General features: G+C 38.1%; 41 protein-coding genes and 1 pseudogene (1 of these 42 cut by a window edge). 18 read left to right on the plus strand and 24 right to left on the minus strand.

The genetic code is table 11. The features are described 5' to 3' along the window. Positions 1-565 carry the 3' portion of an alpha/beta hydrolase gene (locus PSF27_RS08895; RefSeq protein ID WP_272681304.1) on the plus strand. Its footprint begins 293 nt before the window's first position, so 565 of the gene's 858 nt are visible here — the last part of the coding sequence; the start codon falls outside the window, past its left edge; its stop codon occupies positions 563-565. Between the two features lie 259 nt (positions 566-824). On the opposite strand, the gene PSF27_RS08900 is transcribed toward PSF27_RS08895, so the two are convergent. Next, positions 825-1760, minus strand: a complete 936-nt coding sequence (locus PSF27_RS08900; protein ID WP_206085112.1) for a LysR substrate-binding domain-containing protein — start codon at positions 1758-1760, stop codon at positions 825-827. Positions 1761-2360: 600 nt separating this feature from the next. Between PSF27_RS08900 and PSF27_RS08905 the strand changes: the two genes are divergently transcribed. The 6 genes from PSF27_RS08905 to arcC all read left to right on the plus strand — a co-directional run bounded on the left by PSF27_RS08905 (position 2361) and on the right by arcC (position 9856). Next, entirely contained in the window at positions 2361-2966 is a 606-nt protein-coding gene (locus tag PSF27_RS08905) for an ankyrin repeat domain-containing protein (RefSeq protein ID WP_206085113.1), read from the plus strand. Positions 2967-3114: 148 nt separating this feature from the next. Beyond that, positions 3115-4038: a DUF2877 domain-containing protein gene (locus tag PSF27_RS21045; protein WP_272681305.1), complete on the plus strand. Its 924-nt coding sequence runs from the start codon at positions 3115-3117 to the stop codon at positions 4036-4038. Continuing rightward, a complete protein-coding gene (fdrA, locus tag PSF27_RS08915; RefSeq protein WP_272681306.1) occupies positions 4028-5578 on the plus strand; it encodes an acyl-CoA synthetase FdrA in 1551 nt (516 codons plus the stop codon). Before PSF27_RS21045 ends, fdrA begins: the two co-directional genes overlap by 11 nt. After that, complete coding sequence (locus tag PSF27_RS08920; protein WP_272681307.1) at positions 5578-6993, plus strand: DUF1116 domain-containing protein; 1416 nt, start codon at positions 5578-5580, stop codon at positions 6991-6993. Before fdrA ends, PSF27_RS08920 begins: the two co-directional genes overlap by 1 nt. Before the next feature lie 275 nt (positions 6994-7268). Next, on the plus strand, positions 7269-8831 hold the full coding sequence (locus PSF27_RS08925; RefSeq protein ID WP_206085117.1) for a xanthine permease: 1563 nt from the start codon (positions 7269-7271) through the stop codon (positions 8829-8831). Positions 8832-8905: 74 nt separating this feature from the next. Continuing rightward, positions 8906-9856: a carbamate kinase gene (arcC, locus tag PSF27_RS08930; RefSeq protein WP_272681308.1), complete on the plus strand. Its 951-nt coding sequence runs from the start codon at positions 8906-8908 to the stop codon at positions 9854-9856. 113 nt (positions 9857-9969) lie between these two features. On the opposite strand, the gene PSF27_RS08935 is transcribed toward arcC, so the two are convergent. The 19 genes from PSF27_RS08935 to PSF27_RS09025 all read right to left on the minus strand — a co-directional run bounded on the left by PSF27_RS08935 (position 9970) and on the right by PSF27_RS09025 (position 30065). After that, positions 9970-10236, minus strand: a complete 267-nt coding sequence (locus PSF27_RS08935) for an acyl carrier protein (protein WP_272681309.1) — start codon at positions 10234-10236, stop codon at positions 9970-9972. An 8-nt stretch (positions 10237-10244) separates the two neighbouring features. After that, on the minus strand, positions 10245-11990 hold the full coding sequence (locus PSF27_RS08940) for a hypothetical protein (RefSeq protein ID WP_272681310.1): 1746 nt from the start codon (positions 11988-11990) through the stop codon (positions 10245-10247). A gap of 71 nt (positions 11991-12061) precedes the next feature. Then, positions 12062-13045 (minus strand): IpaD/SipD/SspD family type III secretion system needle tip protein, encoded by a 984-nt coding sequence (locus PSF27_RS08945; protein WP_272681311.1) that lies wholly within the window; start codon positions 13043-13045, stop codon positions 12062-12064. Positions 13046-13048: 3 nt separating this feature from the next. Then, positions 13049-14383 (minus strand): type III secretion target, IpaC/SipC family protein, encoded by a 1335-nt coding sequence (locus tag PSF27_RS08950; protein WP_272681312.1) that lies wholly within the window; start codon positions 14381-14383, stop codon positions 13049-13051. A 20-nt stretch (positions 14384-14403) separates the two neighbouring features. Further along, entirely contained in the window at positions 14404-16467 is a 2064-nt protein-coding gene (sctE, locus tag PSF27_RS08955; protein ID WP_272681313.1) for a type III secretion system translocon subunit SctE, read from the minus strand. A 40-nt stretch (positions 16468-16507) separates the two neighbouring features. Continuing rightward, a complete protein-coding gene (gene sicA, locus PSF27_RS08960; protein ID WP_442958946.1) occupies positions 16508-16996 on the minus strand; it encodes a type III secretion system translocator chaperone SicA in 489 nt (162 codons plus the stop codon). A gap of 222 nt (positions 16997-17218) precedes the next feature. After that, on the minus strand, positions 17219-18301 hold the full coding sequence (locus PSF27_RS08965) for an EscU/YscU/HrcU family type III secretion system export apparatus switch protein (RefSeq protein ID WP_272681314.1): 1083 nt from the start codon (positions 18299-18301) through the stop codon (positions 17219-17221). 16 nt (positions 18302-18317) lie between these two features. After that, positions 18318-19112 carry a type III secretion system export apparatus subunit SctT gene (sctT, locus tag PSF27_RS08970; RefSeq protein WP_272681315.1) on the minus strand — a complete coding sequence of 265 codons (795 nt, stop codon included), beginning with the start codon at positions 19110-19112 and terminating at the stop codon, positions 18318-18320. After that, positions 19112-19381 (minus strand): type III secretion system export apparatus subunit SctS, encoded by a 270-nt coding sequence (gene sctS, locus PSF27_RS08975; RefSeq protein WP_272681316.1) that lies wholly within the window; start codon positions 19379-19381, stop codon positions 19112-19114. Before sctS ends, sctT begins: the two co-directional genes overlap by 1 nt. Before the next feature lie 14 nt (positions 19382-19395). Continuing rightward, positions 19396-20061, minus strand: a complete 666-nt coding sequence (locus tag PSF27_RS08980; protein WP_272681317.1) for an EscR/YscR/HrcR family type III secretion system export apparatus protein — start codon at positions 20059-20061, stop codon at positions 19396-19398. Position 20062: 1 nt separating this feature from the next. After that, positions 20063-20992, minus strand: coding sequence for a FliM/FliN family flagellar motor switch protein (locus PSF27_RS08985; protein WP_272681318.1), 930 nt, complete (start codon positions 20990-20992; stop codon positions 20063-20065). Continuing rightward, positions 20992-22245, minus strand: coding sequence for a SpaN/EivJ family type III secretion system needle length determinant (locus PSF27_RS08990; RefSeq protein WP_272681319.1), 1254 nt, complete (start codon positions 22243-22245; stop codon positions 20992-20994). The genes PSF27_RS08985 and PSF27_RS08990 overlap by 1 nt, the downstream gene beginning before the upstream one ends. Further along, entirely contained in the window at positions 22232-22675 is a 444-nt protein-coding gene (locus PSF27_RS08995; protein WP_272681320.1) for a hypothetical protein, read from the minus strand. Before PSF27_RS08995 ends, PSF27_RS08990 begins: the two co-directional genes overlap by 14 nt. After that, entirely contained in the window at positions 22672-23964 is a 1293-nt protein-coding gene (gene sctN / locus PSF27_RS09000) for a type III secretion system ATPase SctN (RefSeq protein ID WP_272681340.1), read from the minus strand. The genes PSF27_RS08995 and sctN overlap by 4 nt, the downstream gene beginning before the upstream one ends. 17 nt (positions 23965-23981) lie before the next feature. Further along, positions 23982-24389 carry a type III secretion system protein gene (locus PSF27_RS09005; protein ID WP_272681321.1) on the minus strand — a complete coding sequence of 136 codons (408 nt, stop codon included), beginning with the start codon at positions 24387-24389 and terminating at the stop codon, positions 23982-23984. 29 nt (positions 24390-24418) lie between these two features. After that, a complete protein-coding gene (locus PSF27_RS09010) occupies positions 24419-26485 on the minus strand; it encodes an EscV/YscV/HrcV family type III secretion system export apparatus protein (RefSeq protein ID WP_272681322.1) in 2067 nt (688 codons plus the stop codon). A 19-nt stretch (positions 26486-26504) separates the two neighbouring features. Continuing rightward, complete coding sequence (gene sctW / locus PSF27_RS09015; RefSeq protein WP_272681323.1) at positions 26505-27599, minus strand: type III secretion system gatekeeper subunit SctW; 1095 nt, start codon at positions 27597-27599, stop codon at positions 26505-26507. Beyond that, positions 27590-29296 (minus strand): type III secretion system outer membrane ring subunit SctC, encoded by a 1707-nt coding sequence (gene sctC, locus PSF27_RS09020; protein ID WP_272681324.1) that lies wholly within the window; start codon positions 29294-29296, stop codon positions 27590-27592. The genes sctW and sctC overlap by 10 nt, the downstream gene beginning before the upstream one ends. After that, positions 29286-30065, minus strand: a complete 780-nt coding sequence (locus tag PSF27_RS09025) for an AraC family transcriptional regulator (RefSeq protein ID WP_272681325.1) — start codon at positions 30063-30065, stop codon at positions 29286-29288. Before PSF27_RS09025 ends, sctC begins: the two co-directional genes overlap by 11 nt. Before the next feature lie 195 nt (positions 30066-30260). Between PSF27_RS09025 and PSF27_RS09030 the strand changes: the two genes are divergently transcribed. From PSF27_RS09030 to PSF27_RS09065, 8 genes are all read left to right on the plus strand, one after another. Further along, entirely contained in the window at positions 30261-31430 is a 1170-nt protein-coding gene (locus tag PSF27_RS09030; protein ID WP_272681326.1) for a PrgH/EprH family type III secretion apparatus protein, read from the plus strand. Positions 31431-31452: 22 nt separating this feature from the next. Continuing rightward, the gene (locus PSF27_RS09035; RefSeq protein WP_272681327.1) at positions 31453-31764 is read left to right on the plus strand and encodes an EscF/YscF/HrpA family type III secretion system needle major subunit; all 312 of its coding nucleotides are present in this window, start codon (positions 31453-31455) and stop codon (positions 31762-31764) included. Positions 31765-31816: 52 nt separating this feature from the next. Continuing rightward, entirely contained in the window at positions 31817-32116 is a 300-nt protein-coding gene (gene sctI, locus PSF27_RS09040) for a type III secretion system inner rod subunit SctI (RefSeq protein WP_272681328.1), read from the plus strand. Positions 32117-32119: 3 nt separating this feature from the next. Next, on the plus strand, positions 32120-32866 hold the full coding sequence (gene sctJ / locus PSF27_RS09045) for a type III secretion system inner membrane ring lipoprotein SctJ (RefSeq protein ID WP_272681329.1): 747 nt from the start codon (positions 32120-32122) through the stop codon (positions 32864-32866). A gap of 484 nt (positions 32867-33350) precedes the next feature. Next, complete coding sequence (locus PSF27_RS09050; RefSeq protein WP_272681330.1) at positions 33351-34046, plus strand: hypothetical protein; 696 nt, start codon at positions 33351-33353, stop codon at positions 34044-34046. Continuing rightward, the gene (locus PSF27_RS09055; RefSeq protein ID WP_272681331.1) at positions 34027-34506 is read left to right on the plus strand and encodes a hypothetical protein; all 480 of its coding nucleotides are present in this window, start codon (positions 34027-34029) and stop codon (positions 34504-34506) included. The genes PSF27_RS09050 and PSF27_RS09055 overlap by 20 nt, the downstream gene beginning before the upstream one ends. A gap of 521 nt (positions 34507-35027) precedes the next feature. Beyond that, complete coding sequence (locus PSF27_RS09060; protein ID WP_272681332.1) at positions 35028-35294, plus strand: winged helix-turn-helix domain-containing protein; 267 nt, start codon at positions 35028-35030, stop codon at positions 35292-35294. Positions 35295-35307: 13 nt separating this feature from the next. Beyond that, the gene (locus tag PSF27_RS09065) at positions 35308-35739 is read left to right on the plus strand and encodes a YbaY family lipoprotein (protein WP_272681333.1); all 432 of its coding nucleotides are present in this window, start codon (positions 35308-35310) and stop codon (positions 35737-35739) included. A 169-nt stretch (positions 35740-35908) separates the two neighbouring features. On the opposite strand, the gene PSF27_RS09070 is transcribed toward PSF27_RS09065, so the two are convergent. Beyond that, the gene (locus PSF27_RS09070; RefSeq protein WP_272681334.1) at positions 35909-36370 is read right to left on the minus strand and encodes a MarR family winged helix-turn-helix transcriptional regulator; all 462 of its coding nucleotides are present in this window, start codon (positions 36368-36370) and stop codon (positions 35909-35911) included. 170 nt (positions 36371-36540) lie between these two features. Between PSF27_RS09070 and PSF27_RS09075 the strand changes: the two genes are divergently transcribed. Next, positions 36541-38352, plus strand: coding sequence for an FUSC family protein (locus PSF27_RS09075; RefSeq protein WP_272681335.1), 1812 nt, complete (start codon positions 36541-36543; stop codon positions 38350-38352). Positions 38353-38418: 66 nt separating this feature from the next. Here PSF27_RS09075 and PSF27_RS09080 read toward each other — a convergent pair whose 3' ends face one another. The 3 genes from PSF27_RS09080 to PSF27_RS09090 form a co-directional block, all read right to left on the minus strand. Then, positions 38419-39789: a class-II fumarase/aspartase family protein gene (locus PSF27_RS09080; RefSeq protein WP_272681336.1), complete on the minus strand. Its 1371-nt coding sequence runs from the start codon at positions 39787-39789 to the stop codon at positions 38419-38421. Positions 39790-39803: 14 nt separating this feature from the next. Further along, on the minus strand, positions 39804-41360 hold the full coding sequence (locus PSF27_RS09085) for a PTS transporter subunit EIIC (RefSeq protein ID WP_272681337.1): 1557 nt from the start codon (positions 41358-41360) through the stop codon (positions 39804-39806). A 193-nt stretch (positions 41361-41553) separates the two neighbouring features. Beyond that, positions 41554-42294 carry a MurR/RpiR family transcriptional regulator gene (locus PSF27_RS09090; protein WP_206085156.1) on the minus strand — a complete coding sequence of 247 codons (741 nt, stop codon included), beginning with the start codon at positions 42292-42294 and terminating at the stop codon, positions 41554-41556. 148 nt (positions 42295-42442) lie between these two features. On the opposite strand from PSF27_RS09090, the pseudogene PSF27_RS09095 reads away from it, so the two are divergent. Both PSF27_RS09095 and PSF27_RS09100 read left to right on the plus strand, forming a co-directional pair. Beyond that, positions 42443-43042: pseudogene (locus tag PSF27_RS09095) on the plus strand (formate dehydrogenase subunit gamma). 372 nt (positions 43043-43414) lie between these two features. Further along, on the plus strand, positions 43415-43972 hold the full coding sequence (locus PSF27_RS09100) for a tyrosine-type DNA invertase (protein WP_206085157.1): 558 nt from the start codon (positions 43415-43417) through the stop codon (positions 43970-43972). The last annotated feature ends 549 nt before the right edge of the window (positions 43973-44521 follow it).

Raw genomic sequence — 44521 nt, forward strand, 5'->3', positions numbered from 1 at the left:
CGGTTACCCCGTTGATGAGGCCTTTCCAAAGGCTTTACGCACCTATGACTATACTCCGCCCGTGTCTGGGGAAGACTTTAGCCATGGTGGGGGAGCACCTGCATTGTACCAGTTTATAAGCCAAACACTGCGCCCTTGGGCTGAACAACAATTTCCTATTGATAAGAAAAAACAAACCTTATTCGGCCATTCATTTGGTGGGTTATTCACCTTAATGGCTTATCAGCAAAAACCCGATGATTTTCAGTACTATGTTTCAGCAAGTCCGTCATTGTGGTGGGGGAAAGGTGAAATGGTGCAACTAACGAAACTCACTGAAAAACAAGTCACAGCACCTATTTTTGTCACTTTGGGTGGCTTAGAAGAGACCCCTGATTTGTCCAAGTTAACGGCAGAACAAGTCCAAAACTACCAAAACCGCAAAAGTTGGATCAGTCCCCGCCAAGTGTGCACTGAAATTCAAACCCATCAGCGAGTCTGTGAATTCACTTTATTTGAGGGTAAAAGCCACGGAAGCGTGATCCCCGATGCCATCAATAAAGCGTTGGCGGTTGCCACGCACTAGGGGTTGTTTATCTTTGATGGTCAATTTTCATTCGAATTAACGCCATTTTAGGCAAGGCGAGAGGGTCGCCGCCTAGTCAATTAGGCAAGGGCCTCTCAACGCGTAGCATCAAATGAGTGAAACGAGCTTTAATCGAACCGTAGGGCAGCCTTTAAGCACAGTTTTGAGCACAAATCTCGACTTACACATTCATCCATTTTTGGGATTGTTTTTGACCTTTTAGCGGTGAAAATCCGTGGCAAAGATAAACACCCCCTACCTACCCACTAATAGGTTTTAGCAAGTCACTGTAAAGATCGGCTAAAACCCCATTTTCCGTGAATGATTTGCGTATCCACTGAGTCACTTGCCCTGTTGCTGAATGCTGTGTGGCTAATAGCATATTAGAATCTTGCCGCGGGTTTTGAATATTTTTGACCACTAATCGGCCACTCTTAGCGTGCTCTTTCACCATATAGTCTGGCAAAAATCCGATCCCCTCACCCAATATTTGGCACTGGCATTTGGTATTAAAGTCTGGCACCTGTATCGCTTCTTGCCCATGCAGTAACCATCCAACTCGTTTATTTATCGTATCTGCGGTATCTTCCACCATGATATTTGGATAAAGACGCAACTGGCTTTCAGCAATCGGCTCTGGCATTAATGCGAGTGGGTGTGTTGCCGCAATGGCAAACTGCCAATGAATCGCGCCTATTTCCGTATAATCTATTCCTCCGCCATCCATTAATGTCCCCGGTGCGCCAATCGCAATATCTGCATGGTTATTAATAATTGCATCCCATACACCGTTATACACCTCGGTAGTCACGGTAATTTGGCAAGTAGCAAATTGTTTCTTTAATATTTGCAGTAACTTAGCCGTATGGTAAGGGGTATATAAAAGTTGGTTAATACAGATGCGCACCCGCGCTTCAATACCTTGTTCAATAGAATAAATACTTTTTTGAATGGAATGAAAGTTATTCAGTAAGTCCGTTGCCTTACGATAAAAATAATAACCCGCTTCCGTTAATTCAATATTGCGAGTATCACGTATAAACAACGCGACATCCAAATAAGTTTCAATACGCTTAATAGTATAACTCACGGCCGATGTGGTAATACCTAATGCTTCTGCGGCTTTACTGAAGCTCGCAAATTTAGCTGCGGTAGTGTAGGTCAATAAATTTTCTTCAGTAAAAATTGAGTTCATACTCGCCTTCCCAAAGTGTTTTAATTTTAATCAAATTGGCTTTTTATGTGAATATTATTCAATAGATTGAAAACCAGGCTATTTTTCAACCGATTTATTGATAGCTTAACAGAATAATTGCCAAGAAGAAGTGTTTTAATCTCATTTGTCTTAAGCTGTCATTTTAACCACAAAAGCTGAGAGACTATTAATAATCAAAATACTTAATATTATTGAATTAAATACCCAAACCAAGTATTAACATTTACCCTGATCGCGATCAAATTAATCACAAATTTAACAATCATAAAACCTTCAATTTGATGTACGTCACAGAACAGAATAATGACGTCTCACCGTTCTCTATTAATTAAAAATAATCGATAAAAACGAGTAAAAAACAGGCAAAAAACGTCAAAAAAGGATGAAAAATAATGCGTACACGCACAAAAAAGGCTTATTATTGAATTTTATTCAACAATAGAGCCTCCCATTGATGAATTAAATTTAAATGGATTCTTTTTATTAATCGCAATTGGTATGCTCTAACCATCATAAATAATCTTTAAATTGTCTTTATCTATGTTGGCAATATCAATAAGCCAACCTAAGGGGAAAATAATGACCGCCAGCACACTTTCTCAAGAATTTTTAACCGCTGCTGAAAAAGGGCAATTAGATTTATTAAAAGGTTGCCTTGAAAAAGGTGTGGATATCAACACAACCAACCGCCAAGGCCGTACCGCTATTGTGAATGCAAGTCTCAATAAACATTATGAATGTGTTTCTTTTCTAATTAATGCAGGCGCAGACATCGATAAACAAGACCAAACATGTTTTAACCCATTTTTATTAAGCTGCTTGAATAACGACTTAACATTATTACGCCTAGTGTTACCGGCAAAACCAAATTTAGATTTATTAACACGTTTTGGTGGTGTGGGGATCACGCCAGCAAGTGAAAAAGGCCACGTTGAGATAGTCCGTGAACTGCTCGAAAAAACAGAAATTAACGTCAACCACACCAACTTTGTGGGCTGGACTCCGCTCCTTGAAGCTATCGTATTAAATGACGGTGGCGAGAAGCAACAGCAAATCGTTAAGCTGCTATTAGAACATGGTGCAAACCCGCATATGACGGATAAATATGGCAAAAAACCGTTAGAACTTGCACGTGAGAAAGGCTATCACGAAATTGCTGAACTACTGGTTGCCGCGGGCGCGTAACTAAACCATATACTCTAAATAATTCAAATTGCATGTAGGCGACAAGCGAAGATAGTTCGATGAGCATACATAAGTATATGATTCGGCTAGCTCAGTGCAGTCAACACCCATGCAACTTGAAGTATGACGAGTAGAGATAAGGAGGCATGTGAACGCATCCATATCCCATCGGCAAATATTATACGGGCTCACGGCTGATAACCATTTTCTCAACCTTTTACATCAGCCGCAGTCTTTAGGAAAAGTAGAGCAGGTATTCAATAAAGCGATTAATTTTACGGTAGAGAATACCCTTTATTCATTACTTTGCTCTTCGTTAGATAATGCACCAAATAGTTGCCGATTAATAAATACTGACTTTTCTGTTTTAAAATTAAAAGCAGGAGACCCTATTTATCTCTCAAATAAAGAATGGAATATTGGTGAAAATTACACAATTTCGTTTTCTTTATGTAAACACTGGCAACCATTAAAAATTAATTTTGATTCTAAAAAATTAATTAACGAGAACTATTTGTTATATATAACAAACCAAATTAAAAGTTTAGATTTTATTTTACAGGATAACTCAAGCTCTCTATTTAATTATCAGGGAGATAACTTATTTTATCTAACCGTATCAAAACAATTGGTTCAATTACGTCTAAATCTAATTGAATCATTAATTAACAAAGACCAACAAAGTATTACCAAGGTTATTAAGCAATTTGTTGGGTTAGGTATTGGGCTTACGCCTTCTGGTGATGATTATTTAGTTGGGTTAATGGCATTTTTGTTATTAAAAGGTCACCCCGCTTCAGCTTTATTCCCTGTGTTTTATCAAGGAATAACACAAAGCAAAAGCCAAACGACCCCCATTAGCGCCATCACGTTAGAAAAGGCCTTAAACCAAGAATATCGCGAAAACATGCAGCAATTAATTCAATCATTAGTTGATGCGCAAGAGACAAATATTTATCCACAATTTTTAGAGATTTTAAATATCGGGTCGAGTTCAGGCAGCGACATGCTATTTGGCCTTCGCGACGCTTTGTATCTCACTCACTATTTCGGAGAAAGACATGTCGACTAAAGTTGTCATAAAGAAAAATACCTATTTTGATTCCGTGTCACTGATGTCTATTTCGACTAAAGCCAATCAGCTCGATAATGTTGAGCAAGCTTTTGTCGCGATGGCAACGGAGATGAATAAAGGTGTTCTGCGTAATTTAGGGTTATTAACTGCTGAGTTAGAAGAAGCCAAAAATGGCGATTTAATGATTGTGATTAAAGGGCCAAGTGATGAAGCCAACGATGCAACATTAATTGCTATCGAAGAATTATTTAATAAGAAAAATCAAGGTGGCGGATCCCATGAAGCAAAATACGCCACTATCAATTCCGCGAAAACACACATTCCAGATGCCAACTTAGCGGTGATTTCTGTCAATGGGCAATTTGCTGCTCGTGAAGCGCGTATTGCGTTAGAAAATGACCTTAACGTCATGTTGTTCTCAGATAACGTCTCCATTGAAGATGAATTGGCTCTGAAACAACTTGCCAGTAAAAAAGGCTTATTAATGATGGGCCCTGACTGCGGAACCGCGATTATCAATGGCACCGCACTGTGCTTTGGTAACAATGTACGCCGTGGCAGTATTGGGATTATTGGTGCATCGGGTACAGGTAGCCAAGAGCTGAGCGTGCGTATCCATGAGTTCGGCGCTGGCGTCTCTCAATTAATCGGTACAGGCGGTCGCGATTTAAGTGAAAAAATCGGCGGTATCATGATGATTGATGCCCTGAAGATGCTTGATGCGGATGAAGAAACGAAAGTTATCGCGTTAATTTCTAAGCCACCAGCACCAGCGGTTGCCAAAAAAGTGCTGGAGCAGGCTGAGAAATGCCACAAACCTGTTGTTGTCTGTTTCTTAGGTAGCCAACCCCTCCCAGACGACAAACCGGGTCTGACATTTGCTCAAGGTACCAAAGAGGCGGCACTGAAAGCGGTTCTGCTAACAGGGATTCGTAAAGAAGATTTAGACCTGCACCCACTGAACCTACCATTAATCGATGAAGTGCGAGCTAAACTCAAACCTGAGCAAAAATACATTCGCGGCCTGTTCTGTGGCGGTACACTGTGTGATGAAGCCATGTTTGCGGCACTGGAAAAATATGACGATGTTTACAGTAATATCCAGCCAAACCCTGAATATCGCTTAAAAGATTTAAACAAAAGTATTGCCCACACGTTCCTCGACTTTGGTGATGATGACTTTACCAATGGTAAACCACACCCAATGATCGACCCAACAAACCGTATTGAGCGTTTACTGCAAGAAGCCCGCGACCCAGAAGTTGGCGTCATCATGATGGACTTTGTCCTTGGCTTTGGTTCTCACGAAGACCCTGTTGGCGTAATGATTGACGCTATCAAAGAAGCCAAAAATATCGCCAAGAAAGATGGCCGTGAATTAGAAATTTTAGGATATGTGCTAGGTACAGACCAAGACACACCAAATATGGATGCACAGGTCAAAATGCTGACTGATGCAGGCGTGATTTGGGCAAGCAGCAGCACCAATACTGGGTTATTAGGACGTGAGTTTGTGTGGAAAGGGGAGAATGCATAATGACGACATTATTTAAGCAACCATTAAGTGTCATCAATGTGGGTATTGAGATGTTCAGTGATGACCTGAAAAAACAACATGTGCCTGTCACGCATTTAAACTGGACGCCTCCGGGACAAGGCAATATTGCGGTTATTCGTGCCCTCGACCAAATTGAAGGTAATGCCGCGCTGCAAGAAAAAATTGCGGCGGCTAATGCGCAAGCTCTTGAACGTATTATTCAGTCCCAACCTGTATTAATCGGCTACGACCAAGCGATTAACGTAGTACCAGGAATGACCAAAAACACCATCTTACATGCGGGTCCGCCGGTCGAGTGGAAAAACATGTGCGGCGCAATGAAAGGTGCGGTAACAGGTGCTCTGGTCTTTGAAGGCCTTGCGAAAGATTTAACGGATGCTGAGCGCGTTGCGGCATCAGGTGAGATTATTTTCTCTCCGTGCCATGAGCACGATTGTGTGGGCTCCATGGCTGGAGTGACGTCTGCATCGATGTTTATGCATATCGTTGAAAACAAGACTTATGGTAACCGCGCATTCACGAACCTGAGTGAGCAAATGGCCAAAATTCTGCGCATGGGTGCAAACGACCAAAGCGTGATTGACCGCTTAAATTGGATGCGTGATGTCTTGGGCCCAATGCTACGCGACGCCATGAAAATTGTTGGTGAAATTGACCTGCGTTTGATGTTAGCACAAGCGCTGCATATGGGGGATGAGTGCCATAACCGTAATAACGCGGGTACTACATTGCTCATTCAAGCGCTAACCACTGGGATTATCCAAACCGATTTCTCTGTCGCACAGCAAAAAGACGTGTTTGATTTCGTCGCAAGCAGTGATTATTTCTCAGGCCCAACATGGATGGCCATGTGTAAAGCGTCAATGGATGCGGCACACGGCATTGAGTACAGCACTGTGGTCACGACGATGGCGCGTAACGGTTATGAGTTTGGATTACGTATCAGTGGATTACCAGGTCAATGGTTCACAGGGCCTTCACAACAAGTTATCGGTCCAATGTTCGCGGGCTATAAACCGGAAGACTCAGGTTTAGATATTGGTGACTCAGCAATCACTGAAACCTATGGTATCGGCGGCTTTGCAATGGCAACGGCCCCCGCAATCGTCGCATTAGTCGGCGGTACAGTAGAAGAAGCGGTGGATTTCTCTCGTCAAATGCGCGAAATCACATTAGGCGAAAACCCGAATGTGACTATCCCATTACTTGGCTTTATGGGGATCCCAACCGCCATTGATATTACGAAAGTTTCAGCTAGCGGTATTTTACCTGTCATCAATACAGCAATTGCCCATAAAGATGCAGGTATCGGCATGATTGGCGCAGGTATCGTTCACCCGCCGTTTGATTGCTTTGAAAAAGCCATGTTGGCCTACGCACAGAAATACGCTTAGTTTCCAGTAATAAAAAATAACGCCCGACTAAAGTCGGGCAATAATAAAACATCAATACCCAAGTTATTAGCATACCAAAGTGAAATAAAACCAACTCAGTTGCGACTTAAAATAAGTAAGCTATTACCCAAAGTAATTTAAGTTGCAACAAGGCGGCAAGCAAGGATATCTCAGGGAGCATACATCAGTATGTGACCTGAGTAGCCGAGAGCAGCCAACGCAGTTGCAGCTTAAAGTATGAAGGGTAATGACGGGTATACAGGGGAATACTTAAAATGAGTATACTTAACATCAAATGGAAACGTGGGGATTTAGCCGCCTATTTTGGCCTAATGACCAATAACTTAACCAACCTCCTCACCATGATGGGCTTATTAATTTTCGTCGTTGGGATCCCATCCGAAATTGTTTACGGCCGCATCGCTCCCGCTTTTGGCTTCGCCGTTTTACTCGCCAGCATCAGTTATGCCTACTTTGGTCAGCAAATGATCAAACAAACGGGTCGTAATGATGTGACCGCACTGCCTTCTGGCCCAAGTGCGCCGTCCATCTTCACCGTGACGTTCTTAGTTATTATGCCCGTGTACCAAACCACGCAGAATGCCGAGTTTGCCATTCAAATCGCCTTGGTTTGGTGTTTTGTAGAATCGATGATTTTAGTCGGTGGTTCATTCTTAGGTGAAACCATCCGTAAGATGATCCCACGTACCGTGCTGTTATCTTGTTTGTCTGGCTTAGGTTTACTGCTTCTGGCGATGAACCCAATGCTGCAAGCATTTGAAGCACCGACCGTTTCTTTTGTGGTTTTACTGTTAATCTTCATTAACTGGTTCGGTAAAAAGCCTATCTTTGCTCGCGTTCCAACAGGTTTGCTGCTGTTGATCGCAGGTACCGTATTGGCATGGGTTTCTGGCTTACAAAGTGCCGAAGCAATTAAAGATTCTATGGCGTCATTTGGTTTTAACCCTCCTGGTATCCACATTGATAGCTTCTTCCAAGGCTTACCACACGCGCTGCCATACTTAGCATCTGCGGTACCATTGGGCTTAGCAAACTATATCTTTGACCTTGAAAACATTGAAAGTGCGCACGCCGCAGGTGATGAATACAACACACGTAAAGTCATGTTAGCGAACGGTTTATCTTCCACAGTTGGTTGCTTTATGGGTAACCCATTCCCTGTCACTGTTTACGTGGGCCACGCAGGTTGGAAAGCAATGGGCGCAAGCGTGGGCTATACCTTAGCATCCGGTATCACCATGTTTATCGTGCCATTATTCGGTATTGGTGCATTTATGTTAGCTATCATCCCAATGACCGCTATCGTGCCAATTCTGGTGTTTATTGGGGTTGTTACTGCTAACCAGGTGGTGCGAGAAACGCCAAAAGTGGAAGTCCCTGTCATCTTTATCTGTTTGTTCCCATGGATTGCCAACTGGGCACTTACCATGGTGAACAGTGTGATGGGAGCTGCAGGCACCTCTGCAAGTGCGATTGGTACTGAAGTTCTATTACATAAAGGCGTTTATTACCAAGGACTTGTTCATTTAGGTAACGGCGCACCATTAGCGAGTATGTTGTGGGGTTGTATTGCTATCTTCGCCATCCTCAATCAACCATTACGTGGTGCGATTGCCGCAGCTGCAGGTGCAATATTAGTATTCTTTGGAATTATTCACTCCCCAGCGGTAGGAATTGCAACGGGTTCAACCTTGATGTTTGTTTACGCTTACCTCATGATGGCGGCTTTATTTGTACTCAAGCATTTTTTAGATAGCCGTAAATCGGTTGAAGAACAACAAGCTGAAAAGTCTGAGAAGCTCAGCAAGTCAGTGTAATGCAGCCAACCTTGCCTAGTAGGTGTGCGCTGTACACCTACTATCCGAACTCTCTGTATCAGGAAATATTAACAATGAAAGAACTCGTGGTTGTTGCCATCGGGGGCAACAGTATTATCAAAGATAACAACAGCCAGTCTATCGAAGCTCAAGAAAAAGCCGTTCAAGAAGTGGCGCTGCATATTAGTGACATGCTTGAAGGCGACTACAACATTGTTTTGACTCATGGAAATGGACCGCAGGTTGGGCTTGATTTGCGCCGTTCAGAGATTGCGCATGAAGCAGAGGGTTTACCATTAACCCCTCTCGCTAACTGTGTAGCGGATACCCAAGGCGGTATCGGCTATTTAGTTCAGCAAGCACTCACTAACGTATTAGCGAAGCGTCATAACCGCCAAGCGATTACTGTAGTTACTCAAGTTGAAGTGGATAAAAACGACCCGAACTTCAACAATCCAACCAAGCCAATTGGGGCGTTCTTTACTGAGCAACAAGCGAATGAATTGCAACAAGCTAACCCAAACTGGCATTTTGTTGAGGATTCAGGTCGTGGTTATCGCCGTGTGGTAGCCTCTCCAGAACCCAAGCGTGTCGTTGAGTCGAAAGCTATTCGTACCTTAACCGAGCATGATTATGTGGTTGTCGCAGCTGGCGGTGGTGGCATTCCTGTTATTGATAATGGCAATGGCGGATATCAAAGTGTTGATGCGGTGATTGATAAAGATTTATCCACCACTTTGCTTGCCAAAGAGCTGAATGCCGATATCTTAATTATCACCACCGGTGTCGAAAAAGTGTGTATTCACTTCGGTAAGCCAGAACAAAAAGCGCTTGGTGAAACCGCCACTAGCGATATGCAACGCTATATGGAAGAAGGCCATTTTCCTGCGGGCAGCATGTTACCTAAAATTGAAGCCAGCCTCTCCTTTATTGCCAATGGTGGGAAGCGCGTGATCATAACTACTCCTGAAAAGCTCCCTGAAGCCTTACGTGGTGAAACAGGAACCCATATCGTTCAAGGATAAGTTTTTTACTTTAACCACTTATCTGACGACATTTTTCATCGGGCATTCCACCAAAGACAGTGCCTTATATCGCCACCATTAAGAGTGGGGATATAAGGCACTCTGAATAATGATTAGTTATTCGTAAAGCTTAATACCGTTGAAATATAATCCGCAATATCTTGTAATCGATACCATTTCATCCATACATCATCTCTGAGCGGGGTTGCAGTATGCTGCTCAATCGCGGTAATTAACTCTAACATTTCCAAAGAATCTATATGCAAGTCACTGATTAAAGCAGAGTCCATAGAAAAAGGCTTCGTGATCCCGGAAAAAGTGCGAATTTCTTTGATTTGATCAGTGACCCACTGCTCGGAGGAGATATTTTGTACTGTCATTTAACCCATTAACCTTTTGCAAGAGGAGACGCATTATCGTCATAACGTTCTTTTTCAGCTTGATTACGAGTCAAAGCCCCCATTTCTGTCAAAGTGACTGATTGGCTCGTTTTATCATCGGATAATTGCCATGTTTTTCGCGTCTTTCCTGTCGCCTCATCAGTCACTTCTATAGGCTTAAAGCGGTTACTAAATCCATTAACGTTATTTGGGATCCCCATTTTCTCACCGCTCGGCACAATTGGCTCATTTGCATAATGCTCTTTTTCTGCCTGATTACGAGTTAGTGCACCTTGAGTGGTTAGCGTGACCGTCTTTCTTTCCTCACCTATTGGCTGCCAAGTCTTTTTCGTTTTTCCTGTAACAGTATCTACCGTTTCAACCAATTCAAAGCGGTTAGTTGGCACAATACCTTTTGGTAAAAAGCCATTAATATCCAAAGACGACTTAGCGGTTAAAGACGGTGATTGCGTCTCTTTAAGCTCTCCAGATGGAAAGCGCGAACTACTCAACGTTTTTTGATGCAAATCTTGAGTAACTGAAGGCGCTTCTTTTGGCTCATTGTCATTTCTTACCGTAGACTGATCATTATTTATTCCCTGAATATCTAATGATCTATTGGATCTTGTGATTGGTTTCGTGACATCATTCATTGCTGCATCACTTTGATGATTTACACTTTCTGATACCTGCCTCTCTGGCTTATTATTATCACTGTAAGTGCCGTCCGCTTCAGTATTCCTAATCGTAACGATATCCTTTGGCATATTATAATTATTAGTCGTGTAATAATTAGTTATTATTGGCCTTGATTCAGAAGGCGAAGCGGCCTTTGACAGCATAGTAGGTTGGTCACTACCATCCACAACATCTTCTGACTGAGTCCTCATCGCTGGCAATGTTGGCTGAGAGCTATCAGTGTGGTTTTCAGTTTTTATTGATATATTTATTTCTCTAATTATTTCTATTTTCTGCTCTAGCGCCCCAAATATATTATTTAGCTGTTGAAACCTGTCTACCGAACTACCCGTTTTATGTTGTTGTAGCTGGTTTTTTGCCTCAACCATTATTTGTTTTTTTTGGTCATTAAGCTCATCAACTAAAAAATCATTAATTGGCAAACTATCAATGACATCTTCTGCTATATAATTCTGAAGTTTTTCTTTAATTGCAGGCGTAACATATTTGTCTTCGAAGCGCTGTATCAACTGCTCAAAAGCATCTTCGCCCAAACTGGATACTTGATTATTAATTTTTTTATCGAATGCAGACTGATATTCATTCAACACTTTTTTAAAATCATTATCTTTACTACCTGAATCTGCATGTTTAATTAATTTTGCTGCACTGGATAATAAATCCACTGAAACACTATCTTTGTCGAGTAACGTCAATACAATTAACGTATTCTCTGGGCGATATTGTAATTCTTGGCCTTGCAAGCTACCACCATGCCCTAACTTCATGGTTTTTAATATCATCTCAGGTTTGATATCGATATTGTTCTCAACAAATAATGACGCGATAGATTGAGCTTGCTTCTCTTGATTATTAACGTGAAGTTCATGGCTATCACCAGAGATATCAATATTTTTCTCAATGGAATGATTCTTGATTGGAAAGCCATTACCCCCTCCTAAATTATTCACGGACATCATATTATTAGAAATTCCCCCAGATTTATTATCCTGCAGGAGTATTAATGATGGATCCGTAATAGCCGAGGATTTCAGGGCATTATTTATATTTGTCATATAAAACCTTTCTGATGCAGCGTCATATATTAAAAATAGAATTAATATATGACGCAATTTAAGACTAAAAATTATATGTTAAGATACCCATTATTATATTGTTGTAAGTCTTTATATAATTGAATGAGCAATTGTGTTAACGTTTCGAAATGGCTATTATCTTGTCGGAATGTTTCTAATAAACGTGACACTGAGCTATTAATTCCATTTTTCTCGCTATCTATGGCAGATTGTAAACTTTGGAATTCTTGCGAAGAAATATTACCCCCCGACCAAGGGGCCTTAGAATCTGAAACAAATTGATAAATTGCCATAATATGTTTTAAGTCTGGATATATACATAACTTATTTCCGTTTTGCCTAACATCAAAACCTTGTTTGTCCAGCTTTTTTACCCAAAAATAAAAGGCCTTGTCACTATATTCTAGTTCTAGAAATGGGTTAGTTTTTTCATAAGGAACATCCCATCCATTAAAATAATCGTTATGACTACCTCCAAGATACTCTTGATTTGTATATTTGGATAAAATTTTATCTACTGCCTCTACAAAATCTCCAGGTTCAAAGTAAATTTTATTATCGCTCCCTGCCTTAATATGGCTACTCATTGAACCCAATGCTGTATTCATATCTTGCATATATTCCGTGGCTTTTTTAACTAATTCCCCATATAATTCTTGATAGTAGTGAACATTTATAATGTTACCTTTTAAGCCATCAATATGAGGTCTGCCATCAACATCTTTAGTACGGCTTAGTGCTCTGGCTTCCTCATACTCATCATTCACCCTTTTACTTTCCCGCAATAAAGTTTTTGCCCTAAATTTTATATTTTCAGGGGTATCATTTTGAGGTGCTTGCTGATAGACAACATCAGGTATTTCATATTGCATCTGCCTAAATAAATCAAGGGCTTGCTCGTGAGGCATCAGTGATTCATTAACTACAATATCCCCACCATCAAGTAAATGATGGTTTGATTCTAACGGTGCTCCTCCTTCCGGTCGTTGGAGGTTAGGATGTCTATCTATCTGAGCAGAAGAAATAATATTCATAATTTACCCCCTCACCACACTTTGAAACGACCTTAAAGTACTCTCACGTATTTCGCGTAAATGTTCCTGCATTTGCTTCACTAAATCTTGGCTTTTATCCACTTGCTTATCTTTATCTGCCGAAATCGTCCGGGCAATATCAGCCACTGATTGAGCGATACTTTTATTCGCTTCTTCCGCTTTAACATTCACTTGATTGCCTGAGGTGGCTAACTGGCCCGCATTATCAGACAAACGAGAAGCTTGTTCAGCCATACCCATTTGTACACGGGATTTATTCATGATTTTCTCGTGCTGCTCATGCTCAGATAACCCTAAATCTTTCGTACGCTGTCCCGCTTCTGCCGTTTTTTGATTAGCAATATTCTTTTGATTCTGCGTCGCTTGATTATTCAACCTCACGGTTGAACCATCTTTACCAGACACGCTCAAAATATTAGACTTCGGTGAATTCGCACCAATTTTGCTAGTTAATCCTGATAGCTTATCGGCGCCTGTCAGATTTTTATTCCCTGGAATAAGATTATTTTTAATAGACTGGTGTTGCTGGCGAAGGCCTCTGGCTTGAAAAGCGGTTCCTGCGGCGGTAATTGCAAGAGAAGTAAAGAAGCCCATCAAAGCCCCTTTAAACATTTCTTTCCCTTCACGAATAGTCGCATCAGCTGAAGCTTGTACCATTTTTGCATTTAATTGCAAAAAATCTGCGCTGATCCGACGGTCTGATATATTAATCTCCCTCATGACCTGACGAATGATCTTCGTTAACTCCATCATCAAATCGCTACTAATGATGCCAACAAACGTATCTTTTCGTATGCCATCAATAGATGGTTCGTCATTTTTAACCTCACGCCCATCGACACGCTCTGAAGATAGGTCTTTAAAGAAGCTACTCCCAATCAGTACTTGAATAGCCTGAGACATTTGTTTTAAATCAGCTTCATCTGGCAACTGAGCCTCTCCCATTAATTGGTCAATATGGCTCTTTTCCTCAGTTAATACTTTCCCTATTGCTTGTTGTATATTTTCCGTTGTAAGCGTTTTAAATGTATTAAGATCGTTCAATACAATTAGCTTATCTGAATCAGTTAATACTGAAAGTTCCGCGAACATCTGCTCATCATGAATTGGAAACTGAGATGCCTTTAGTGATGGCTTATCCATTACTATCTCAGACCCCGATGCCATCATAGGTACATCTTTTAATTGTACATTTTGACATGGCTGGCCTGTCCCAGCCTTCACATCGCTATTAATTGTAGAGGAGACTCCACCAAGGTTCGCGGGCTTATGGCATAAAATTGGTTTACTTAATTCTGATTGAATATTAAAACTCATTTAATAAATTCCTATATTAATTATGCAAAACTAGCGGCTTTCAATGTATTTGCTTTAGCCTGACCGGATTGGTTTAATGACGTCAGCATTCCGCTGAACATCTCCTCAAATTGCTCATAATTCTGAGACATGGATTTCAGTAAACTTTTCAGTAATTCATCTAGCGCCTGAATGGTTTCACTATTTAGCATCATGCCCGCAAGCATTTCTTTCATATCACGTATTTGTGCGGCTGCATGTAAATTTAGCCCCCCAGTTACTGCTGTATTCGTAACAGTCAAAGCCGCTCCAGTGCCCTTCATTCCAACTTCAAGGCAAGCCATCGTGGAACTTTGCGTTTTAATAGAGGCCGCAGTCTTATCCACCGCTTTAGCGATATCTTTCATGTCATCCGCTTTTTGCGCTATCTTCGCTGTGGTTTTTACTGTCTGTTGTAAGTCATCAATATTGTCAGCCAATTTGGTAAATTTAGTGAGTACCACCATATCATCCGTGGATTTCCCAACTTTACTGGCACTATTCGCAACCTTACCTAATGCATTTGTCAAGCTATTAGGCATAGACTTAATAACCGTTTTCAACAACTTACCTGCATTTTTAGCAAGCATTTTTACCGCTTTGGTGGCAATACTGGCGATGTTTTTCACAAACGATGACATCGATGCTAATGAAAGCACTAAAAAAGCAATTGCTGCGACAACCATTCCAACGATACTGCCTATTTGCTTGGCTTTTTCCTCGGGAACACCAAAGGAGATCAACATATCGGTGACAGCATTGGAGATCTCTGTTGCTAGCATCTGCATCAGACTACTTTGTCCCGTTTCTTCTAAAACAATATCTGCAACAGCAATAGCGATCCCTATAGCTGCAACCGCAAGCGTTAAAGGCGCAGCCGCACCAAATGTAGCCACCGTTGCAACGACAGATACCGCGAGCATAACGTAACTCAAAATCTTGCTCGCACAAGATGCGGCTTTGTTGGCTTCATCCGCTTTACGCTGGGCTTCTTCGGCTTCTTTCGCTTTTTTATCGGAATCTTTACGAGATGCTTCACTCATAACGCTCATAACCTCTTCCTGCTCTTTCATATTCCGAATTGAATCTTCATTCATCGCTTTTTTAAGCTGAGCGGTTAATAAGGTTAATACTGCTAGTGTGTTTTCCCATTTTTCACCGTCATCAACCTGAGCTTTTCTAGGTGCACTTTCTATAAATTGACTAAGCTGTTGGCGATTATCATCAGAAATTTTTGCTAATTCAGTGGCTTTATCCAGCAGGATCTCGAAATCATTCTGTAGCGTATTAATTTCGCTTATTAGTGTACTTTCACTGTTACTTAATAGAGAAAGTTTCTCATCTAACTCTTTTCTCTCATTACCTAACTGATTAATTTTTATATTTAATTTGGCAATATTTGCTTCTACCAACACCTTATTTTCATGTGTTTCTTCGGTAATCGGTCGCTCTAAAGCATCAAGCTGAGTTAATATTGCTTCATTCTTCGCTAATTCATTTTGAGTATTAGCTAAGCTTTCTTTATTACTCTCAATAGATTGCGTATAAATATCTTTTTTATTATCTAGTTCATTTTTTTGTGTTTTTGCTGCATTTAATTTCTGCTTACTGTTCTCCATTTCATTCGTCATATCCGATGCTTGTTGTACGGATTCAGAGAAAACATCAAGTAATTCATTGCCTTTATTTCGTATAGAATCTGATTCTATATTTAATAATTGCAAACGACTCTTCAGTTCACTTAAATTGCCTTCATGTAATAATTGACGAAGCGTTGAAAATGATTCAATTAATAGTGCTGTAGAATTAAATCCTTTATCTTGCTGTGCACCTTTCGTTTGAGGGCTCATTTTCATAGCCATCATCCTTGGCTTTAATAATTTAGGAATATTTTCATTTCGCTGACTTTTCATTTGCTCTACTGATGCCATATCAGCACAAGCTTCTTCTAACGCTAATACCGCTTTTACGCTATCTTCGCTTATCCCTAATGGGTTACTTCCTTGTAAAAAAGTATGAATATTTTTTATTCGTTCACTATTACCAAGGCCCGTAATATCAACCATAAACTCTCCTTAACTCATTTCAGACTCGGCTAATCTTTAATTATTTTTCCACATTTTTCTTTAATGCATTTAAATAGGCTTGTGATTTTTCTTGTAATTCAAAATCGTTACCATTCTCACAAACACTTTCAAAACAATGAATTGCAGCACTACTTTTTTTCAACATTAAATTACATTGCCCTGCATGAAATAGCGGCCTGTAATCATTTTTTGCTAAAACAAATGCTAATGCATATAGCTCTGTGGCTTTTTCATAGCGTTTCGTTAATTGATAGACAGCAGCTAATCCCATGACATAATCTGTATTATAGAAATCATAAATGCTTAAAAATCGAAAGAAGGTTTCCGCTTCTTTTAATTTACCTTGTTGATAAAACTCATAAGCGTATGCATAAATTCCATCCATTGTACTTTGAGGTATACCATGAATATCTTTATAAGTTGCACCATCCATTAATGCAGTTGTAATATTTCCCAGTAAGTCTTCCATATCAATCGATGGAACATTTTCATTTTGTGTATTAACCATAAATTTACCTTTTTGCATTAATATTTAATATATGATGCGGTTATATATCCGCATCATAATCAATCAATTAATCCATTTCTTTAAAAAAACGATTTACTCTATTTATTTGAATTTCACATTCACCGAATCTATACTCTAAATAATCCGAGATACCGTTAAATGTTCAATTCGAATGATTTCAGTCGGCGATGCTGTCACTTGCAGTATGACGAAAATATCTAATTAAAACTTCCCACTATTAATTAATTCGATTACATCATCATCAACTTCAATTCCCATTTTAGTTAGCTCAACTCTAATTAACCATGAGATAATTAACATGATCTCCTCTAAACCACTATCATCAATGAAACTATCATTTTTATATGTTCGCCAAATTTTTCGTGCTAGTGGAATATCACGGACAACAGGGACCCCCTCTTTTTCAGCATATTGAATAATGGCCTTAGCTTGAGCTCCCTTACTCTTAAAATATAGCAAAGGTAACGGAGCAATATCTGCATCGTAATAAATTAGCATTGCAATATGTGTTGGGTTAGCCATAACGAATGTAGACTTACGAACACTTGACTTGACATCTTCAGATAACAGTTCTTGATGCAAACCTCTGCGTGCACTTTTTATTTGCGGGTCACCTTCATTGTCTTTGTATTCTTTTTTAACCTCTTGCTTCTCCATCTTTAAGTTTTTAATAAAGAGAAAAAACTCAGTGATCATATCAACCAAAATAATTAATAATGCCACCGCTAGAAACACCATAACAAACGTCGTTGATAAATTAACCCATTGTTGAATAACGCCGTCAATTACGGCACGATAAAGCATAAAAATATCGTGCCGCCAAAGATAAAAAAAGGCTACCGCGGAAGTCATAAATACAATCAAATATAATATTGCCTTTACAAGTTCCTTCAGTGAATTTAAAGAAAATATTTTTTTTAATCCCGCGATTGGGTTTAGTTTTCCAAGATCAAGCTTTATTGCTTCTGTCGCTAATCTGAAACGACTTTGTAATAATGAAATAATGGTTCCAGTTAAAAAACAAACTAATAAAACAGGTAATAAGACACCAATAAAAATCTGAAAAAACTCCCAAAGTAGAGTATCAATATTTATATCCTTAGGTGATTGAAATATTTTTTTCATCAGCACAGCTAAATCACCTAAACTTGTTCCTCCTCCTAAAACAAATGCACTGAAAAACAATACAATTGCGGCAACTGAATCCTTACTTTTATAACTTTGTCCTTTCTTCGCTGAATCTTTTATTTTTTTATCTGTAGGCTTTTCTGTTTTTTCCGCCATGGTTATCCAACTAAATCTAACTAGAAATAAAAATATCTTTTAATGGTGATAGTGAAATCATATTAACTAAAATGTCTGGAACTTCATTTTGGAAATACAACAGAAGAACAATAAATGCAATTATTGATTTTATTGCTAATGACAATGAAAATGCATTTAATTGTGGGCAAAATCGAGAATACAACCCAAGAGCCATTTCGCTGATAAATAAAGTGACAATAATAGGAGCTGCCAATATAACGCCTTTAACTACCATACTGTTTAGCCAGGTGCCTAAAGGTAAGCTGTTAAAATGAGAGAATCCTTGTCCTACTGGTAATAAATAGTAGCTTTGTGCGAAAATAGTGGAAAGCTGATACATCCCGCCTTGCGCTAAAAATATCATACAGACAATGTAACTTAAGAATACAGCTAGTTCAGAAGCTTCCGTTCCACTCGCAGGATCCACAATACTGCTGATCGTTTCCCCACGTTGAGTATCAATTAATTCTCCCACAATATTAGCTATCATAAATGGCAGACCAAGGATAAAAGCCAGAACTAGACCGATAACAATTTCATACAAAAAAATCTCGGCCAGCCCTGTCTGCTCCCATTGGATATTGGCATTTGCAAAAAATGGCCACAAGCCCAATATAATGTAGACCACTACACAGTTTTTGATGATAGTGCTATTTAATAACTTATTACTCAGAAAAGGCAGAAAGAACATCACTGGCGCTATTCGCAGCCAACCCAATGCTAACTTGGCTAACTCTTGCTGAAACAAAAAAAATAAATAAGAAGCCAGTGAAACTAATTCTTGGCTCATTAAAACAACCCTATAGTAGGTATGGCCGTGGTGATAGCTTCGATAGCATAATTTATAACTTTATCTGCTAGCCAACCTGAAATCATGAATAATGAGCCAAATACTGCTAATAACTTAATTCCGAAAGGGAGTGTTTGCTCCTGTAATTGAGTTACTGTTTGTATTAACCCGACTAATAACCCGACCACTGTAGCAACAATGACAGGGATCGCTGATAAAATAACAATTAATAACATTGCCTTATTGCTGATATATACAATTTCATCCATATCAATATTCCACGTCAATGTTGTGCTAGTTCAATATATTGCATAACTAGCCCTTTAGAAATTAATGCCCATCCATCAATAGCAACAAATAAGATTAATTTCACTGGAATGGAGATTGTGACAGGGCTCATCATCATCATTCCCAATGCAAGTAAAATACTGGAAATCACTAAATCAATAACAACAAAGGGTAAATAAATATAAAAGCCAATTTCAAATGCGGACTTAATCTCACTCAATGCATATGCAGGTAATAAAGAGAATAATGTCGCAGTTGTTGTTTCCTCGCTGATCTCAGCTTCACTGCGTCCTTGTTGCAGAGATTCAAAAAATGTGACTAATTGTGGTTCGGAATATTTTTGCAAATAATCTTTATAACGCCCTAATCCATCGTCAACAAAATGGTCAATAGATTCAACATTACTAAAATCAACACTCTCTTGACGCATATAACTGTTCACATCCTGGAGAACAGGCATCATGACAAAAATCGATAATAATAATGCAATGGCATTTAATACCATCGTTGAGGGGACTTGTTGTACCCCCATCGCATTACGCACCATGATTAATACAATGGAAATTTTTAAATAGCAGGTACCCGCAGCAATAATAAAAGGTAATAGTGTTGAAAATGCAATTATTGCTAATAATGGAATTTCTTGTGGAACCGTTGGCATATTAAACTCTTTTATCACCTAAACTAATTATGCGAGTGATCTCCAAACCTAATTCATTTTCATCACCTAAATAAATAAGCTCTCCTTCTGCAACTAATTGCTTATTTGCATAAACTTTAACTTCTCGTTCTTTATTTTTTCCAATAGAAAAAATAGAACCCAATTGAATATCATTAAGCTCTGTAAGAGGGATCTCACTATGGCCTAAGACAAATGTTAATTTAATACTCATATCTGCTAAATTAAATGAATTTTCAGTTTCAGTCTGATAGTTCTCATCCGAAGAATGTTCAATACCTTCTTCTGGTGATAAAATTTCTTCAATCATAAATAAGCCTTCTTCTTGTTTTTGAAACTGAGCAAATTCACGCCCAGCAATTGCCATTTTCAATTGTAGCTGTTGAATATAGAGTGCATCTCCTAGTGCTAATGAACGCAATAACGAGAGGCTTATGTAGCTATATCCTAAAACCCAATCAGCAGTTAATACGATATTTCTTAGCGCGTAGTTATTTTTCTCACGAACAGCCAAACCTTCAAATGGGGCAGAAAATAATACATTTCCAAGCGTATTTTCTTTTACGGATAAACAATACGATTGAATATCGTCACGTTCTATAATATCAATCGAGTGGTAAACAAATTGGTTATCAAAAAATTGTTTATCCTGAGTTTCATACACAAATATATCGCATAATGTGTCCATACTCAGCGAGCTCCATGCATAATGAGATAAATCAGGCCAGCGATGCCGGCACCAATCTTCAGCATTCACCCGCACATCAACATATTCCATCTCACCCTGTAAGCGCACGTTAAAATAACGTTGCTCTGGCTGCATACTGAGGTTAACAACATCAACTTGATATTGCTGCTGCCACGTTTTCAATTGTTTTTCTAGCTGGCTAATTCGTCGAATTTTCAACATCATTAATCTTCTTCTTGTTGTTCTTGTTCTTGTTGCTGTCCTTGCTGTTGTCTACGTTCGTCTTGCTCTTGACGAAAATAAATATGTTTCTCGCTACCTAATAAATGTTTATTGTCTTGCAAAGCTGATTGCATTTCCCCACTCGATGTCGATGCGATAAGCTCAGTTTTTGTTGCCAATTCAAAGGTTACTGATGGCGAATTGTTCCATTTTTGGAAAGTATAAGTTAATGTCTTTGGTAAATTATGGCTGTATTGAAAGCGATAATTGAGATCATTGTGTTCTATCCCTTGTTCAATATGCCGTACCACAGCTGAGAGATCTTTTGTCAGTGATACTGGCTGCTCTTGAACCTGAGACTGAGATGATAACAACGTTCCCACTTCTGACGACGCCAGACCATTTCGCACTATCATATCGTCAACATTATTCGAGCTCTCATGTAAAATGGACGGTCTTTTCTCATTTTTCGTCAGGTTTTGCATAAAATGATCAGTGGACATGACTGATTCCAGTAAATTTTCTGAGACTTGATTTACATTGACCTCAGCATCCGGTTTTGCAATTTGCTTGAATTCTTGTTCAACCATTTTTGGTGTTAAAACAGAATGTTGTGACACTTTATTCTGTAGAGGTGATTCAATCATATTGTCATTTTCAAACTCACTGGCAATTGGTTGCTCTTGCTGATTTCCTGCCATGCTGGCTGATGTATTCAATAAACTATTACGTTGTTGGATAACCTCTTTATGAGGAATAATGACCATTGGAGCCCCCCCCATATTAAGTAAAGGAATGTCTTCATCGAACAGTTCGTCATCCATTGGTATTTCTTGTATATCACCGACCAACGCTTCATCAGTGAATTCTAATGGCAACTCGCTTTGAAGCGGCTCCGTAACATGACTTAAAGATACATCACCTACAAAAGGCACTACCACTGGCATCGTATGCGGCATAACCTCTGCGGGAAAATGTAGTGCCGCGGATGAGCCCTCTAACACCCCAGTCAACTGGGAACAATTAAGTGTCTTCTCTTGAACCTTTGCACTAGAACTAAGCGGGTTTTTAGTTTTCACAATATTTTTTTGTACTAAAATATCTGCAACCTTTTTTACTAACTTTTGATAACTATGCTCAGAATTACCATCATTATGAGGCGTTTTATCATCTTTATGATGATTCGCCATCTGCCCAGCTAACTCTGGCGTGGCACTAATTAGTCTCTCCTTCGAAGAAGATTTAATGACTGACATGAATAAATAATTCCTCTATTTCATTTTCCTGTTGACGTTCTAATTTTAAGCATCGTTCAAGACGTTTCTGTTTAAGATATTTTTGGAATTTTTCACACTTACTGTGCAATAAAAGAGCCTGCCTTCTTATTTGCTCCACTAATTGTTGATACTTCTCTATTTGTATCGAAATAGTGTCAATTTGATGTTCTAGCTGAGCTATATTTGCCAATATCGCAGCTTTCAATCTTTGCCGTTCCCAAAATTCAATCGGTTTTAATTCTTGGGCTTTTTCATACAACATAACTTGCACTGATAACGTTTTAATACGCTCAGAAATACTCGATGACTTTTGTTGTAACTCAGAAATGGCAAACGCTAATTTACTTTGCTCTTGTCGCGCTTTATCTAAGCGCCGTTGTGTCAGAAGCAATAAATTTTTGACACTCATGACACGAGTTTATTCAGCTGTTTTAAGGTATCTTCAAAACAACAAGGTTCTTCCATGCCCTGTTTTAAAAACTGCTCAATATCTGTTTTTTTCGCCAATACTCTGTCGTTCTCAAGGTTTTCGCCCTCTTTGTATTCACCTAAATCCAAATAAAGTTGCAGTTGTTCGAGTTTACCCAACATTTCTCGTGCATCTGCGGCCTCTGTTCTTTGTGTCGAAGATGTCACTTTAGGGAAAACACGGCTAATGCTATGTAAAATATCAATAGCGGGATAATGACCACGCCCTGCTAGTTTGTGGCTTAGGTAAATATGACCATCAAGAATTGAACGAATTTCATCGCCAATAGGATCCGCCTCCTCCTCACTTTCTAATAACACCGTATAAAACGCCGTAATGGAGCCTTGCTGCAAACGCCCTGGCCGCTCTAATAACATGGGTAATTGTTCAAAAACTGATGCGGGATAGCCTCGCCTTGCAGGTAATTCACCCGTTGCCAATGCGACATCCCGTAGCGCTCTCGCATAACGTGTCATTGAATCAACGTAGAGCAAGACATTACGCCCAAGATCACGATAATATTCTGCAATTGTTGTAGCCAGTAACGCCGCATTACAGCGCTCAATCGGCGGACTGTCTGAGGTGGCATACACTAGAATGGTTTGAGCCGCATGAGGTGACTGTTGTAATTCTTCAATAAACTCAATAACCTCTCGCCCACGTTCACCAATTAAAGCCACAACATGGATATCTGCATCCGCATGGTTAATGATCATATTCATCAAAGACGTTTTACCGCTTCCCGCCGCAGCAAAAATACCAATACGTTGCCCTAAACCACAGGTAAGTAAGCTATCAATAGCACGGACCCCAGTAACTAATGGCTCATCAATGGGTCGTCTTCGTGTGACACTAACAGGGGGGCTATCAATACGTTGTAGGCGAGTATGCAGGTTCAATGCATCATGTTCACTTTCAGCTAATAGCCCCACCTGCTCACCTGATGCATCGAAAATTTTTCCGGCAAGATACTCACCCACAGGTAAAACAAAAGGATAACCACTGGGACGAATAACTACCTCACGGGTTAAACCTTGAATTCGCCCGATTAAACTCAATACAGTCAACCCTTCCTTGAAGCCCACTACTTGTGCTTTCGCTATAATTTCAGGGTTTGAAATTGATTGTTCAATGAAACAAATTTCACCAATAAATACCCCTTGTAGTGGCGCTTCAATTAAGCATCCATGAATGCGCGCGGGATGCGCGCAGATATCAAAAAATTTCATCATTTAGATTAGGAACATTAAGCAGAAAGGTGTTCACGTAATTCATTTGCGCGTTCAAAAAATTCCTCAAGACTCTCTGAAAATAGTGATATTTCATTGAGTGCTGATTCTTTTAATACCGCAGATAAAATTAACATGTCATCGACTAAATTTAACGCAGGCTGACCTGGATAAAAATTATTTAGTGGATATTCAATAATAGACTTTAATAATAAGCTACTAACTGAATCTACACGGCTATAATTATATGGAACTAATGTACACCAAATAATAATATCATCTGATGAAAGGTCGATATTAATAGCTGGGGAGTCACTCATTTCCAATTGAATATTAGAATGGCAATCTAAGTTTTGATCAACTAAATCACTACGGCCCATTGAATTTAAATATGTATTCAATGTTTCCACAAAACGGTACTTCATATTTACTCCTTAACCTTAATCGGTCATGATTATATTGTTTTAATAACATTTACTTTGATTGTTTCAGAAACTTCATTAAACGACAGCACCTCTAATTCAGGGAATCGTCCTTCTAAAATTTTCTTCACAAAACGACGAATATCGATAGGCACGAGCATATTCACGTCTCTTATAGATAAATAACTATTTTCTAAAGCTAGCTCTGCCGCTTGAATCAACTCATTTGTTGTTTCTGGTTCAAGGTGTAAATACATTCCCCCTGAAGCCTGACGAATACCTTGACGGATCGTATCTTCAATAACTGAGTTAATCATCAATACGTTTAGACGCCCTTCAACCGCAAATCGTGATGAAATATAACGAGCCATCCCACTACGAATATGTTCAACTAACATCAAACTGTCTTTTTCTTTTGGTATCCATTGCACTAAGTTTTCAATAATCAGCTTCATGTTGCGTACTGATATCTTTTCCATCAATAAGCGCTGGAAAACTTCTGTAACCTTTTGTACTGTCGCGTGTCGATAGCATTCTTTAAGGAGTTCAGGATACTTTTTATCTAGGTCATCCAATAAATGTTTCGTTTCTTGGATCCCAAAGAACTCATTAATATGGCGAAGCATTAATGTGCTAACACAATCAATCATTTCGGTAATATCATCACGACTGTATAAACCTAGTCTATCCAGATTCTCTTTATTATCCTCAGCAAACCAGAGACTTGTCGTTCCGTATTCATCGATATATTTGGTGAGTTCAATATCAAGATGCTCTAATTCATCAGTTTGAGTTAATAGACGATGCCCATAAAAACAAATATCGTATTCACCGGCCTTTACTTCATTAATTAATATAATAATTTTATTTTCAGCAACAATCGGAGAGTAATTAATTGCAATATCCGGTATACGATATCCATAACGAATGAAAACATCTTTTTTCATTCGAGATAGAAATTTATTTTCTTCTAAGTGTGCTTTATATTTTTGGTTAACAGAAATAATAATTGGCAATGTCTCTGGAATATATTCTTCTTCGAATTCCTGATTTGCTCTTTGTGTTTCTCCTTCAGTAACATCTGAGTTAATACTTTCAGTTTCTTGCTGATTTTTATCCGATTTTTTCTTACGTGCCTTATAGTAGCGAACAGCGAATATTCCAAATAAAAGTGCAGAAAGCAATATAAAGATACTGGTTGGGAAACCGGGTAAAAAGCCCATGAAAAATACAATACAAGCTGTAATCAAGATGGTGAAATCATTGGCAAACAACTCGGCAACGATGTTTTCACCTAAATTTTTATCATTCCCACCGACTCGAGTAACAATGAAACCCGCACTGATTGAAATTAACAACGCTGGAATTTGTGCGACTAATCCATCACCAATCGTCAGCAAAGAAAAGGTGTTAAGAGCAGTAGATACATCCATACCTTGCTGAGCAGTACCTACAGAAATACCACCAATTAGATTCACAAAAATAATCACAATCCCAGCAATAGCATCACCCTTGATGAATTTCATCGCACCATCAAAGGAACCAAATAACTGGCTTTCTTTCTCTAAATCACCGCGTTTTTCTTTCACTGTTGCTTCATCAATAACACCAGCACGTAAATCCGCGTCAATGCTCATTTGTTTACCAGGCATCGCATCTAAAGAGAAACGTGCCGCAACTTCAGCAATACGCTCCGAACCTTTGGTGATCACGATAAATTGCACAATTGTCACAATGGCAAATACGACCATCCCAACCACTAAGTTATCTTGAATAACGAATTCACCAAACGTTGCAATAATATCCCCAGCATCCGCTTCTAATAGAATCAAACGACTGGTACTTATTGATAATGCCAATCTAAATAACGTACTAATTAATAATATGGATGGAAATGATTGAAAGTTCAGTACGCGAGTAATATAAAAAGAACTCATAAAAATAAGTACCGAAATCATGATATTTAAGCCAATCAATAAATCGACTAGTATTGTAGGCAATGGAATAATTAGCATTGCAATTACCATCACCATGATAACTAATACCATAAGTTCAGGTCGCTGTCGGATTTTTAGTAAAAATCCAGTAATATTTTTCATGAAGTTAAATATTTCCTATCTATTTATTTTTGATTCTTTCTTGTGCCACAATGTCATTCATTTGTATTTTTAAATATTCCAATAACGCATCTCTGGCTTCCATAGACGGAAATACTGCAACTGGAATAATTGAAAATGCTAATAATAATAGTTGTAGAAATCTTGCGCGTATTTCAGTGTGTACGACACGTAATTCTTTATTCACAAATGCAATAAGTTGTTCTTCAAAACTAACTAACCCGCGGATCCCGCCCGTAAATATTTGGCTCAACGATTTTTCTAATGCCAACTTATGGGTGTCAGTTGAATAACCAAAAAGCGCTGACTGCAAAAATTTTTGGGCAAAGATAGTGTCAAGCGATTGCAATTCTCGCAATCGGCCAACTTGCATAAAAAAATTGCCAAATTCACTAATATTTACATCACCCAACGGTAATGCTTGTAAATCACATGCAAGTGCCCGGGCCAAGTAACGCATCATGTTTTCGCGCTCTTGAAGTTCCATTTCTTCAACCCATTGCTCATACAAATACACAACAGGCCCGTCATAACTAATAAATTCACGGTATGCCGCGCGTAAATTTCCTGCGCTTTGTTTCAGCTTTTGAGCAAATGCCTTGGCAAGTAAAGCAACATTCGCTCCAGCTTGTGCGCTGCGTGCATTTTCTTCACTCAATAACTGTTCATGTAACGCTTCTAGTGACTCTATCTGCTCTTTTTTCAATTTTTTCCGATGAATTAATGTCGCTAGCGCCATTAATAAATCACTAGCATCTGGAAAAAATTGCAATAATAATGCGCGTAATTGCCGAGGGTTCATTAACTGCTTATTCAATAGCCCTTCAATGTGTGTGACTTTGTCATCGGCATTATTATCTAAAATGCGTTCGGCAAAACGCATCCATTCTTCTTCAGCATCTTTTCGCGAACTACCTCGACGAATGTGGCTTGCAGCTAACATCGCCATTGATGCATATTCGCTACTACTATCGACGACTCCTTGTCCTCGAGCTACTTCCTCACTATCATCAGTGCTACTTTTAGATGAAGTACGCCCTTTGTCTTGCATACCTACCGAGAAGCGGCCAGCCGAATTTAGCGGTGCTATCGCCATGATTCGCTCATATATTGTTGCAGAAACTGTACCGTGCCATGTAATTGGCTATCACGTTCTGTGATACGTTTTTTCTCCGAAAATTGACGCCCATCCCAAGTTTCATTTTCCTCTAGTAAACGAGGTTGAATGAGAAAAAGCCGTACCATTTTCTGCTGATTTACTGATGAATTGCTAAATAAGCCACCAAGATAAGGGATATCTCCCAACCAAGGGACCTTACTTTCGTTTTCAATATATTGCTCACGAGTGTATCCCCCAATCAGCAAGCTATTATCTTTCTCAATACGAGCTACCGTATTAATGCTTGTTCGATTTATTGAAGGTAAGCCTTCTACACTTGATGCTTTACCATCGCTACCGTGGCTTTGCGCACCATCTTCAATATTAACTTCCATTTCAACTTGATGCCCCGCTGAAATACGTGGCATGACACTGACCATCGTACCGTAGGTAACCTGCTCCAATGTCGCAATACGTTCACCTTGTAACTTGGCATAAAAACTGGTGCTGTTATCAAATAAAGCAGGAATATTTTCCTGAGTCAGCAAAACTGGGCGTGACACAATGTGACCACTTCCTTTCTTACTTAATGCATCAATTTGTAGTAAAAAGTCTTGGCTATTCGATAATGTGCTACGATTGAACGAAACAGCACCTCGTCCAGCATGTAAAGTACCAACTTCCCAATTGACCCCTAAATTATCCAGTTCTGAACGGGTGATATCAATTATCCACAGGGAGAGCTCTACTTGGCGACGGCGAACATCCAACGTTTTAACCAATTCTTTTACATAGCTAATTTGTTCTTTACTTCCTTTAACAATTAAGCTGTTACTATCTGGGTGAGCAACTAGTGATAACGGTTTTTTACCTGTATGCACCACAATTTGTTTTTTCGGTGTTTCACTCGCACCGATGGGGGCATCCATTAGTTCATCAACCAAATCCTCGGTTATATCCGCTTTTGTAGGTTGAAAATTGGTAACCTCCTCGACACTATCTCCGTTGCTTTTAAACAACGCACTAATCACCGTTAACATCCCTGGAACGGTGGTACCTTGGTTACGAGAGGTATAACTACGATCTGTAACAGATGCATGTTTTAACGGAATAACCGCCACCTCACTGTTTGTTTGTTCTTCTTGCTTTTTTTCTTCTTGCTGGATTTGTTTATCTAAATAAAGCGCGGCGGCTTTGATTAATTCAACGTATAACGGGGGGCCAGATACAAATAATAGGCTATCCTCTCCCTGCGAACGAACAGGAAAACGTTCATCATAAATACCATTACGTTGAATATAATTAATCACTTGCACACTGCTTATTCCTTTCATAGGAATAATTGTGCTGCGCATTTCACTATTATCATAAATATAGATGCTTGCCCCATCGTCATACCACACTAAAGCAATACTACGCGTTAAGGCTTTAAACATTTGGTCTGCATTGGCGAGATTAAAATTACCTGTGACTTTCTTTTGTGAGGCTAATTTACTCAGTATGATAGGTTTATTTAATCGCTCAGCTACCGCTTCGAATACTTTGCCAACTGCAATGTTGTTTGCAACAAAAGTATCATGCGTACTGTTTTGCATCACGGGCTCTGCAACAATGATATCTGATTGTGTTGCATGGATATTAGTACTTAATAAAAGGAGAGAGAGTAATACAGCTCCTTTTCTTTTATTGCTCATATAAATTTGCTCCAATATGCCTTATTTCTGATGGAGTTAGTCCCAATTCCTTTTTAAGATCATTGGTAAAATGTGAGGCAGAACAATAACCAGCTTCTAACCCGACATCTAAAATTGAACTTTCACTTTCAATTAATTGCAAAATAGCATTTGCCATACGAACACTCATAATTTTGCGTTTTGCTGTTTTATTAAAGTTTTCCCGATAAAGTTGTCTAAAATAAGAAGCTGATACGCCATAACGAACACATAGCTGATTAATGTTGGCATTTTTGTCACTTTGCGCCGCAGAAAGTATGAATCTCATCATTCCGTAGGCTTCGAATTTACGTAATGTATTACACCAAGCATCAAATTCAGGCTGTTCGCGAATAATTAAATCAACTACAATATTTTTAACTGAATAACTTTCAGAAAGCGTTTCATCCAATAAAATATATTCTTTAACAGATTCACTGATTAATGTGTTTTTGTCTTTTTTTACCAGGAAAGACTGCTTCATCGCGGTATCAATCACAGCGAGGATCTCGACTAGCTCCGATAAATCCATCGAATACGTTTTCCAGCCAAGATTCATGTTATCCGCCAACACATCGTCATTTGCGATAAATATAGCTTTTTTTTCAAACCGAATATTACAATTTGAGTATGGAGATTTATAAATAAAAGCTGGAGTATCCTTAGATGGGACAGATAAAAATAATTTATCTTGTAAAGAAAAAAAAACGTTTCCATCTTCTAATAATGCAGCAATATCTTTCTTTAACATTATATTTAAACCCTATTCATTAATTGGTCACTGAGGCAGGATGTCGAATTATCCAGCTAAGAACAAATGAATATGATGGAATTACTCGTACCTTACCAAAAAATTCGACGGTATAAACAAATATGATGAATTCTGATGAAATACCCCTAGATTTCTATTTAATACTCACTAATTATTTTTATTGAGATTGCACAAATGACAGAAGCAAACAATCGAACGTATATTATGAAGATCGCTAGTGGTGAAATGTGCGATCACGAAATAATGATAAATCTAGATGCTAACCTAATTATTATTGGTGAAGATAATGACTATAGACAAGATATCTCTGATGAAGGCTTTACGGCTTACTCAATCCCGAGTCATCAAGAGCCTTTCACCTTTTCCATTATCTCCCATGAAGGCCAAATAGCCATTGACCTTCATACGAAAGAGCAAAGTACTATTATTCCAATTAACCTACATGAGGTTGTATTACGTGACCTATTCCCTTTTTGTATTAAACAAATAGATACACCTTGGGAAAACCCTGTAGTTAATAGTGATATGTCAGGTAAAGCTATTAAAGCAGAAAACCAAACGCGTAGATTTAAAAAAACGCCATACGTTAAAAAAATCCTCATTGGTGTATCAATAATCGCACTTAGTATAATCAGTTTCATAACAATTCCACATTATTCCGATGATAGTAAAGATAAAAAAGTAGAAGCTATCGCCAGTATGATTAACGGTAACCATCACCCCGTAATTATCAATGAAGGAATAAACAATAAATTTTTGATTTTAGTTGAAAATCAAAGAGACCTAGACTGGAGTAAGCAACGCTTATTAAAATCCAAGTACCGTAATAGTTTTACTATTAATAAAATTGCTAGTTTTGAACATGAAATAGAAGAAAAAATTTCAGAATTTCTTCCTGAGTTGTTAAAATTAGATATAAAAAACCCATGTAAACCCGTTATTAAAATCTCTAATGGAAAAATATCAGAAAAACAAAAAATAGCTATCAACAACATTTTCTTTTCATATTTAACTTGCTATAAAGAAAGCCAATTTAAAGTATCTAATATCAATGAATTGATAAAAAAATCTGAGCTAGGATTAACAGAAAATAACGTTAAATGGCATAAAATAAATGAACACAACAAAACGGTTTTTATTATTAAAGATAGTCTAAATGATAAACAAACCGCCTCACTAATTACTTTTATAAACTCATTTTATCAACAATGGGGAGAACGACAAATTAAATTTTCATTTGACCTTGAGAATGACAAATTAGCAGGAAAATCTTTTATCACGAAAATCAATGGTTATATTTTGTTAGGAAACAATCATTGGTTATTTAATTCAAATACACGTTAAACTTAATAAAAAGAGGAAGTATATGTCAACTCCATCAGCAGGAACAGACAGCACAACAGGTAAATGGGTTATTTCTACATTTGAAGAAGCAGCACCAGAGAATAGTAATAATGGCATGATGTACCACGCCGTAGCCAATCTCAGCTCAAAAGCGCAGAGTATTGGTAATGAATTGAATGATGCTCTCGCTCAGGCGAAACTTGATGTCGATAACCCAGTCTATCTCGCAGAGGTTACATCATTAAGTGCCAACTATAATATGGCTCGTCAATTACAAAGTAATTTAATGAAATCAATTAAAGATACTGCTCAATCTATTATTCGTAACGTTTAATAAAAATAGAGCACCGTATATGCAGTGCTCTTTTTCTATAGGTATATAAATTATGATTACTCCCGTATCACTCCCTAGTACTAACCTGTCAAATATTTCTGATGAAATGACAACTAACCCAATGGGGTCATTCGAAGATAAAGTAAGGCAACTATTTGCAGAATATACTGCAACCGTTAGTAATGAAAAAGCAAGTTTAATTAACCAAGTAAATAATATTGATTCTAGTAACCCCGCTAGCTTGCTTGAAATGCAAAATAAAATCGGAAACTACAATCTAACGATGAATATGATCAGTACACTAACGCATAAAAGCGTTTCGGCGATTGATACCGTATTAAAAGCACAATAATTCATGAATATCTTAAAAAAACTTCTATTAATTAGCTTCATTACTGTATTAGTTGGTTGCGATAACCAACTATTGCTAAGCGACTTAAGCCAACGTCAAAGTAACGAAGTTCTCGCTATCTTACAAGAGCATGGCATTGAAGCGGATCGTAAGCATGATAATAAAACAGGGGATTCTATCCGCATTTCCCCTGATAATTTTGTTCTTGCTGTTGATTTACTGCGCCGATATAACTTGCCGTCAAAAGACCCAGTAGAGATTATTCAAGCTTTTCCTGGCGATTCACTTGTCGCATCCCCGCAAGCTGAGCGTACTCGATTACTTTCATTAATTGAGCAACGCCTTGAACAATCTTTACTTTCAATTCCAAATGTTGTCAACGCCAGAGTGCACGTCAGTTACCCACTAAATGGTAATAACGCGGTTAAGCAAATACAAAAAATATCAAGTTTGGTGACATATTCAGGAAATGAAGACCCAAAAATGATGATGAATAAAATTAAGTTATTTCTAAATAACAGTTTTGCAGAAACAACTTACGATAACATATCCGTCGTCATTGTGAACCGCCCTCCACTACAGTATGGCGTAAAATCTGAATCAAAAACGTTTATCAACCCAATCCTTCTTGGCATCATTACCTGTAGTATTATTTTATTAATCGGTATTTTACTTTTTATTTGGAAGCAGTCTAAGAAAAAAACAAACTCAAATATCATTGAGAACACCGCTGATGAACATGCTAAATAAATTATTTATTCAACAGCGCCATATTTTTCTCGCTCCTGGTAATTATATCCATCCTGATTTTAATCAGGATGGATATAATTACCGCCACGACTGCAAGAAAAATATAACCAACAGTTAATCGAAAAATATTCTTTATCGATGCCGAATGATAATACGCGCTTGTTACCTAATATATTGTCAATTCATTGGAGCAAACTACCCGTTATTGCCGTACATCTTGGGGGAATATTACAAACTGATATGCAATCATGGTCCGGAAAAGTCCCCAATATGAATATAGTGAATCAATATTTTCGCCACCCATTGAATTCACATAACATACTCAATCTTGGTATGTCGGAAGAAGTCCTGATATCCGGAGCTGCACAGGTTTTATCATGTTTAGCACCCTTTGGTCATATCTATGTTCAACGAGCGAAATATATGTTTAATGAGAGAATACAAAGTGTTATCTCTCTTAATAGTAATATAACATTACCTTGGAATGTTATTGCAGCAACATGCCATTATCTCAGTAGAAGCCAATATAATGAAAACACCAGCCCCCATTAAAGATACCGCACAAGAAAATGTATTGATTAAAAAACGTGTTTTAAGTGCATCAAAGTATCAAAAAGCAGTGATTCAATATACTCAAAAAAAAGCAAACATTGACCACCAGAAAATAATATCTGAAAAAGACAATGTTTACCAAATTGCACACCAACAAGGTTACAGCGATGGGATCAAACAATTATTAGCGGATTTCATTGAGGGTATAGACTGTTGTGAGACCGCTTTTCAGAAACAAGTTAATCAAAGTGCAGAGCGACTGGAAAAACGACTTGTTGCGGTATTTAGCGATGATAGGATCAAAGATATTGTTGCCAGTTATTTCCTTCATCAGCAAAAAAAATCAGCTAATACTAAACTGTATGTTCCTACAAATATGCAGCACACACTAAACAAGGAATATACCTGCGTTCATATTCAACCAAACACAAGTAATGACACTATTGCAATCGAAAGCAATAATGAGATCCATTATTTTTCGCCATTAATCGCGGCAAAAAAAGTGTTACCTCAAATTCTAGCAGTATCAACTCGTTGTCAAATTTTAGAAAAAAACAAAAAATCTTATCAAGAACTTATTGAATTAGTTAATAATCATCGAGGTAACCATGACCCTATCGATCAATAATTCGTTCACTTCAACTGCATCGTTAGTATCAAATACATCTTTGCCAAGTACAAGGACGATTAAGCCCGAAGTGACATCAACCGCAAATGCGTCTTCTAATTCACATGCAAATAACGCTAGCAGCCTTCAGATCTCAGCTGAAGAACAAATAAAAATAGATGACTTTCTCGCTCAACTGGAACAAAAAAACAGCAAAAGAGAATCTAATTCTTTCTTTTTTAAGACAATATTATCCATGGATAAGAAAGAGAGAAAAAAGTTTATCGCTGGAGTCGCTCAAACACTACAAACAAATCCGGATACCGCAAACTCGCCACTTAAAAAACAATTTAAAGCGGCATTGAATCATTATTCGTCCATTAAAGCAATGATGGTCCCTCTCCGTGAACAATTAGAACACAATATCAAAAACATACAATTAGAACCTAGCGATGATGATGATGAGATAATTTTTGTTTGATTTGACCATAACAAACCCCCATCTAACACTCTAAATAATTTAAGGTACAGCCAGACGACAAGTGTAGTCGACAATTAAAGTGCCCTTATGCATAACGAGTATAGATAGGAGTTTTCCAATCCCCCACCAGCATCGAATCCTCTCTAATATAGAAAACTAAAAAATAGAAATATATTTTTGATATATATTCCCACTCAAAATGATTTAAATTAACGCTACTTTAAATACTTGTATAAATATAATGACAAATATTTATAAATTACTGTGTTAGTTGATGTAAAAAATATTTTATAAGTGGTTAAACTAACAATAATTTTATACTAACTTATCAAATTATGAGAATTATTATGAATAGTATTAGTAGCAACGAAATAGAACCTATGATTTTATTGTCTGAGCAAGTCGTATACAACCCTCTAAAAAGAACACTTACTCGAGGTAGCATTTTGACTAATCTCTCTGAAAATGAATCGTGTTTATTAAAGATGTTATTAGTCAAAAGAAGTAACAAAAGAGAAATCATGTATGAAATTTGGGAAAAAAGAGGAACTATTGTCACTGAAAGTAGTTATTACAAGCTAGTCAGACAACTACGCCAGTCTTTCAAGCAAATAGGGCTTGATGAAAATCTCATTATGACATTACCTCGAGTTGGTATTTTATATACTGGCGAAAAATCCGAAATGCCTCTGTTATCAAGTCAGAACCAACAAAGAAACATGTATAACTCAGTTAAATTATTTTTCCAAAAAATGCTGTTTCGTACCGCGAATCATATTACTCCCTAGAAGAAGATAACTTATGTTAATAATTACTAATATTAGAAATTTATTCAAAACCCTTATTTTTTTATTATTTATTTTCTCACTTTGTGGTTGCAACTATATTTCTCAGCAATACAGAAATATGATGAACCATCCATTACAAGGTGAAATTCTTTCACCTTCTGAAATTCCTGAAAATTCAGTCGTTACCATCTCACTCAGTTCCGTTGGGGCATTAAATCTAGTCGAGAATAACATTTCCAATTACCAGATTAAAATAGAAGAAAGAGGAAAGACGATTAATTTTGTTCTTTATTTAGATGATGAGGTTATAAATACCCCTAAGCCATTAGGTCTCAGTGTCCGTATAGAGAAAAATGGAGAATTACTCATGATGAGCAAAAATATTGTCACACTGCCTCAAAATTTATCAGAAAAAATATCCATACCTGTGATTACAATACACTGATCAGCCATTTAAAATTAGTTTTTATTACCACTAAGACTCTACAGATCTTATAAAAAGTCACACTCCAAGCCCTTCGGCTTTACATTATTTGCTTCGGGTATATAGCCTTTTTGTTATGCAGGCCCCCACTAAGCCAGTTACTCAGCCCAACTGGCTTTTTTATTCAATCTCACTCAGCCTTCCCTTCACATATCAAAGGGAAATCATTGACTGAGCTTTCTACCGCACGCTTGGCTAGACTCTCTAAAGAGGAAAATAATTGCTTCGCTTCGGGTTCAGATAAATCAGCAGCTAAATAATCATTCCATTTATCTAGCTTATTATTTAATTCGCTCACAATAGAATGACCGAGAGGTGTCAGCGATATGTGGTAAGCCCGTTTGTCTGTTTGGCTAATCGTTTTCACTACCCACCCTTTTTTAAGAAACTTGCCCACCCCCCGTGTCGTGACCGATTTATCCACCACCATGGCTTTTGTTATTTGTTCTAGAGTAGAGGAGTCATATTGATGAATATGTAAAATCATTAAACATTCGATTGCATTGATCCCATAAGGCTCCCCCATCCATTTCATATAATGGTGAGCAGCTCGGCTAATAACCCCAAATACTCTTGCCTGTTCTGTACGCATATTTCCCCTTTAGTTGATTTTATCAACCAATTAGTTGATAATCGCACACCAGTTAGTTGATTTTATCAACTATAAGCCCATTTACCTTCTAAAAAATTCGAGATACAGATAGGCGACAACCTTGCATCTTGAAGGTAACGAGTATAACACGCCAAATTTATTCATAATCTATGCCACATAATACAACTTTGTTACTCCGTTTAGGGTTCGATCCTATACGCTTTCGCTTTGCTGCTATCACCGCTTGTGCATCGATAGCCGCTCTTTTTATTGCACAGTATTTGCAACTTGTTCATCCACAATGGGCGGCCATGACCGTCTGGGCTTGCGCACAACCTTGGCGTGAAAACTTACTGGAAAAAAGTTGGTGGCGTTTCGCGGGAACAGTGTCTGGTGTACTTGCGGGTGTGATATTAATTCAATTGCATCTCATCAATCCCCTATTATTTATAGTAGGGCTAGCATTGTGGTTAGGTGCTTGTAGCGGTATCGGGCAACTGCAAAAAGGCTTCGTGGCGTATGGCACCTTTCTGGCCGGTTATTCCGCCGTCATGGTAAGTATGCTAAGTGTCCACAGTACAGATAACCTATTTATGGTCGCTTGGGATCGGTTATGGACTATCCTTGTTGGCGTTCTTTCTGCGGTCATTTTCAATGTTTTATTTACGCCAAAACGTGAACAAGAAGCTGTTATTACACTTAGAAACCAAGTGGATACACAGTTTTATCAGATTTTGCATCACACCCTTGATAGAAAAAGCCAAACTAAACCGCAGGATATCGACCAACTTTGGCAAGCAATGGCAAGCTATGAAGAAATTTTAGAGGCTAACCGTATCGGTTGGCGTTACCATCGTAAACAAGTGGCCAAAGCACGACAAAAATTAATCTCCCAAAGCCAGATACTGCTACACTTAGAACAATGCCAGTCACTACCCTCTTTCTATTTTCCACCGCAAGAACCCACATCTACCCAGTGGAAACACATTTTGTCTTTGTGTCCTAATGGCATACTCAAAACGCTACTGATCCCCCTCTACTATGCGACTCTGGGTAAATCAATCAAACGAACAAGTAAAAACGATAAGCTAAAACTCCATCACAATAAAATTTCTGCTTGGCATGCTTTTATTCGTTCCTTTATCACTATTATTGCAGTTGGTTTTTTATGGTTATGGACACAATGGCAAGCCTTGGCCTATTTGACGCTGGGGCTATCTGTGATGCTCGCATTGTTTGCCTCTATTGATTACCCGGCAAAATTCATGAGATATATCTTTACGGGGCAGTTTTTGGGGGCGATCGCTGCGTTAATTTGCACTTGGTGTTTATGGCCCTTTGCTTCATCTTCATGGCAGATGACCTTGTTAATCGTTCCAGTGATAATCAGTGGTGTCGTCATTTTTTCCCACAATAGATTCGTGCTAATCGCATTTGATTACATTATGGTTTCGTTGATTTTACTGCAACCGAGCTACCCTCTTGTTCTTTCGTTTACACAAAATATCAGTAATGCTGCCGCAGTTGTATCGGGTCCTTTAGTCGCAATGCTTGCCTTTGCATTGATTTTCCCAACTACCCCTAAAAAACGCTATCAGCAGTTAATTCAACTTTCAAAGCAACAGTTCAAACAAGGTATTGCTACGCTAATTCAAGGAAATAAGCCATCGACCTCTCAAATGATGCACCGTTTATTAAGTGCCTTACTATTAGCCAGAAAAAACCAGCAACCTTTTACACCTACAATCCAATTTTTTGCTATTAATCAGGGAATTTGGCTAAATTTATTTATTCTCACCAAGAAATTTTCCAATCAACCATCTAAAAGGCGCGCACTACGAGCACTAGAAAATCGCATACGACAAGATAGGATTGAACTCGAACGATTTAATTGGGTTCTCAGTCGGCTACAGCATAATAAAGAGCCAATTAAAGAGTTAGTGGAATTGCAGTACTATTTGAAAAAATACCAATCCCTATAAGTAAAAAAGAGCTACCCCATACTATGGGTAGCTCTCTGTCAAAATAACCCTTCGCTGACAATAAACTTATTGGTATTGCTGCTTAATTTGTTGAGAAATTGCACCACCACGTTTAGCTTCTTTTTCAGCAATCTCAACCGATAAACCGATATAGGAGCGAGGATCTAACATGGCTTTAATTTCCTCATTGCTAAACGCAGCCGTGATCACGCTGTTTTTGGTCAGATTAGTGTAGAAATCTTCTCCATCCGCAGCTGTTTTGATCGCTTCTTCATAGAGCAATTCGTGGGCTTTATCCTTGCCTAGTTTCTCCGCCATCTTCATCATGACGTATTCAGTATTATCTAATCCTTTATTTCTGAGTACGTTATGCAACATCCTATCCTCATGGGGAACTAGAGTTCTGGATAGTTCTTCCGTTCTTAAGAGAATTTCGGTGGTCAATTCTAATGCTTCTTCAATCAACCCATCGAATAACATATAGGAGCTGCTATCCCCTTCATAAGGTCTCACCGCAGAATACATTCCCACACTTGGTAAAGAATAAAGTTTCTGTGAGTTCGCGATGATCCCTTTGGCTAATTTCGGGTTAATTTTGTGTGGCATGGTACTACTACCAACAGTACCTTTCGTGAAGCCTTCGGATACCTCAGCAATTTCTTCCAATGTCGTGCTATAAACTTCCTCACCAATCTTATGACAAATATTCGCCATCAAGGCTAAATTCGCCATATACTCTAACTTATGAGTACTTAAGTTTCTCGATGGTACTTCCATCGCATGCATACCCGTTAATTCAGCAACACGTTTTTGCACTTCCAAACCAATGCCAGGCATAGAGTTAAATGCGCCCACAGCACCGCCCATCATGATAGTGAATACACGTTTTTCGCACTCTTTCATACGCTGATAACAGTCGATAAAATCACTTATCCATACCGATACTTTATAGCCATAAGTAATCGGAATAGCATGGCGGCCATGGGTTCTACCTGGCATCACCATGTGCTTTGTTCTTTCTGCTAAACCTGACAAATTCTCAATGATTTCACCAAGTAACAACATAAATTTGTTGTGCACGGTTTTCATCATATACAGCTGAGAACTTTGCTGGATATTTTGGGTAGTAATACCATAATGGATATATTTACCGCTTTCTTCGGAACAAGCATTTACCAACACTTTGAGAAACGGTACAAAGCCATGACCGATTTTTTGGTAAATTCGACTCATTTCCTCGAAATCGATATTTTCAATCACAGCTTTTTCTTTGATTTCATCTGCCGCAGCTTGAGGAATAAAACCTAATTCCGCTTGCGCTTGAGCCAACATAGATTCAAACATTAACCAAGTTGTATATTTCGCTTCATCAGATAAAAGTGCTTTAATACCTCGATCATCAATTGTTTTACTTTTAGAATCGTATAATGCTCTCATTTTGTATCCCTTCTTTATTTCTTCATTACTTCATCAACAGCATTGCGAACGAACTCAACCTTCGGTCCATATACAACATGGACATGGTTTGCCGATGGAAAGAAGAATGCGGTACATCCTGATTCCAACATTAAATCTTTATCAATTTTATTTACTTCTGAGACATCAATACGCATGCGAGTAATACAGTTATCTACGTTACGAATATTTTGTTTACCACCTAAAGCTTGAACTAAGATTTCTGCGATTTCTCCGTAACGTTTTTCTTTAATTAAGGTGTTCTTCAGATTGCTCGATTCTTCACGGCCTGGCGTTTTAATATCAAATTTGATAATCGCCCAGTAGAAAATAAAGTAAGTGACCACGGCTAAACAGCTACCAATGATGACTAAGAATATCCAGTTAGTATGCTCGTATAACAATCCAAATATCGTGAAGTCGAATACCGTTCCACGAATATAACCAATAGCAACACCCGCGAAAGAAAGTAATACTGCACCGATACCCACGATAATCGCGTAAATGAGATACAACAGTGGTGCAATAAATACGAAGGTAAATTCGAGCGGTTCTGTCACGTTCCCCAGCATCGCGGTCAATACCATTGTCACCAACATCGACTTCACTTCTGCACGGTTTTCTTTCTTCGATGTTCTGTAAATTGCCAGCGCAATCGCAGGGAATAAGAACAGTGTTACTAACATTTGCTGTTGCGCCATAAAGCGAGTCAAACTTGGCATCATCGCCCAATATTCGCTGTTAGGACCTTGTTTGAATAACACTTCAGTTAACGCAGGGACAACACCCACAAAAGTTTGTCCATCAATAACATAGGTACCGCCCGCTTCAGTGAAACGGAACAACACGTTCCAGACATGGTGTAAGCCAAACGGAATGAATAAACGTTCACCACCTGCCGTAAAGAATGGGCCGACAGGGCTCAAGAATACAGCAGATAACTTCATTAATCCTTGGACTAAGACTTCCCAGATAAACGGTAATAACGCACCAACCATGATCATTAAACCAATCATGATAATGGATACCGATTTTTTCCCCGAGAAGAAGGCAAACGCGGTAGGAAGCTCAAGGTTATAGAACTTGTCAGTCGCCCAAGAGGCAATTAAACCCGTAATGATCCCCCCTGCCGCACTGATATTCAGCGTTTGTATGCCAAGAACTTTAATCTGCCCCACTTGGCTCATAATCGCTGCATCAGCGAGCTTGCCGGTGAGCACCAACCAAATATTCATGGTAATGATCAAGGATAAGTAACCAACTACCGACGCGAAGACGGCAATCCCCTTATCTCTCTGGCTCATCCCATAAGCGACCCCCATCGCAAACAGCAATGGGATATTATCGAAAATCACCCCTGCAATAGAACGAATGCTAACTAATAGAGCGTTAACTGTTTCATTTCCGAGGAAAGGAAAGCGTGCAATCATATACGTTTGCACTAACGCACCGCTGATACCCAATATCATACCGATAGGTGCAAGCACACCAATCGGAAGGAGTAATGTTCTCCCAAAGCGTTGGATAGATTCACCAAACTTTCTTCTGGCCATACTTTTTCCTTATGACTTCTATTATTAGAATTAAAGGCATACTAGCTTGGGGGTTTTATAAAAGAAATGATGTCCCGGTTTTAAAAATTATCTTAGGTCATAAATTATGACCTAAGTCATTTTGAAACGGCATTATTGTTAAAAATAACAATAAAAAGGCGGTAATATAGGAAGAGTAAGTTAAGAAATTCGCCTAAAGTAGGTTTTCTAACTCATTGATAAGTAAATCAACTAAAATAAAAAAACCAATACGGGACTTGGTATCATCCCTTTTAGTATCGTAACTGTCTGCAAAACAAAAAAGCGTGTTATCGGTATAACTGGTTAATTCATTCGTATTGAATGCTGTCATACTAATGATATTTGCGCCTTTCAATTGTACAATTTTGGCGGTCTCAATAATCTTTTTTGTTCCGCCAGAAAGTGAAATAAATATCACCGTATCATCTTTGCTGACGAGTCGAGTGAAAGAATCAGACAAATTGTAGTCATTAATAAAAAAACAGTGCAGACCTAATGCAAAGAGTAAGTGCTCAAGATAATACCCTACGGCCTTACTGGTACCCCTCGCAACAATAAAAATATTTCGCGATTTATGTAAAATATTCGCACAGTCATTAATTTGATCTTCATTAATCAGCGTAAAACTTTTATTAATGTTTTTCTCGAGTTGTTTTTTGTAGGACGCGGGCGTGACTTTTTCAGTTTTATTTTTGGACAGAATATAATTATTAATTTGAAATTTAAGCTCTTTAAAACCACTGAAGCCTAATTTCTGCGATAAGTTAATAATGACTGTTTTCGACACATAGGTTTTTGCGACTAACTCATTGATATTTAAGTAGGGTATATCGGCAATATTATCGTTCAGATATTTTAATACCTTTTTTTCACTGAGCGTTAAATTATCGTAATTTTTTAAAAATTCCAACATATCCCACCTGACCAATTTTGCCGAAAAATCCCATTGTACTGAAGGGGCCAACAACCTGATGACGATTAATAATGATGAAATAGCACAAAATAATCAATTTGCTGATTATACGCCAAATAGGGCCTTTATGTAGAACTCAGGGAGGTAAATTTGTGAGAAGGTGCAATGTAACCTGTTAGTCGTCATTATCTTTACGGCATTCAGTGGATTAGGTTTCTTTTTTCCCTCATTAAACTGGTTTATGAATATTTTAGGGACGCCCCAGTTATCTCGCATACTGCATCCCTTTGTCGGTAGCCTCATGGCATTTTTATTTATCTTTATGTTTTTTAGATAGTTAAAATATAACTTTGTGGATAAGCAAGACCTTATTTGGGCTAAAAATATTCACAAGGTATTACGTAATGAGGAAGCTGGCGATATCGGCCATTATAACCTTGGCCAAAAAGGGATTTATTGGGTTCTCAGCCTGTGCCTTATCGTCTTAACGGTAAGTGGAATTATTATTTGGCGTCCTTATTTCGCTGATTATTTTTCAATTTCGATAATTCGAGCAGCATTACTGGCACACTCACTTTCTGCAATAGCCCTGATAATTACGGTTGTTGTTCATCCTTATGCTGCCTTTTGGGTAAAAGGCTCTATCCGTAGCATGGTTGAAGGCTGGGTGACGCGTGGATGGGCAAGGAAACACCATCCTCGTTGGTATCGCGAAGTATTAGAAGAAGAAAAAGAGAAGAAAGAATAATCGTAAATTAAAACCGCCAAGCAGCGTCATTTATGGTGCTGCTTGGCAGATTCCTCCCCGTAGATGCCCTTTATATCCCCTTCCTCTTTAGCACCAACACAACAACATCCACCCATAAATCAATTTATTTCAGTGAGTGAGACCTGTTTTAGAAAAATAAATTTTATCCTTCAAGAATTCCATTCTTTCTGTTTTCTTACACTTTTTAACGCGGTGAGGGAGTATGAAAAGTCACCATGATTAATCACTCACATTTAGGTATCATCACGTGTGCTTATGACATATTGTGTTTAATTTTAGAAAAATTAATTATTTTTAGTTAATTTATCATTGGTATATAGCGAAATGTAACGAGGTATAAATGAGATCATAATGACTAAACGCAAATTTATTACACGCACAGAAGTTAACGCTCTATTAAATGCAACCAAACAGGGGAGATATCCCAATCGCGACTATTGCTTGTTATTAATGAGCTTCCTACATGGTCTAAGGGTTAGCGAACTTACTCACATCACAATGGCAGATATTGATTTAGCACAAAAAATAATCTACATCAGACGGTTAAAAGGAGGTTTATCCACTGTTCAACCGATAATTCCTGAAGAGTTTACTGCAATAGAAAGGTGGTTGTTAGAGCGAAATTCTTGGAAAACGTCCAGCTCAGATTGCTTGTTTATCTCACAAAAAGGGAGCCAAATCTCTCGCTACCAGATCTACCGTTTATTTGAACAATACGGCAAAATCGCAGGGCTACCCGTCAAACTTCACCCGCACATGTTAAGACATGCATGTGGGTATGCATTAGCTGACCTCGGTAGAGATACCCGATTAATTCAAGACTATTTAGGGCATCGAAATATTGCCCATACAGTAATTTATACCGCAAGTAATGAAAAACGTTTTAGTGGCATTTGGTCTAATCAATAGACAATTTAATGACTTGTATCAACATGGAACTAAAGTTCAATATTATAAAATGAATTAAACACCAAGAATGCCTCAGTTATTTAACCAATTGGTTTTATAAAACTGAGGTATTCTTATGAATGTTTGATGTGATGATTAATTTGAATACCACTAAATAGAGCCATCAATACGTTATTTTTCAACCCGCCAAAATAAGGTTAGTTAATAATTTTATTTATTCTTCTTTTACCAACTATCATAATTTAAATACTCGAAATATGAGTAATAAGTCAACCGCATAAATTTAACAATATATTATCAATATATATACGTGTAAATTACATTTTAACTCGTATTTAGAGAATCATATAAAGATATTTAATAAATAAAAAAATTAAAATCAAATTGTTTTAGATTTTAATTTCATAAATAACCTCTAAATCAGACAAATGTAAAAATAATATAAAATCATAACCAAGCAACAAGAAATATAATAAAAAATATTTTGAATAATAAATAAAAATCAATGAGTTAAATAAAAAATGATTTAAAATCAAATGGTAATGCAAC

The sequence above is a fragment of the Providencia sp. PROV129 genome, from assembly GCF_028482245.1.
Taxonomy (GTDB): Bacteria; Pseudomonadota; Gammaproteobacteria; order Enterobacterales; family Enterobacteriaceae; genus Providencia; species Providencia vermicola.

What these genes read in the sequence shown, in the direction of transcription:
- PSF27_RS08900 (WP_206085112.1), bottom strand. Translation starts at nt 1,760, where the DNA reads ATGAACTCAATTTTTACTGAAGAAAATTTATTGACCTACACTACCGCA.
- PSF27_RS08905 (WP_206085113.1), top strand. Translation starts at nt 2,361, where the DNA reads ATGACCGCCAGCACACTTTCTCAAGAATTTTTAACCGCTGCTGAAAAA.
- fdrA (WP_272681306.1), top strand. Translation starts at nt 4,028, where the DNA reads ATGTCGACTAAAGTTGTCATAAAGAAAAATACCTATTTTGATTCCGTG.
- PSF27_RS08920 (WP_272681307.1), top strand. Translation starts at nt 5,578, where the DNA reads ATGACGACATTATTTAAGCAACCATTAAGTGTCATCAATGTGGGTATT.
- PSF27_RS08925 (WP_206085117.1), top strand. Translation starts at nt 7,269, where the DNA reads ATGAGTATACTTAACATCAAATGGAAACGTGGGGATTTAGCCGCCTAT.
- arcC (WP_272681308.1), top strand. Translation starts at nt 8,906, where the DNA reads ATGAAAGAACTCGTGGTTGTTGCCATCGGGGGCAACAGTATTATCAAA.
- PSF27_RS08935 (WP_272681309.1), bottom strand. Translation starts at nt 10,236, where the DNA reads ATGACAGTACAAAATATCTCCTCCGAGCAGTGGGTCACTGATCAAATC.
- PSF27_RS08940 (WP_272681310.1), bottom strand. Translation starts at nt 11,990, where the DNA reads ATGACAAATATAAATAATGCCCTGAAATCCTCGGCTATTACGGATCCA.
- PSF27_RS08945 (WP_272681311.1), bottom strand. Translation starts at nt 13,045, where the DNA reads ATGAATATTATTTCTTCTGCTCAGATAGATAGACATCCTAACCTCCAA.
- PSF27_RS08950 (WP_272681312.1), bottom strand. Translation starts at nt 14,383, where the DNA reads ATGAGTTTTAATATTCAATCAGAATTAAGTAAACCAATTTTATGCCAT.
- sctE (WP_272681313.1), bottom strand. Translation starts at nt 16,467, where the DNA reads ATGGTTGATATTACGGGCCTTGGTAATAGTGAACGAATAAAAAATATT.
- sicA (WP_442958946.1), bottom strand. Translation starts at nt 16,996, where the DNA reads ATGGTTAATACACAAAATGAAAATGTTCCATCGATTGATATGGAAGAC.
- PSF27_RS08965 (WP_272681314.1), bottom strand. Translation starts at nt 18,301, where the DNA reads ATGGCGGAAAAAACAGAAAAGCCTACAGATAAAAAAATAAAAGATTCA.
- sctT (WP_272681315.1), bottom strand. Translation starts at nt 19,112, where the DNA reads ATGAGCCAAGAATTAGTTTCACTGGCTTCTTATTTATTTTTTTTGTTT.
- sctS (WP_272681316.1), bottom strand. Translation starts at nt 19,381, where the DNA reads ATGGATGAAATTGTATATATCAGCAATAAGGCAATGTTATTAATTGTT.
- PSF27_RS08980 (WP_272681317.1), bottom strand. Translation starts at nt 20,061, where the DNA reads ATGCCAACGGTTCCACAAGAAATTCCATTATTAGCAATAATTGCATTT.
- PSF27_RS08985 (WP_272681318.1), bottom strand. Translation starts at nt 20,992, where the DNA reads ATGATGTTGAAAATTCGACGAATTAGCCAGCTAGAAAAACAATTGAAA.
- PSF27_RS08990 (WP_272681319.1), bottom strand. Translation starts at nt 22,245, where the DNA reads ATGTCAGTCATTAAATCTTCTTCGAAGGAGAGACTAATTAGTGCCACG.
- PSF27_RS08995 (WP_272681320.1), bottom strand. Translation starts at nt 22,675, where the DNA reads ATGAGTGTCAAAAATTTATTGCTTCTGACACAACGGCGCTTAGATAAA.
- sctN (WP_272681340.1), bottom strand. Translation starts at nt 23,964, where the DNA reads ATGAAATTTTTTGATATCTGCGCGCATCCCGCGCGCATTCATGGATGC.
- PSF27_RS09005 (WP_272681321.1), bottom strand. Translation starts at nt 24,389, where the DNA reads ATGAAGTACCGTTTTGTGGAAACATTGAATACATATTTAAATTCAATG.
- PSF27_RS09010 (WP_272681322.1), bottom strand. Translation starts at nt 26,485, where the DNA reads ATGAAAAATATTACTGGATTTTTACTAAAAATCCGACAGCGACCTGAA.
- sctW (WP_272681323.1), bottom strand. Translation starts at nt 27,599, where the DNA reads ATGGCGATAGCACCGCTAAATTCGGCTGGCCGCTTCTCGGTAGGTATG.
- sctC (WP_272681324.1), bottom strand. Translation starts at nt 29,296, where the DNA reads ATGAGCAATAAAAGAAAAGGAGCTGTATTACTCTCTCTCCTTTTATTA.
- PSF27_RS09025 (WP_272681325.1), bottom strand. Translation starts at nt 30,065, where the DNA reads ATGTTAAAGAAAGATATTGCTGCATTATTAGAAGATGGAAACGTTTTT.
- PSF27_RS09030 (WP_272681326.1), top strand. Translation starts at nt 30,261, where the DNA reads ATGACAGAAGCAAACAATCGAACGTATATTATGAAGATCGCTAGTGGT.
- PSF27_RS09035 (WP_272681327.1), top strand. Translation starts at nt 31,453, where the DNA reads ATGTCAACTCCATCAGCAGGAACAGACAGCACAACAGGTAAATGGGTT.
- sctI (WP_272681328.1), top strand. Translation starts at nt 31,817, where the DNA reads ATGATTACTCCCGTATCACTCCCTAGTACTAACCTGTCAAATATTTCT.
- sctJ (WP_272681329.1), top strand. Translation starts at nt 32,120, where the DNA reads ATGAATATCTTAAAAAAACTTCTATTAATTAGCTTCATTACTGTATTA.
- PSF27_RS09050 (WP_272681330.1), top strand. Translation starts at nt 33,351, where the DNA reads ATGTTATTGCAGCAACATGCCATTATCTCAGTAGAAGCCAATATAATG.
- PSF27_RS09055 (WP_272681331.1), top strand. Translation starts at nt 34,027, where the DNA reads ATGACCCTATCGATCAATAATTCGTTCACTTCAACTGCATCGTTAGTA.
- PSF27_RS09060 (WP_272681332.1), top strand. Translation starts at nt 35,028, where the DNA reads ATGTATGAAATTTGGGAAAAAAGAGGAACTATTGTCACTGAAAGTAGT.
- PSF27_RS09065 (WP_272681333.1), top strand. Translation starts at nt 35,308, where the DNA reads ATGTTAATAATTACTAATATTAGAAATTTATTCAAAACCCTTATTTTT.
- PSF27_RS09070 (WP_272681334.1), bottom strand. Translation starts at nt 36,370, where the DNA reads ATGCGTACAGAACAGGCAAGAGTATTTGGGGTTATTAGCCGAGCTGCT.
- PSF27_RS09075 (WP_272681335.1), top strand. Translation starts at nt 36,541, where the DNA reads ATGCCACATAATACAACTTTGTTACTCCGTTTAGGGTTCGATCCTATA.
- PSF27_RS09080 (WP_272681336.1), bottom strand. Translation starts at nt 39,789, where the DNA reads ATGAGAGCATTATACGATTCTAAAAGTAAAACAATTGATGATCGAGGT.
- PSF27_RS09085 (WP_272681337.1), bottom strand. Translation starts at nt 41,360, where the DNA reads ATGGCCAGAAGAAAGTTTGGTGAATCTATCCAACGCTTTGGGAGAACA.
- PSF27_RS09090 (WP_206085156.1), bottom strand. Translation starts at nt 42,294, where the DNA reads ATGTTGGAATTTTTAAAAAATTACGATAATTTAACGCTCAGTGAAAAA.
- PSF27_RS09100 (WP_206085157.1), top strand. Translation starts at nt 43,415, where the DNA reads ATGACTAAACGCAAATTTATTACACGCACAGAAGTTAACGCTCTATTA.